The following is a 56,664-nucleotide window of genomic DNA, read 5'->3' as shown; positions in this document are numbered from 1 at the left end:
GGAACCTGCTGGGGTGCCGGCCACCTGGCTCGCCCAGGTCGCCCGCCGGGGCGCGGAGGTGCCGGGCGGCCAACTGAGTTGGCCTGGTGGCTGGTTCGGGACGGTGACGGCCGCGCTGGCGGTCCTGGCCACCTGCTGGGCGGCGCCGCTGCTGCTACCCCGTCGCCGGTTGGTACGGGGCGTGGTGACCGTCGTTCTGCTGGTAGTTCTCCTCTGCGTCCTCCTCCGCCCGCCGCAGCTCACCCGGATCGCCACTGGCTGGCCGCCGCCGGGGTGGCGGCTGGTGATGTGCGACGTCGGGCAGGGGGACATGGTGGTCCTCGCCACGGACACCCCTGACCGCGCGATCGTCATCGACACAGGGCCGGAGCCGGGCGCAGCCGACCGATGCCTGCGCGACCTCGGAGTGACGGAGGTGCCGTTGTTGGTCCTGACCCACTTCTTCTCCTGATGGTTCAGGGCACTCTCACGTGACGATGGCGAGCGGGAGGTACCGCGCCACGCTCTGCCCCTGAGGTCGTTACCTCTGTCGGTTGTGAGTTCTCTCAACCGGGAGGGGTACGTGGATCTCTTCTTCGTCTGCAGGGATCGGGTGGTTGACCGTCCGGCCCTCTTTGGTGACGTCGGGACGGTGGCGGTGGCCAGGCTCGACCACCGCGCGTTGCCGGATGGGTTGCCCGTGATCGTGGACGACACCATGCGGCCGGTGGAGCCGGCATGTGGCTGGTTTCGGCACTTGGCGTACATGGGCCGGGATCCGCAGGACACGCTGCGGCACTACGGCTACATCGTGCTGCGGCTGATCGAGTTCCTGGGCGAGCGCGGCCGGGAGCTGGTAACAGCCACCGAGTCGGACTTGGTCGCCTACCGCCGGTCGCGTACCGAGCTGCAGGACGACCCGGTGGGCGGGGCGGCGTGGGACCGTGAGGCGTCGGTGCTCAACACGTTGTTCGCCTGGCTGGTCGACCGCGGGTTCCGCCGGGCGTCCCCGTTGCGGATGGGCAAGCGCAATCCGTTGTCCAGCGGGATGAGCCGGGACATGGACATCCGGCATCTGACGCTCGACCAGTACCGATTCTTCCGGGACGTCGGGCTGGCGGGGCAGGGGCTGGACGGCACGGTGGATCGCTCGTTCCGCGGCTGGGTTCCGCACCGCGAGCGGGCGGCGGCCGATCTGGCGCTGATGACGGGCATGCGGCTGCAGGAGTGGTCGACGGTGCTGCTGCCCGAGCTCGGGGTGGGGCTCCGGCGCCCCGGCGAGCCGGTGGAGTTCACGCTGCAGGCCTGCGCGAAGTACAAGAAGCTCCGTCAGGTCTACGTTCCGCCCGACGCGCTGTCCGCGGTGGACACCTTCCTGCTGCTGGAACGGCCGGAGATCGTGGAACGGTCGGTCAGGTCGCTGGAGCGGCGCCACCGCGAGCTGCTGGTCGTCACCGACATCGACCACGACCGGGGCCGGCTTAAGGGGCAGTGGAAAGGGCGCCTGCGCTCGTTCACCTGGTCCGCAATGCCGCCTTCGCTGCGGCGGCTGACGGTCCATGAAGGCCCGAGCGGGCTGGAGCCGCTGGCGGTGTTCTGCGGGCACGGCAGCACGATGCTCGCCCCGGCATCGTGGGACCGCATCCGCCGCCGGGCCTGGGAGCGGATGACGGCCCTACGGGATGCCCCGCGGGCGCCGATGCTGCCGGTGAAGAGGTGGCGCTTCCATGACCTGAGGCACACGTTCGCCCTCAGGCTCCTGGACTACCTGATGCGGAGGGCGGCGGCCCGGGAGGCTGTTACCCGCGTCGCGCTGGCTCGGCTGGCGGATCACCTCGCGTTCAACCCGCTGCTGATCGTCAGCCGAAGACTCGGACACTCCAGCCCCGCCACCACCTACCAATACCTGCGCTACCTGGAAGATCCGATGAACTACGTGGACGCGGCGTTCGCCGAGTGGGCCGCCGGCGACGGCGACACCTACGCCGACATCGCCCTGCGCGCGCTCGGTCACCCGATGGAGGTGGCCCATGGCCAGGCGCGGTGACCGGCGCCGGGACTTCCGGCACGAGCGGCCGGAGGTTCCGCCGGCCCGGATCGGGGTCCGGCAGTCGGTGGGGACGGACACGGCCGGGATCACGCGGGTGACCGTCTTCGACCCCGGCCGGTTCCGCTGCCGCCTGCTGGCGGCGGAACTGGCGGACGAGTGGGTCGAGTACGGCGAGGCGACCAGGACCAAGCCGGCCACGATGAGGACCTATCGGCAGGCGATGACCTCGTTCTGCCGCTTCGTGGACTCGCGCCTGTTTCTGGGGGCGGCGGAGGCCTCGATGGCGTCGTCAGAGCCGGACCTGGCGCCACTGCTGCTGGCCTGGGAGGGGCAGTTGCCGAGGCACTGGCAGGAGGGGTCCACCAGGCCCGCGGTGTTCGCCACCTGCCTGCGCACGCTGGTCAACCGGCGCGGTCAGCATCCCGACAGGGAGATGGCGTCGGGGCTCAGGGGGGTGGCGGCCGGGCAGCACACCCTGCACTGGGGCAGCAAGCGGGAACTGGACGAGTACTCCCGCAAGGACAGGGCGGCGCTGGTTCAGGCCGCCTGGCGGGCCATCGGAGAGCTCGACAAGCGGCTCGCCACGGGGCGGGCTCTGGCAGCCTCCGGCGCCCACCCGGCCGAGCACGGCTGGCTGAGCCTTCCCAATCTGCTCTGGGGCCTGGCGAACCAGGCCGTCACCCCGCGCGAGATCCGGCAGAACCTGCCGGCGCCCTGGCCGACGGAGCTTGACGACCTGGTCGTCCAGGAGACCGAGGCCCGGGCGAACGGCATGCGCCGCTACCTCCTGATCCTCGCCCTGCTGCGGCTGATCTATCCCAACCAGCAGGACCTCCACGCCTACCGGGTGCTGCTGGTCGCCGCGACCGGCCATGCCCCGGAGGAGCTGACCGGGCTGGACGAGGACGACGTGGAGTTCACGCCCGCGGGGGTGCGGCTGACGCTGACCAAGAACCGGGCCAAGCGGATCCGCCGCCGGGCGTTCAGCCGGATCGCACCGGCCGGCAGTGAGGAGAACAGCGAGGTGTTCGGCGACCGTCCCCGCCTGGAGGTCTCGGTGATCATGCGCCGCCTGATGGAGGTCACCCGGCCGCTTCGCGAGCGATTCCCCGACCAGCCGGCCCCGGTGTTCCTCCAGGCGTCCATGTCGATGAAGGACTGGGAGGTGAGCGTGCGCCGCTTCAACAGCAGCAGCGGCCCGAACCTGTCGTTCCAGAGCTGGCTGGACCGCATGGGCCTGCAGCTGGAGGGCCGGACCGACATCCGGCGGCTGCGGAAGTCAACAAAGGTGGAGAAGGCGATCGCGTTCGGCGGCCGCATCACCGACATCGCCGACGACCACCACGAGGACACCTTCCGCGGCCACTACGCGCAGGGCACCACGCTGAGGGTCGTGTCCGGCCGGGTCATCACCGAGGCCCAGCGAACCTGGTTCGAGAAGGCGACCTCCGGCCCTGTCGTCCTGGACACGGCTGCGAGCGAGGGCCTGGCCGAGGTGCCGGCCGGCTCCGCCCTGGCAGACCTCGGGCTCACCCCCGAGCAGGTCGACGACCTGCGCTCGGGAGCCCTGGACATGGGGGTGACCAGCTGCCGCGACCCGTTCGACTCGCCGTTCTCCCGACCGGGTGAACTCTGCTCGGTCGCCCCGTTGCGCTGCCTGGAGTGCCGCAACGCCTGGATCCTTCCCTCCCATCTGCCTCAACTCCTGTTGTTCTCGGACCACTTGGAATCCCTGCGCAACCGGCTGAACCCGGTGCACTTCCACACCCTCTGGGGGCAGAGCGCCGCCAACCTGGCGGCCGTCCTCGCCGAGAGATCCGAGCAGGAGATCGCCGCGGCCCGCCGGCACATCGCCGACGGCACCGCGACGCTGCAGCTTCCCCTGGCCGCACGAGCGGAGTTCGACGCATGAACCTTCCTGCCCAGCCCGTCCGGTCCGTCTCGGCGTTCGACCCCGACGAACCGGTGCTGTCCGACCACGCCCTGCTGCCGTTCGCCCGCAGCCCGCAGTTCGGCGAGCTGGACGAGTGGTCGTTCAACGACGTGCTGCGGCGCCCGGCCAACCTGTCGCCCGGTGGCTGGAAGCTGAACTTCACGTCCCTGGAAGGCAAGTGGGCCCTGCGCGGCCGGGAACTGGCGATGATCACCCTCAACCCGCGCCACCCGCGCGTGGTCGCGGCCGGCATCCCTTCCCCGCGCAGGCCTGTCAGCCCCCGCACGGTCGTGATCCTCCTCGGCAGCATGAGGCTGCTGGCCACGTGGGCCAGGGAACACCACGTGCCCGATGACCTCGGCGCCTGGAGGGACCACCACCTGCACGCGTTCATCGCCGACCAGCGCCAGCGCCTGACGGCGGACACCACACTGACCCACGTCAGGCTCGTCCAGGAACTGCACCGCTGCGGGCCGCTGCTGACCGGCGGCGGGCTGGCCACCAATCCCTGGCCGGGCATGTCCGCCCGCGCGGTCGCCGGGGTGACCTGGACCAAGGAGAACCGGGCGATCTCGACGCCGGCGATCCCACCCGCAACGTGGTTTCCGCTGATCAATGCGGCCTGGACCTACATCGACCGCTTCGCGCCCGACATCCTGCGCGCCGACGCGCTCTACGAGCGACTGCGGGAAAACACCCGCTCCCGCGTGGACTTCCTCGCGGCTTCGGTCCGCCGCTGGCTGCAGGACCCCCGGAACATGGTTCCGCTGCACCACGCGCGGGAGCCCGCCGTCCGCGACGTCGGCGGCGTTCACTGGAGCCTGTTGGCCTTGAAAATCGGCTATGCGCGGGAGACTTCCGCCTTCAAGGGCGGGCACAGGGCGGCGAGGGCTGCGGTCATGGCTGCGGTCGAGCGGGGCCAGTGCCGCCCGGCCGGCCTGTTGGACGAGTACGCGCAGGTCGTCCGGGTGGACGGCACCACCGGTCCCTGGCATCCGGGGCTGGATCCTCGGTGTCTCTACTCCGAGATCCGCGTTCTGCGGACTGCCTGCTACGTGTTCGTCGCCGCGCTGTCGATGATGCGCGACGGCGAGATTCAGGAGATCACCAAGGGATCGGTAGTCCAGTACTTCGGGGCGCCCGCGATCGCCTCCGCGAAGCACAAGGGCGAGGAGGACTTCCCGATCAAGCACTGGTGGATCATCGAGCCCGTCGCGCGGGCGATCGCCGTTGCCGAGGAGCTGTCGCCGGACGACGAGCGGGTGTTCACCGGTGTCCGCAGCCGCACCGACGGCTCCGAGACGTTCAACGCCGCCGAGCGCATCATGACGTTCATCGAGCACGTCAACGCGACCACGCAGTGGACGGGGCTGTCGCAGATCGGCGCCGGCAGGGTCTCCCCGCACATGTTCCGCCGCACGATGTCGATGCTCACCGACCAGTTCCCCGGATCGGAGATCGCGCTCGGCATCCAGCTCAAGCACGCGGCCTCCCGCGCGCTGGCCAACCGCGTCACCCAGGGATACGCCGCACCTGCGGCGGACTGGACGCGGTTCCTGGACCAGGCGGTGGAGGCCGCCCGCTTCCGGGGCCTGCGCGAGCTGTTCGCCCTGCACCGCGACGGGCAGCCGATCGGCTTCGGCCCCGGCGCCGAACAGCTCAAGGGCACTTTCGACACCATCGCGGCGACGGCGGCCGCCCAGGGCGGGGACGCGCTGGTGGAGGAGGGGATGCTGCGGCGGGCTCGGATCTCCATCAGGTTCGGCACCCTGAACAACTGCCTGTTCGACGAGGGCAGCCCGGCCGGGGCCGTCTGCCTGGAGAAGGCAGTGGTCCCGCCCGGCCACACGGGCCCGTTGGTGGACCGCTGTCGCCCGGATCGGTGCGGCAACAGCATGATCGGCCACCAGCACGTTCCGATCTGGGAGAGCGAGGAGCGGGGCCTGGCGGTCCTGTTGGAGGCTCCGGGCCTTCCGCCGGCGCGGCGGGCGGCCTTGGAGCGGCAGCGCGCTGAGGCTCAGGCGGTCCTGCGGAAGGCCGGCCGGTGACGGCCGGGGCGGGGGTCTCCGCCCGCGTCGAGCAGGCCTTGCGGGAGGCCATGGCACGGTTGGTCACGGGCCAGCCGCGATGCACGGACGGCAGGCTGACCAAGAACAACCTCTGCCGGGAGGCCGGTGTCAGCCCCGCCACCATGTTCCGGGCCAAGGAGGTGCTGGCCGAGTGGGACGCCCACCTCGCCGAGCACGGCGCCGTCACCCCGGGGGAGGCCCGCAGGGACGCCGAGCTGCAGGAGCTCCGCCGCAAGCTCGCCGACGCCAAGCGGGAGATCACCGAGCTGAATCATCGGCTCACGGCGGCCGCCACGGTGATCGCGGGCCTGCACCACGACAACCAGCTCCTACGGGCCGAGCACCATCACGCCGGAACCGTCACCGAGTTGCTGCCGAGACCGCGGGACTGATCCACACTGGTGACAGCGACCGAAGCGACCGGGACGGTGACAGGTGACGGAGTATCTGGCGGAGCCGCTGCCGCTGGGCGGAGTTGTGGCACTGTCCGCTCCGGGCCTGGACCGGGGCGAACAGCTCGCTCTTCTGGGACCGCCGCAGGTCGTCCGGATCCCGGCCGATCTCTGGCGGTCGTGGCTGGCCGACCCGGCGGTGGTCGACCGGTTCGAGGCCAAGCGCTACCGGCGGGCCGGCGTCTCGTGCTGGCCATGGCTGGGAGCGGTGAGTTCCACGGGGCATGGCTCGTTCCGGGCGGCGAGCCTGCCGGGCCGCTCTCGTCGCGGAACGGTCCCCGCTCATCTGTTCGCGTTCCAGCTGGCCAACGGGGTGATCCCACGGCTCGGCTGGTCGGGCGCCGAGGACCCCGTGGTCTGCCACACCTGTGATTCCCATGGATGTTCCAATCCCGTCCATCTGCGGCTCGGGACCGCGCTGGAGAACCGGGCGGAGTGGGCCCTGCGTCACCGCGACCCCGCAGGTCCCCTGGCTGACTTGCGGGGGCCGGCGGGGCGGACCCGGGCGATCGCGGGCGCGGTCCGCCGGGGGCTCGCCCACGGCGAGGCCCCGGAGCGGATCGAGGAGCACATCCGGGCGGCCGAACGGGACGGGCTGCCGCTCACGTTGTGGTGAAGGACGGCCCGCTGGCCGGCGGGGGCGGCTCCTCAGGCTGCGACGCCGAGTTCGCTGCGGGTCCGGTGGAGGAAGTCGCGGACGGCGCTCTCGCGCCGCCACGGGGTCAGGGCGGCGTTGAACTCGCGGACGTAGTCCAGGGCCCGGGTCGACTGGACGCGGGCGAGGATGTCGACGGCCTGGTTGCCGAGCGCGAGGCCCTGGTCGAGGTCGCGGCCCTGGAGGTGAGCGGTCCCGACGATCGCCAGGCGCATGCCGACGGAGCGGGTGAACACGCCGGTCGGCATGGCGGCGGCTTGCGCGTTCCAGGCCAGCGCGGCCTTGGGGTTCTTGAGGTCGCGGAAGACCTCGGCGGCGTCGGCGGAGAGCCGGGCGTGGTGATAGAAGTCGATCCAGGCGGGTTCTCCGGCGCCGTCGCGGGCCTGGTCGAGAAGGCTTTCGGAGGAGGCCAGTGCGGCGGAGGCGGCCTTGGCGTTGTCGTCGCGGGCGTGGGCCCGGGCCTCGATGAGCTTGGTGAAGGCCAGCACCCTGGGGGCGGCATGGCCTTTGGCCCGTTCGAAGGCGCCTTGGGTCATGTCGATGGCCTCGCTGGCGAAGCCCCGCAGCAGGGTCTGCATCGCCATGGTGGTCAGCACATAGCAGCCGAGTTCGACGTCGCCGCCGGCCCGGGCGAGGCGGAGGGCCTGGACGAAGTGCCGCTGGGCGGCGTCGTGCTGGCCGACGTCGAAGGCGGTCCAGCCGGCCAGACGGGACAGTTCGGCTGTTACCGAGAACAGCTGGCGGCCGACGTCGTCGCTGAACGAGCCGTTCAGCAGCGGCACCGCCCGCTCCTGCAGGCACGCGGTGACGGAGTTGGCCTTCCAGTTCCCGCCGCCATACTTCGAGTCCCAGCGCCGGGCGTCGTCGGCGGCTTCCCGCAGCTCGGCGAGGTCGGCCGAGCCGACCCGTCCTCGGCCACGGTGGGCAGAGGTGTCGTCGGCGGGGGTGACCAGCCAGCGGGTGACCGGGGTGGTGAACGCGGAGACGGCGAAGCCCGTTCCGGTGAGGAAGTCGCGGCGGTTCACGGAGCTCCAGAACGAAGTGGCGACGCGCACGGCGTCGGCGGGGTCTCGCGGGAAATCCAACCCCACCTCGGCGTCCGGCGTCTCGGCATCCGCCATACCGATCTCCGCCAACTGCACCGGTCGGCCGAGCCGTTCGCCGATCGCCCGGGCCAGCAGCCTGGGCACCGGCCAGTCGGGCACCATGCCCCGGCGGCACCAGTTCGCGACCGAGGTATGCGTATATGTCGTGGTCAGCCCGGCCTCGTGGGCCAGCTGGTTCACACGCAGGGCCAGCGATTTGTGGCTGGCACCCTCACACTTTTCGATCATCCGGGCCAGCGCGTCGTTCGGCGGCTTGGCCCGGCGGGTGGTCGACGCCACAGCGTCCCCCTCAATCGGTCCCGCGCGGCTCTGCGCGGAAGTCGTACGCGACTGGGCACGAGAAGTCGTACACCCGGCATCTGACGCCGGATCACCGAGGGTATTGCCTTCGCCGCTCGCGGTGAACCGCTTTCGCGAGTTGTGAGCCCCCTTGCGAGCCCTGCCCGGGCCCGGCCGGACGCGGTTGTCTGATGCCCCGGGCCTCCGCCGGACCGGACCACAGACCTTCCGGCGGAGGCCTTCACCGATTCACGCTCGGGGGTGACAACCAGATGTGCGGAATCGCAGGACTGGCCGGCGCGGACGCTGCCCGGCACGAGACCACCGTCGCGGCGATGGGGCTCGCTCAGCACCACCGCGGCCCGGACGGCACCCGGCACCTCACCTCGGCCGACAGCCGGGCGGTGCTGTCCATGAACACCCTTCTGATCGTCGACACCGCCGCCCAGCCCGGCCCCTACCTGGACCCGGCCAGCGGCGTCGTCCTCACCTTCAACGGCGAGATCTACAACTACCGACAGGTCGCGGCGGCTTGGGGCATCGTCCTGGAGCCGGGCGAGACGGACGCCCACCTGGTGCTGCGGGCCTGGGCCAAGCTCGGTCCCGGCTGCCTGGTCGGCCTGGACGGCATGTTCTCGCTGGCCGCCTACGACCCGCGCGAGGGCCGGCTGTTCCTGGCCCGGGACCGGCTCGGGGAAAAGCCGCTCTATTGGCGCCTGGACGGCGGCCGGCTCGCGTTCGCCTCCGAGGTCACGACCCTGACCGGCTACGGCACCGCGCCGCTGGTCGTCCGCCCCGAGATGCTGTCCATCGAGACGCCGACCGGCGCCGACACCCCGTTCCAGGGCATCCAACTGCTGCCGCCGGCCGGGCTGCTGGCCTTCGACGTCGCCACCGGCTCGCTGGTCCAGCGGACCTGGTGGTCCCTGGAGGGCTTGGAGCCCTGGCAGGGCGACTACAAGACCGCGCTGGCCCGGTTCTCGACCCTGCTGGCCGACCGGATCCCGATGCGGGTGCCGGTCTCGGACTTCGCGCTGCTGTTGTCGGGCGGGCTGGATTCCTCGGTGCTGGCCTACTTGATGCGGCCGCAGGTCTGCGTCACGGTCCGCTACCCGGGCCAGGACCGGCTGGACGAGTCCGCGACGGCGGCCGTCGTCGCCCGGGACATCGGCGCCGAGCTGGTGGTGATCGAGCCGACTGCCGCCGACTTCGCCGGCGCGCTGCCGGAGATCATGCACGCGCTGGACTATCCGATGGGCAACGCGTCGACGTTCTCCGAGCACATGGCCTACCGGGCGATTGCCGAGCGCGGCATCCGGGTCGTGGTCGGCGGGCTGGGGCCGGACGAGTTCCTGATGGGCTACGTCCGCCACGCGCTCGTCCTCTTCGGCCCGGAGGCGGTGCTGGGCGCCGGGCTGGACGCCTACCGGCCACTGGCCTCCAAGCTCCTGACCGGAGGTTGCGAGCCGCTGGAGCCGGCCGAGGCGATCGTCCGGCTGATCCTGCGCGGATCGGACCCCGACGGCCGGGTTCGGGAAGTCGTCGCTGACGCCCTCCGCCGGGCGGACGGGGACCTGGCCCGCGGACTGACGCTGGCGGACCTGGCCACGGCCTGGCGTCCGCTGGTGATGACCTCGGACAAGCTGGCCTCCGCCTTCGGGCTGGAACGGCGCTCACCGTTCCTGGCGCGGGACCTGGTCGAGTTCTCCTACCGGCTGCCGGTCGAGCACAAGATCGGCGAGCCCACAGCCGGCAAGCGGATCCTGCGGGACGCCGCGAAGGCACTCGGACTGCCGCCCGAGGTCTGGGGCAGCCGGGACAAGCTCGGGTTCGCCTCCCCGGTCCCGAGCTGGCTGTCCGGCCCGCTGGAGCCCTGGGCGACCGCCCAGATCAGCTCGGCGCTGGACCAGGCGCCCGTCTCGCTGCGGCCGCTGCTGGCCGACGGCCTCAAGCCCGGCGGGCGGTTCGACCGCACCCGCATGCAGGCCCTGATGGCCGCCGCCTGGTTCTCCGACCACGCACTGACGGCTGCGGCATGACGGGTCGCCGGCTCACTACGGTGAGCGCATGGACTCCCAGACTCTCCCCACCGAGCCGTCCGCCGCCGAGCCACGCGGAGCGGTCGCGATCATCACCAACCGGCGCGGCGAACTCCTCCTGCACCTGCGCGACGACCTCGACGGCGTGACCTGGCCGGGCCACTGGAGTCTGCTCGGCGGAGGCTGCGACGCCGGCGAGGACCCGGCCGCCGCGATCGTCCGCGAACTCGATGAAGAGGCTGGCCTGGCCGTCGAGGACCTGGTCGAGCTCTTCGAGACGAAGGACACCGCCGGCTCCGGCCAGATCATCACCTTCTTCGCCGCCAACTGGGACGGCGACGAACAGGCCCTGCCGCTCACGGAGGGCGTCAAGCTCCAGTTCTTCGCCCCCGAGCACCTGTCCATCCTGACCGTCCCGCCGTTCATCCGCCACGGCATCCGCCGTCACCTCGCCGCCGGGTCCGGCGCCTGACGGCCTCCGTTCTCAAGGGGGCCGGGCGCCGGGCGGGCGGCCCCACCCCCTTGGAAGGACACGTTCGTGAAGCTCACCGTCATCGGCTGCGGCTACCTCGGCGCAACCCACGCCGCCGCGATGGCCGAACTCGGCCACCAGGTCCTCGGCATGGACATCGACCCCGACAAGGTCGCCTCCCTCAACGCCGGCCGGGCCCCGTTCTTCGAGCGCGACCTGGACGACCTGCTCGCCAAGCACACCGCCACCGGCCAGCTGAGGTTCACCACCTCCTACGCGGAGGCCGCCGCCTTCGCCGACCTCCACTTCATCGGCGTCGGCACCCCGCAGAAGCCCGGTGAGATGGCCTACGACCTCACCCACCTGTTCACCGCCGTCCGCCAGCTCGCCCCCCGACTGACCGGCCCGGCCGTGATCGTCGGCAAGTCCACCGTCCCGGTCGGCACCGCCCCCAAGGTCATCGACATCCTGCGCGAGTTCGCCCCGGTCGGCGACCAGGTCGAGGTCTGCTGGAACCCCGAGTTCCTGCGAGAGTCCTACGCCGTCGAGGACACCCTCCACCCCGACCGGATCGTCCTCGGCTTCACAGGCCAGGGCACCCGGGCAGAGGCCGTGATCCGACAGGCCTACGGCCAGATCATCGAGTCCGGGACGCCGGTGATCGTCACCGATCTGGCCACCTCTGAAATGGTGAAGTCCGCCGCGAACGCGTTCCTCGCCACGAAAATCTCCTTCATCAACGCGATGGCCGAGGTCTGCGAGGCCTCCGGCGCCGACGTCCACTTGCTGGCCGAAGCCCTCGGACACGATGCCCGAATCGGCCGCCGGGGCCTGCGACCCGGGCTCGGGTTCGGCGGCGGCTGCCTGCCCAAGGACATCCGCGGCTTCATGGCCCGCGCCGGCGAGCTCGGCGCCGACCAGGCCCTGACCTTCCTGCGGGAGGTCGACGCGATCAACAACCGTCGCCGCGAGCGGATGGTCGACCTCGCCCGCGAACAGTGCGACGGCGTCATCAGCGGCAAGCGGATCACCGTCTGGGGCGCCGCGTTCAAGCCCGACACCGACGACATCCGGGACTCGCCGGCCCTCGCCGTCGCCCAAGCGCTCCACCAGCTCGGCGCGACCGTCACCGTCTTCGACCCCAAGGCCCTCGACAACGCCCGCAAGGCCCACCCGCAGCTCGACTACGTCGACCACCCGCTCGGCGCCGTCCGGGACGCCGACCTGCTGCTGCACCTGACCGAGTGGCCCGAGTTCACGCGCCTTGACCCCAAGGCCGTCGCAGCCCGCGTCGCAAACCCCCGTGTCATCGACGGCCGCGGCACCCTCGACCCTGTTCGTTGGCGGGCGGCCGGCTGGACCTACCGAGCACTCGGACGCCCCTGACCCCGAATCTCCTCACTGCCCCCGGCGGACCCGATGCCCGCCGGGGGCAGTGGACTGTCACCGCACACCGACCCCGGGCATCCTTCTCGCGAGTGAATTCCTCGCCGGGCATCCGCACTCTCAACCACCTGAACCGCCACCGATGCAAGCTCGGTAACAGTGACCTGACGCCCCTTGGACTCGCCATCTCATGAGAGTTGCGAACGATGGAGAATGCGACCACGCCGACCACGTCGAAGGCGTACCAGGGGTGTTGCACGATCGCCGGGTCGGCGCCGTCGAGGGCACGACCCTGGACGACCCACCGGGCGAGGCCGCCCGAGTGGCGGCCTGGGCAGCGGGAGCTGGCGTCCCGCTGCTGCGAGCGGGCCGGGGCGAACGCCGCTCGGCGGGCGCGGCCCTGTCCTGGGACGTCCTATGGCCGGACCCGGGAAGTCTTCTCGAAGCGCCAGGTGCCAACAACGCGAGCATCGCCCTGGCAGTCACCCTCGCGGGCGGCCTGCGGATCGCCCTGCTCGGCGACCTCGAACCCGACGCCCAGTCGGCCCTGATCGGCCGTGTGGGCCGGGTGGACGTCCTCAAGGTCGCCCACCACGGCTCGGCCCACCAGGACTGGGACCTGACCCGAACCCTCCATCCCCGCCTCGCCCTGATCTCCTGCGGCGAGGACAACACCTACGGCCACCCCTCCACCCGCACGCTCGACCACCTGCACACCCTTGGAGCCACCGTCCTCCGCACCGACCGCGCCGGCGACATCGCCCTCACCGGCGACTCCCCACCAACACTCGCCGCATCCACCCACCCCCACACCCCCACCCACAAACCCCGCCCCCACACCACCCCAACGCGAGCCCACCAGGCCGCACCCATCACCCTCGCGGCGCTGGAAAATCCGCTCACACCCACCACCCTGACCACCTGGGCGATCCCGACCACGCCTGCTTCCTTGACCACCCTGGCCTCCCCGACCACGTCGGGGACCCTGGGCACCCTCGCCGTATCCGGAACCCCGGGCACCCTGCCTGCACCCGGCACGCGGATGGCTCCGGCCACCGGCACCACCCCGCCCCAGGGCCCGCACCTCGCCCGGGCCCCGCCGAGCTGACCCCCGCTCCACTCCTCCCGACCAAGAGGTGGGGAAGGGCAGTGGGTGGGGGTGGGGAGGAGGGAGGGCGGGGGGCGGGGGCCCGGGGAAGTGAACTGTTGCGGCGCGCTCCGGGTCTGCCCGGAGCGCGCCGCTGGAAGGCCGATTGAGTCCCCCGTGGATCGGGTGGACCGTGGAACTGGTTGCGGCGGGCTCTGGCAAGGCCAGAGCCCGCCGCTGAGAGGCAGGGTGGGGCTGTGACCCTCGAGAACAGGGTCATCGCGGGACGAGCAGGCGATCACCATCCCACCTTCAGATGGGTGGTCGGCGACCGCTAATCGCCTCGGAGGAGCGACAGGTGTTCAGCGGCAGACTTGGCCAGGCTGTCCAAGAGAGCCTGCCCCTTCTCCGCTGTCCCGAGCGAGGGGCGGCCGATGATGCCGTTCTGGGTGTAGCCGCCCATGCCGAGGGTGAGGAGGTGGGGGCGCTCCGGGGCAGCGTGGTCGTCGTCCTCGACGCCTTCACGGACCAGGTATGGCGCCCCGTGGAGGAGGAGCGATACCTCCAGCTCACCCCCGTGCATGTCCTCGGCGCCGGTGCTTTCCAGGGCGGCGGCCTCGCGGGCGCGATGCCAGTCCTCGCGGACAGGGAACAGGGCGACGTGCGGGCCGCCGGTGTTGGCCTCCTGGACGACGTTCGAGAGGACGTAGTTACCGCCGTGGCCGTTCACGATCAGCAGGCCGTGGACGCCGGACGCTTGGAGGGACTTCCAGATGTCGTTGATCACGGCGTAGAGCGTCGCGGCGCTGATGCTGACGGTGCCTGACAGGTGGGCGTGTTCGTGGGAGCAGGACATCGTGATCGGCGGCAGCAGGAACAGGTCGTGGTCGGCGGCGATCCGCTGGGCGATCAGGCTGGCGACGACGGTGTCGGTGGTCAGGGGCAGATGGTCGCCGTGCTGTTCGAAGCTGCCGACGGGCAGTACGGCGATCCTGGCGCCGCGTCGGCGCTCGTCTGCGGAGGTGGCGGCCGTGATCAGTGGATCCATGGGCCCAGCCTCTCTCATCGAGGCGCTGGCGGTCGAGGTGGTCCGCTGCTGCTCATCAGGCTCAAACGGCCGGTGAACATGGCTACTTCGGGAACGGCCTTCCATCGTTGAAGGGCCTGGCCCGCTGCGGACAGTTCGGACATGGCTCGTGCGGACTCGGTGTCGACGGCGATTGCCAGTGCTCGGCCGGCTGCGGCGGTGGCCTGCTCCGGTTCGCCGGAGATCGCGTAGGCGCGTGCCAGACGGGAGAGGTACACGCCCTGGTCGTTGCGGTAGATCGGCGGCTTCGGAGCTCCGCCTCGAACATGTTGACAGCTGTGCGCGGGTCGCCGAGCTCGATCAGGCAGTTGGCACGCTGCATCTCGACGTAGGTCGGTGTGCAGTACGCCAGATCAAGCGCGTCATCCGCATCTGAGCCGTCGGGCGCGGCCGCCAGTTCATGGGCCTCGTCGAACTTGGCCTGAGCGAAGCGCGGATTGCCCATGAGGGCGTGCCCCTGGGCCTCCTGCTGAGCGGCCAGCGCGCGGACGCGCAGCGTGGCGGCGGTGGACCGCTGGGCGGCGCGGGCGAGGCTCACAGCCTTCTGAGCGTTGCGCTGGGCGGTGGCCTGGTTGCTCTTCCGGAAGAGCACGTACGCGGCCATCACCTCGTCGCCGGCTTCCTGTGCCCACTCCATGGCACGGTCGGACCAGTAGAGGGCTTGGCCGAAGTCGCCGAGATCCTGGTTCAACCACCCCAGGAACTCCGCCGTTCGGGCACCGATGAGAAGCAACTCGTCGCGGGCGTCGCAGCCGACGTTCTGCTGGAGGCGGTCGAGCAACTGGACGTGGCGCGTTACCGCGTCGAGTGCGTGCCGGGAGCCGAGCAGGTTGGCGGCCTTGTAATGGCCGGGCATGACGCTGCGCAGGTGGTTGACGAAGAACTCTGGATCGATCGGCGAGCCGAGGGCCTGCCCGCAATCAGGTGTCGGTCGGTGCTGCCGAAGTGCGGGCGATTTTTGCTCCCAATCCCGAGGGAGCAACCCGAGCATGTGACCTGGGATGTGAAGCCCGTCCGCAATTCGTTCGATGAGATCGATTTTCTCGATCTTGCGCTTCCCAGAGGCGACTTCGCCGACTCTGCTCGGCGTCAGATCGCAGGCCCGGGCGATGAGCGACGGATAGATCCCAGCCAGCTTGAGCAGCCGGAAGACGCCGGCGAAGTCCCGTTTTCGGCAGGCGGCGATCATCTCCGGATGGGAGAGCAGACCTGGTGGGAGCCTGTCCGGTACGCGCGCATCGGTCACCGTCGCTCCCGGTGTCGATCATTGCTCGCCGCAAGGAAGTTGATTACCTGTGAGTTTATCCACATTGGGTAATCGCCGTGGGTACGAACTCCTCCTTTGCTCTCGGCAACCTGGTGGCAAGGGCCGGAACGTCCAGATTCCGGCCGCCTCTTGGGCATCGGAGGGCGGTGCGCGTGATCAGTTCGGGAGAACCCCCAGACAGCTCCGGACCCTGTGGGCCGGATGCAGGGATACCCGCGTTCGAGGCGATGCTCGCGCGGCACCGGCGGTCCGCCGGACTGGCCAGGAGCCACCTGCGTATGTTCCTCGGACGGGTGCCGAAGGGCGCTGCCCTGGCCGGAGACGGCGAGTTGGTGCTCACCGAACTGGTGGCCAACGCGGTGGTGCACGCCCGAGTGTCGAAGGGGCGGGAGATCGCTGTGCGGTTCGAAATGGTCGGCGGCCACCTCCGCATCGAGGTGCACGACGCCAGCAACGAGAAGCCGGCGATCCGCCGATCCTCGGGCGCGGACGACTCCTCGGGGCGCGGGTTGTGCCTGGTGGAGGCCCTGTCCCTGGGGTGGGGCTGCGAGCCCCGGCCCGAAGGCATCGGAAAGATCGTTTGGGCCTTGGTGGGCCCGGAAGGCGGTGCGCCGTGAACCGTAGGGAACTCGGGAGGTTCGGTGCCTCCGCGAGGCGCTGCTACTACTGCGGCGCGGGCCTCGGGAAGGGAAGCAGTCGACCCATCGCGGTGAACGGCCAGATGGTTGAGGTCCACAAGTGGCACCCGCGTCGCGCGGGGGAGGCGCCAGGCAAATGGTGACCCTCCGAAACTCCGATTCACCCGGGGACGTGACCACCTACCAATTCCCGGTGGTGGCCGAAGTGCGAGGAGTGACGGCACCAGCGCGGTTCAGCAGGCTGACGGACGCCCTGGCCGCGCTGCTGAAGACGCTGAACGCGCTGCCGCTCGGGCCGGACCAACAGGCGTACTTCGCCGAACCCGGGTACGCGGACGAGGTTCGATTGCGGCTGCTGTACCGAATCCGGCGGGACCGGCGGGGAGTTGAGGACCCGCTGGCCGAACTGTGTGAGGAGGTGCTGTTCCAGCGGATCTTCGGACTGGACGAGGAAGAGATCGCGCGGGACCGCCGCATCTGACCTGAGCAGGGACATTTGAAGACGTGCCGGTCCACCCCGCAACCCTGGCGGGAACAGGGGTGGTCCGGTGGGCCGGAGCCCGGTGCCGACGCGCCTGGCCCCTCGGTTTGGGGACAGCAGTTGCGGCGCGCTCCGGGTAGGCCCGGAGCGCGCCGCTGAAAACCCGATCGAGTCCCTTGGGAATCCGAATGGGCCGTGGAGCTGGTTGCGGCGGGCTCTGGCAGGGCCGGAGCCCGCCGCTGGTTTCGCTGGTGGGAGCAGTATGCCCGGTTTCTTCAGCGGTGAGTTCTGGACCCGTCCAGAGCTCACCGCACCACGCATGTCTACGGCGTATTCCGATGCGAGGTGAATCACCCTCGCCGGGGGCATGGCGGTCAGGCGGTTTCGCGCCAGCCTTCGTGGGTGGTGGCGAGGGTGTCGAGGGCGTGGAGGAGGGCGGGGGTCCAGCCGTCGGCGGGTGGGTCGAGGACGAGGAGCCATTGGGCGTCCTCGGCGTCGTCCTCGCCGGCGAGGGCGTCGCGGACGATCTCGGGTTCGTCGAGGTCGGGGAGTTCGGTGGCCAGGGTCTCGGCGGCTTCCTCGGCGGCGTCGCGGTCGGGGAGGACGAGGAGCTGGCGGGCGTGGGGGTCTTCGGCGGGGTCGTTCTCGGTCACCTGGACATTCTCGGGCACTGTCGGCTGGCCGTGGGATGCTGGTAGGCGATGGCCAGGAAGAGTGCACCCGATGACCTGCTCGCCCCGCTGACCCTCGCGGTCGGCCAGGAGGAGCTGCTGCTGGACCGCGCGGTCGCCCAGGTGGTGGCGGCGGCGAAGGCGGCGGACCCGGACACGGACGTGCGGGACCTGCCGCCCGGCGCTCTGCAGCCGGGCAGCCTGGCCGAGTTGACCACGCCCTCGCTGTTCGCCGAGCGCAAGGTGATCGTGGTCCGCGCCGCGCAGGACCTCTCCGCCGACTCCGTGAAGGAGGTCAAGGCGTACATCGAGGCCCCGGCCGACGAGGTGATCATGGTGCTGGTCCACGCGGGCGGCGCCAAGGGCAAGGGTCTGCTGGACGCCGGCCGCAAGGCGGGCGGGCGCGAGGTGGCCTGCGCGAAGCTGGCCAAGGCGAGCGAGCGGCTGGCCTTCGTGAAGGGCGAGTTCCGGGCGCTGGGCCGCTCGGCGACGCCGGAGGCGTGCCAGGCGCTGCTGGACTCCCTGGGCAGCGATCTTCGTGAACTGGCCGCCGCGTGCAGCCAGTTGACCTCGGACGTCGAGGGCACGATCGACGAGACGGTGGTGGCGCGCTACTACAGCGGCCGCGCCGAGGCGACGGGCTTCGAGGTGGCGGATCTGGCGGTCACCGGCCGCGCGGCGGAGGCGCTGGAGCGGCTGCGCTGGGCGCTGGCGGTCGGCCAGCCGCCGACCGGCATCACCTACGCGCTGGCCTCCGGCGTGCGCAGCATCGGCCGGCTGGCGACGACGGGCCGGAACATGCGCCCGGCCGACCTGGCCCGGGAGCTGGGCATGCCGCCGTGGAAGGTGGACCGGGTGCGCCAGCAGATGCGCGGCTGGACGGGCGACGGCGTGGCTGCCGCGCTGACGGCGATCGCCAAGGCGGACGCGGAGGTCAAGGGCGGCTCGGACGATCCGGCCTTCGCCCTGGAGCGTGCGGTGGTCGCGGTCGCCCGCGCCGCCCGGGCCGGCTCCCGCCCGGCGTACTGACGGACGAGAGTCCGGGACGGGGATCCAGCGCGTCATGGGCAGGACTCCCCGAACTTCACGGCCTTGATCGTCACTGGCTGGCCGGTCAGGGCCGTGCCGGGCGCGGGGTCCTGGGTGCAGACCTGCCAGTTCGACTGCACGAGCACCATGCGGTTCTGCGGGGAGGCGTCCTTCACGCTGATCGAGGTCGAGCCGGGCAGTGAGTCCCGCGCGACGCTCACGGCCCTGCCCTTGAAGTCCGGCATGGTGCCGCCGGCCTTCGTGGGACCGCCGGCGCCCTGATCCTGTGCGGGGCAGGTCTCGTCCAGTTTCACGGCGCCGAGGTCGACCTTCGCGGTGGCGGCCTGCGCCCCGGGGGCGGGTGTCTGGGTGCAGACCTTCCAGTTGCGGTCGTCGATCTGGAGGCGGTCGCGGCCGAGCGCGTCGTGTGAGGTGAGGTTGTAGAAGCCGGCGGCCTGGGCGGTGTCCTGGGCGGTCTGCAGGCCCTTGCCGACGAGGTTGGGGAGCGTGCCGGTCTTCGCCGCCGGTGCGGCGGGCGGTGCCGCGGCGGTGGCCGGCGCTGTGGTGGCGCTTCCCGCGCTTCCCGCGCCGCTGGAGGTGGTGGCCGTCGGCTCGCAGGCGGCGAGGCTGACGACGGTGATCGCGGCGAGAAGCGCGAGAGCGGCGCGGTGCATGGAGGTCCCCTGAGGAGGCGGTGCTGGCTCTGGTGAAGGGACCGTATCGACGGATGCCGTAGTCGTGTGGCTGTTGTGGCCGTTCCGTGACGGAGGCGGAACGCGCACTGCCCGCCCGGTGTGTACCGGGCGGGCAGTGGGTGAAGCTGGTGCACCGCACCCGCGTGGCGAACGCAGGCCGCGTGCGGTGCGAGGTCTTGCGCGCCTCGGGGTTCGGGTAGAGGGCCGGAACCTCCCGGGGCGGGGTGGGGGCGGGGCCCCCGGGGGCGTCAGGCCGAGACGGCGGTGTTGACGCGCTTGGTGATGGCCGACTTCTTGTTGGCGGCCTGGTTGGCGTGGATGACGCCCTTGCTCACGGCCTTGTCGAGGGCCTTGGAGGCGGCGCGGGCCAGCACGGTGGCCTTCTCGGTCTCACCGGCGGCAGCGGCCTCGCGGGCCTTGCGCAGGGCGGTCTTCAGCGAGGACTTGACGGCCTTGTTGCGCAGGCGCGCCTTCTCGTTGGTCTTGTTGCGCTTGATCTGGGACTTGATGTTCGCCACGAAGGAGCCTCAGTCTGTGTAAAGGGTGCTGGGGGTCCCCCCGGCCGAAGGCTGGGGGAGGGTTCGCACCGTGCGGCCGCCGGTCGTGCTGAGAGGGCATGCCGGGGCCAGGTGCAGCTGACCACGCTACCAGGGGGCCGCCGCCCGCCCCAAACCGGCCGCGGGGGAGCTCCCGGACGGCCCCCCGGCCCGCAGTCGTGGGAGGATGGGAGGAACTCTTTCGATCGGACGAGACCGTCCGGTCCCCGGGTGAGCCGGTCAGCGATGATCCGGCCCCCGGCCCCGGACGGACCAACGGAGAATCGGACCAAGGTGCCCGCGACCCCCAGCAATGTGCCAGAGCCCAGCCGTACCGACCCGGCGCTGATCCGCAACTTCTGCATCATCGCCCACATCGACCACGGCAAGTCGACGCTCGCAGACCGGATGCTGCAGATCACCGGCGTCGTCGACCCCCGGCAGATGCGCGCCCAGTACCTCGACCGCATGGACATCGAGCGCGAGCGCGGCATCACCATCAAGTCGCAGGCGGTCCGCCTCCCGTGGGCCCCGAAGACGGGGCCGGGCGCCGGTACGACGCACATCCTCAACATGATCGACACCCCGGGTCACGTGGACTTCACGTACGAGGTGTCCCGTTCCCTGGCGGCCTGCGAGGGCACCATCCTGGTGGTCGACGCGGCCCAGGGCATCGAGGCGCAGACCCTCGCCAACCTGTACCTGGCGCTGGAGAACGACCTCACGATCGTCCCGGTGCTCAACAAGATCGACCTCCCGGCCGCCCAGCCGGAGAAGTACGCCGCGGAGATCGCCCACATCATCGGCTGCGACCCCTCGGACGTGCTCCAGGTCAGCGCCAAGACGGGCCTGGGCGTCGAGGACCTGCTCGACCACATCGTCAACACCGTCCCGGCCCCGGTCGGCGTCAAGGACGCCCCGGCCCGCGCGATGATCTTCGACTCGGTGTACGACTCCTACCGCGGCGTGGTCACCTACGTCCGTGTCGTGGACGGCCAGCTGACCAAGCGCGAGCGCATCGCGATGATGTCCACCGGCGCCACCCACGAGTTGCTGGAGATCGGCGTCATCTCGCCCGAGCCGAAGGTCGCGGACGGCCTGGGCGTCGGCGAGGTGGGCTACATCATCACCGGTGTGAAGGACGTCCGGCAGTCCAAGGTCGGTGACACGATCACCTCGATGCACAAGGGCGCCACCGAGGCGCTGGGCGGCTACAAGGACCCGCGTCCGATGGTGTTCTCCGGCCTGTACCCGCTGGACGGCTCGGACTACCCGCTGCTGCGCGACGCCCTGGACAAGCTGCGCCTGAACGACGCCGCCCTGGTGTACGAGCCGGAGACCTCGGTCGCCCTCGGCTTCGGCTACCGCGTCGGCTTCCTCGGCCTGCTGCACCTGGAGATCATCCGGGAGCGCCTGGAGCGCGAGTTCAACCTCGACCTGATCTCCACCGCCCCGAACGTGGTCTACCGGGTGGTCATGGAGGACGGCACCGAGCACACCGTCACCAACCCGAGCGAGTTCCCCACCGGCAAGATCGCCGAGGTGTACGAGCCGATCGTGCGCGGCACCATCCTGGCGCCCAACGAGTTCGTCGGCGCGATCATGGAGCTGTGCCAGTCCCGCCGCGGCAACCTCCAGGGCATGGACTACCTGTCCGAGGACCGCGTCGAGCTGCGCTACACCCTGCCGCTCGCCGAGATCGTCTTCGACTTCTTCGACCAGCTGAAGTCCAAGACCCGCGGCTACGCCTCGCTCGACTACGAGCCCATCGGCGAGCAGACCGCCGCCCTGGTCAAGGTCGACATCCTGCTGCACGGCGACCCGGTGGACGCCTTCTCCGCGATCGTGCACAAGGACAAGGCGTACGGCTACGGCGTGATGATGGCCGGCAAGCTGCAGAAGCTCATCCCGCGCCAGCAGTTCGAGGTGCCGATCCAGGCCGCGATCGGCTCCCGGGTGATCGCCCGCGAGACCGTCCGCGCGATCCGCAAGGACGTCCTCGCCAAGTGCTACGGCGGTGACATCTCGCGTAAGCGCAAGCTGCTGGAGAAGCAGAAGGAAGGCAAGAAGCGGATGAAGATGGTCGGCAGCGTGGAGGTTCCGCAGGAAGCCTTCATCGCCGCGCTGTCCACGGACGCCGAGTCGCCGAAGGACAAGAAGTAGAGAAGGACCCGCGAAGGGCCCTGGGAGGACACAATCCTCCCAGGGCCCTTTCGGCTACGTGAGCGTGCTTACTTGAGCGCGCTTACCTGAGCGCGCTGAGGACGCCGCCGACGATCCCGGCCTTGACCAGCCGCCCCGCGGTGCCGGTGAGGACGGTGGGCTTCATCGAGTCGTCCGCGTGGACGAGCTGGAGCAGCCCGTCCCGCCGGCCGAGGCTCAGGCACTGCGCGGTGTACCTGAACGAGAACGGCTTCGAGGTGCGCCCGGCGAGCAGCCTGCCGACGTACCGGCCCTGCGGCAGGGCGGTGGCGCAGCCCATCCGCAGGGTGCCGACGCCGGGGACGGTGACGGCGGCGGCGTCGCCGATCACGTGGACGTCGGGGTGCGAGAGCGAGCGCAGGTGGTCGTCGACCAGGGCGCGGCCGCGCTCGTCCACGGCGAGTCCGGCTTCGGCGGCCAGCGGGTGCGGCTCCATCGAGGCGGCCCACACGGTGAGGTCGGCCTCGACCGGCCCGGCGGTGGTGCGCAGCCCGCCCGGGGCGACCTCGGTGACGGTGGCGTTCTCGTGGACGGCGACGCCGAGGCGGTCGAGGACGCGACGGATGTGGGCGCGGCCCTTGGGCGAGTAGATCCCGCCGACCTGCCCGGCGGCGACGATCCGCACCGTCCAGCCGGGGTGGGCCTCGGCGAGTTCGGTGGCGAGCTCGATGCCGGTGGCGCCGCCGCCGACGACGGCCAGGGTGCCGGGGCGGTCGGCCTCGCGGATGAGGCGCCGCACCTCGGCGGCGCGCTCCACGGGGTGGGCGTGCTCGACGGCGCCGGGGACGCCGTGCCAGGCGGTGCGGCTGCCGAGGGCGTGGACGAGGGTGTCGTAGCCGAGGGTGGTGCCGTCGTCCAGGCGGACCTTGTGCCCGTCCGGGTCGATCTCGACGGCCCGGGCGCGGCGGTGCTCGATCCGGCGGCCGCGGGCGAGGTCGCCGAGGGCGGGCCAGTCGCGGCCGCGGCCGGCGGCGGTCTCGTGCTGGCGGATGCGGTGCAGGAGCCGCTCCTCGGGGGCGACCAGGGTGACGGTGCGGTGCCGTCCGGCGCCCTTGGCCGCGCTGAGTCCGGCGTACCCGGCGCCCAGTACGACGATCCGCTTGCCGGTGGTGGTGCTGCTGCTCATCTCGTCCGCCTCCTCGCGAGGTCGCTCCGGTGGAGCGCTGTTCGGGAGGGGGACGACGCGGCCGCCGGGGATGTGACGGTGACCCGCGTCACACACCCGGGACGGGGTCGATCCGGGTGAGCTTCTCGGGGTTGGCCACGACGTAGGCCGCGGCGATCCGCCCGTCGGCCAGGGCGAAGGCCACCACGCCGACGACGGTGCCGGTGGCCTTCTCGTACCAGACCATGCCCGGTTCGCCGTTGACGGTCGCGAAGCGGATCCCGTACTCGGGGGTGAACCACTTGCCCACCGAGCCGGCCACCAGGCGGGCCACCTTCTCGGCGCCGTGGACGGGACGGGCGGCGGCGCGGACGATGCCGCCGCCGTCGGCGTGCCAGACCACGTCCGGGTCGAGGATCTCCATCAGGCCCAGGATGTCGCCCCGGGTGCTGGCGGCGACGAAGGCTTCCACGGCCCGGCGGTGCTCGGCCGGGTCGGTGCCGGGGTGCCGGGCACCGTCCCTGACCCGGCGGCGGGCGCGGGAGGCGAGCTGGCGGGTGGCGTCGGGGGTGCGGTCCAGGGAGGTGGCGATGTCCTCGAAGCCGACGGCGAAGACGTCGTGCAGGACGAAGGCGGCCCGTTCGGCCGGGGTGAGCTGTTCGAGGACGGCGAGCAGGGCGAGGGAGACGGACTCGCCGCGTTCGGCCAGCTCGTCGGGGGCGGCGGGGGCGCTCGCGTAGGAGACGGACGGCTCGGGCAGCCACTCGCCGTAGTACGCCTCGCGGCGGGCCCGGGCGGAGCCGAGCTGGTCGTAGCAGAGCCGGGTGACCACGGTGGCGAGGTAGGCGCGCGGGTCGTCGACGGCGGTGCGGTCGGCGGCCTGCCAGCGCAGCCAGGCGTCCTGGAGGACGTCCTCGGCGTCGGCGAAGGAGCCGAGCAGCCGGTAGGCGATGGAGCCCAGGTAGCGGCGGTTGCTCTCGAACGCGTCGGAGCCGGAGGAGCCGGAGCCGGAGGAGCCGGAGCCGGAGGAGCCGGAGCCGGAGGGGCCGGGGGCGCTGGGCTGGGCGGTCACGGGGCCACGGTAGCGAAGGGGGCCGTCCGCTGAGAAGCACCGCCGGGAACCGCGAAGGGCCGGGCGGGGACTCCTGGAATCCAAGGAGTCCCCGCCCGGCCCTTCGATCGAGGGGGCGTCAGTCGACCTCGGCCACGGCCTCCGCGAACTGCGCCTGGTAGAGCCGCGCGTAGGCCCCGTCGGCGGCGATCAGCTCGTCGTGGGTGCCCTGCTCGACGATCGAGCCGTTCTCCATCACCAGGATCACGTCCGCGTCCCGGATGGTGGAGAGGCGGTGCGCGATCACGAAGCTGGTCCGCCCGGTGCGCAGCCGGGCCATGGCCCGCTGGATCAGCACCTCGGTCCGGGTGTCGACGGAGCTGGTCGCCTCGTCCAGCACCAGGATGGACGGCTGGGCGAGGAACGCCCGGGCGATGGTGATCAGCTGCTTCTCGCCGGCGCTGACGCCGGTGCCCTCGTCGTCGATGACGGTGTCGTAGCCGTCGGGCAGGGTCCGGACGAACCGGTCGACGTGGGCGGCCTTGGCGGCCTCGACGACCTGCTCGCGGGTGGCGCCCGAGGCCCCGTACGCGATGTTGTCGGCGATGCTGCCGCCGAACAGCCAGGTGTCCTGGAGGACCATGCCGATGCCCGAGCGCAGCTCCTCGCGGGACATCGCGGCGATGTCGACCCCGTCGAGGGTGATCCGCCCGTCGCTGACCTCGTAGAAGCGCATCAGCAGGTTGACCAGGGTGGTCTTGCCGGCGCCGGTGGGGCCGACGATGGCGACGGTCTGGCCGGGCTCGACCTTGAGGGAGAGGTCCTCGATGAGGGGCTTGTTCGCCTCGTAGCGGAACGAGACGTCCTGGAAGGCGACCCGCCCGCGCACCGTGTCGGGCCGCTCGGGCATGGCCGGTTCGGGGGTCTGCTCGGGGGCGTCGAGCAGTTCGAAGACCCGCTCGGCGGAGGCGACGCCGGACTGCACCAGGTTGGCCATGCTGGCGACCTGGGTCAGCGGCTGGCTGAACTGCCGCGAGTACTGGATGAACGCCTGCACGTCGCCGATGGACAGCGCGCCGCTCGCCACCCGCAGGCCGCCGACCACCGCGACCAGCACGTACTGCAGGTTGCCGATCAGCATCATCGCGGGCTGGATGATCCCGGAGATGAACTGGGCCCGGAAGCTGGACTGGAACAGGGCCTCGTTGTGCTCGGCGAAGGTCTGGGCGGCCTCCTTCTGCCGTCCGAAGACCTTGACCAGGGTGTGCCCGGTGTACATCTCCTCGATGTGCGCGTTGAGCTTGCCGGTGGACGACCACTGCCGGACGAACTGCGGCTGCGCCCGCTTGCCGACCTTGGCGGCCACGACCACCGACACCGGCACGGTGACCAGGGCGATGACGGCCAGCAGCGGGGAGATCCAGAACATCATCGCGAGCACGCCGACGACGGTCAGCAGCGAGTTGACGACCTGTCCCATGGTCTGCTGCATGGACTGGCCGATGTTGTCGATGTCGTTGGTGACCCGGCTCAGCACCTCGCCGCGCGGCTGCTGGTCGAAGTAACTCAGCGGCAGCCGGGCGAGTTTGGCCTCGACGTCCTGGCGCAGCCGGAAGGCCGCGCGCTGGATGGCGGTGGTGGCCAGACGCCCCTGGACGATGCCGAACACGGCGGAGGCGACGTAGATCGCCAGCACCCACAGCAGCACGCCGCCGATGGCGCCGAAGTCCATGCCGTGGCCGGGGGTGAAGTCGACGGCGGAGAGCAGGTCGGCGACACCGCCGTCGCCGTGGGCGCGCAGCCCGGCGACGGCCTGCTCCTTGGTGATGCCCGGGTCGAAGCGTTCGCCGACGACGCCGGCGAAGATCAGGTCGGTGGCGTCGCCGAGGACCTTGGGGCCGGTGACGGCGCAGCCGATGCTGAGCACGCCCAGGCCCAGCACGCCGGAGAGCAGGGCGCGTTCGGGGCGCAGCAGGCCGAGGACGCGCTTGCCGGAGCCCTTGAAGTCCATGGACTTCTCGGTGCCCTGGCCGCCCATGAACCGGCCGGGCCCGGCGGGGCCTCTGCGGGCGGCGGCGGCCTGCGAGTCGCTGGGAACGTCGGCGCCGTCCTTGCCGGGGGCGCCGTCCTCGGGGAGGCCGCCGCCCTTGCCGGGGCCGCCGTTCCTGTCGGGGCCGCTCTTCTTCGGGGTGGTCACGCCGCCTCCTGCTCGGTGAGCTGGGAGAGCACGATCTCCCGGTACGTCGGGTTGTCGGCCATGAGTTCGCGGTGGGTGCCGGTGCCGACGACGGCGCCCTCGTCGAGGACGATGATCCGGTCGGCGTCGCGGATGGTGGAGACGCGCTGGGCGACGATCAGGACGGCCGCCTCGGAGGTCTCCCGGGCGAGGGCCTTGCGGAGCCTGGCGTCGGTGGCGTAGTCGAGGGCGGAGAAGGAGTCGTCGAAGAGGTAGACGTCGGGCTTGCGCACCAGGGCGCGGGCGATGGCCAGGCGCTGGCGCTGGCCGCCGGAGACGTTGCTGCCGCCCTGGGCGATGGGGGCGTCCAGGCCCTCGGGGAGCTTCTCGACGAAGTCCTTGGCCTGGGCGACCTCCAGCGCGTGCCAGAGCTCCTCGTCGGTGGCGTCGGGCTTGCCGTAGCGCAGGTTCCCGGCGATGGTCCCGGTGAACAGGTACGGCTTCTGCGGGACGAGGCCGACGGTCTCGGCGATGGCCTCGGGGGAGAGCTCGCGCACGTCCACCCCGCCGAGCAGGACCTGCCCGGAGGTGGCGTCGAAGAGCCGGGGTACGAGGCCGAGCAGGGTGGACTTGCCGCTGCCGGTGGAGCCGATGACGGCGGTGGTCTCGCCCGGGCGGGCGGTGAGCTCGATGCCGCGCAGGACGGGCGCCTCGGCGCCGGGGTAGCGGAAGTCGACGTCGCGCAGCTGCAGGCTGCCGTGGGTCAGCACCTCGGTGATCGGCGCGCTGGGCGGCACCACGCTGGAGGAGGTGGACAGGACCTCCTCGATGCGCTCGGCGCAGACCTCGGCGCGCGGCACCATCATGAACATGAAGGTGGCCATCATGACGCTCATCAGGATCTGCATCAGGTAGGAGAGGAAGGCGGTCAGCGCGCCGATCTCCATGTCGTGGCTGTCGATGCGCATCGCGCCGAACCAGAGCACGGCGACGCTGGAGACGTTCACGACCAGCATCACGGCCGGGAACATGATGGACATCAGCCGCCCGACCTGGAGGGCGGTGTCGGTGAAGTCCTTGTTGGAGCGGGCGAAGCGGTCCTGCTCGTGGCCGTCCTTGACGAAGGCGCGGATGACGCGGATGCCGGTGATCTGCTCGCGCAGCACCCGGTTGATGGTGTCGATCTTCTCCTGCATGCTGCGGAACTTGGGGCGCAGAGAGCGCACCAGCAGCAGGACGACGGTGCCCAGCACCGGGATGACGGCCAGCAGCAGGCCGGACAGCGGGACGTCCTGGTTGAGGGCCATGATGATGCCGCCGACGCACATGATCGGCGCGGCCACCATGAGCGTGAAGCTCATCAGGGCCAGCATCTGGACCTGCTGGACGTCGTTGGTGGTGCGGGTGATCAGCGAGGGCGCGCCGAACTGGCCGGTCTCGCGGGAGGAGAAGCTCTGCACCCGGTCGAAGACGGCGGCGCGCAGGTCGCGGCCGAAGGCCATGGCGGTGTGGGCGCCGTAGTAGACGGCGCCGATGGAGCAGAGCGCCTGGATGACGGTCACGCCGATCATCACGGCGCCGACGCGCACGATGTAGCCGGTGTCGCCCTTGACCACGCCGCTGTCGATGATGTCGGCGTTGAGCGTCGGCAGGTACAGCGCCGCGAGGGTCGAGATCAGCTGGAGCAGCACCAGCAGGGTGATCGGTCGGGAATAGGGGCGCAGGTACGCCCTGAGCAGTCTGATCAGCACTGGCACACTCTTGTCGTCGGCGGGTGGGGTTCGCATCCCAATTCTCGTGCCTCGATGGGCTCGTACGGGTGATTCGCAGGATCAGCCCGTGAGTTTGCCAGGGCTTTGCCGTACTCTCCCTCCCTTCTCGCCCTCGCGGCGCCCTCACGGTGTCCTCGCAGCGTCCTCCCGGGGCCTTCCCGGGGCCGTCGCGGCCCCGGGGCACCGAGGTCACGGTGCGGTGCCGCCTGGGGCCGCCCCCTTACGGAATGACCGGTTTCCCCCTAGGCTGCTGGTTGCCCCCTTGTTACCGGCCGGTACCGCGCCGGTGTCACGCCGGTTTCGGGCGGGGCCGGCGACCGCCCCCACGGCGCCAACCCTCCATTCCCTCGAACGGCCACCCGCCCCCGGAGGTCCTCGTTGAGTTCCGCGCAGTCCCTGATCGGCTCCGGCAACACCGACATCGTCGCCCAGCGCCCCGCCTCCGTCGCCCACCTGTTCCTGGACCGCGTCGCGGCCACCCCGAACGGTGAGGCATACCGCTACCCCGCGCCGGTCGACGAGCAGGCCGCGGACGGCGCCCCCGGGGCGGAGCAGTGGCGCTCGGTGACCTGGGCGCAGACCGCCGAACAGGTCTACGCGGTGGCCGCCGGCCTGCTGTCCCTGGGCATCGCCCCGGAGGACCGGGTCGCCCTGACCTCCTCCACCCGGCTGGAGTGGATCGTCGCGGACCTGGGCAACATGTGCGCCGGAGCGGCCACCACCGCCATCTACCCGAGCACCAACGCCGACGAGTCGGCCTACATCCTCTCCGACTCCGGCTCCCGGGCCCTGTTCGTCGAGAACCCCGCCCAGCTCGCCAAGGTCGTCGGCGAACTCGCCCAGCTGCCCGAGCTGCGCACCGCCGTCCTCTTCGACGGCGAGGTGCCCGAGGAGACCGGCACCCTGCGGGTGCTCACCTTCGCCGAGCTGAAGCGCCTCGGCGCCGAGTACCTGAGCGAGCACCCCGACGCCATCGAGAAGGCCGTCGCGGCCCTCGACAAGGAGCAGCTCGCCACCCTCATCTACACCTCCGGCACCACCGGCCGCCCCAAGGGCGTGCGCCTGGTCCACGACTGCTGGGCCTACCAGGGCCGCGCCCAGGAGCAGAGCGGGCTGCTGCGCGACGACGACGTGCAGTTCATGTGGCTGCCGCTCTCCCACGTCTTCGGCAAGAGCCTCATCTGCGGCCAGATCGCCACCGGCCACGTCATGGCCGTGGACGGCCGGGTCGACCGGATCATCCACAACCTGCCCGTCGTGCGGCCCACCATGATGGCCTCCGCCCCGCGCATCTTCGAGAAGGTCTACAACGGCATCGCCGGCAAGGCCCGGGCCGAGGGCGGCGCCAAGTACAAGATCTTCATGTGGGCGGCCCGCGTCGCCCGCGAGTACGCCAAGGCCACCCAGGCCAGCCGGGTCGCCACCGGCCACGACGCCGCGCCGCTGGGCCTGCGGGTGCAGCACGCCGTCGCCGACAAGCTCGTCTACGGCAAGATCCGCGCCGCGTTCGGCGGCCGGATGCGCGGCTCCGTCTCCGGCAGCGCCGCCCTCGCCCCCGAGATCGGCTACTTCTTCGCCGGCGTCGGCGCGCCCGTCCTGGAGGGCTACGGCCTGACCGAGAGCTCGGCGGGCATCTGCGTCAACCACGCCGACGACGTGCGCATCGGCAGCGTCGGCACCGTCCTGCCCGGCAGCGAGGTCCGCATCGCCGAGGACGGCGAGATCCTGCTGCGCGGCCCCGGCGTGATGCGCGGCTACCACAACCTGCCCGAGAAGACCGCCGAGGTGCTGGAGGCCGACGGCTGGTTCCACACCGAGGACATCGGCGAGCTCACGGCCGACGGCTTCCTGCGGATCACCGACCGCAAGAAGGACCTGTTCAAGACCTCCGGCGGCAAGTACGTCGCGCCCAGCGAGGTCGAGGGCAAGTTCAAGGCGATCTGCCCGTTCGTCAGCAACATCCTGGTGATCGGCAACGGCCGCAACTACGTCACCGCGCTGATCGGCCTCGACGAGTCCGTGATCATGCCCTGGGCCGCCGAGCACGGCCTCGCCGGCAAGTCCTACGCCGAGGTCACCGCCGACCCGTCCGTCCAGAAGCTGATCGACGGCTTCGTGCGCACCCTCAACGGCGACCTCCAGCGCTGGCAGACGATCAAGAGGTTCCACCTGCTGCCGCGCGACCTCGACATCGAGCACGGCGAGCTCACCCCCAGCCTGAAGATCAAGCGGCCGGTGGTCGAGAAGGTCTACGCGGACGCCGTCACCGCGATGTACGCGGGCGCCAACGAAGCCTGAGCCCAGGCTCCCCGTACGGCCCGGCCGGGATCGGTCGGGCCGTACGGGACAATGGGGTCATGCCCTCCGCACTCCCCGACGGCGACCCGGTGCCGTCCGACGGTTCCCTGCCCGCGCACGCCCTCACCGGGCTGGGCTCGCGGCCGTTCGGCTTCTACCTGCACGTGCCCTACTGCGCCAGCCGCTGCGGCTACTGCGACTTCAACACCTACACCGCCACCGAGCTGCGCTCCTCCGGCGCCGTCGCCTCCCAGGAGACGTACGCGGACAACGTCGTCGCGGAGATCCGCCTCGCCCGGCGCGTGCTGGGGGAGACCGACCTGCCCGTCGAGACGGTCTTCCTCGGCGGCGGCACCCCCACCCTGCTGCCCGCCCGGGACCTGGTGAAGATGCTCGCCGCCATCCGCGACGAGTTCGGGCTCGCGGAGGGCGCCGAGGTCACCACCGAGGCCAACCCGGAATCCGTCGACCCCGCCTACCTCGCCGAACTGCGCGAGGGCGGCTACACCCGGATCTCCTTCGGCATGCAGAGCGCCCGCCCCCACGTGCTCCAGCTGCTCGACCGCCACCACACCCCCGGCCGCCCCGAAGCCTGCGTCGCCGAGGCCCGCGCGGCCGGCTTCGACCACGTCAACCTCGACCTCATCTACGGCACCCCCGGCGAGAGCGACGACGACTGGCGCGCCTCCCTCGACGCCGCGATCGGCGCCGGACCCGACCACGTCTCCGCGTACTCCCTCATCGTCGAGGACGGCACCCGCCTCGCCGCCCGCGTCAAGCGCGGCGAACTGCCGATGATCGACGACGACGTCCACGCCGACCGCTACCTCATCGCCGAAGAGGCCCTCACCGCTGCCGGCTACTCCTGGTACGAGGTCTCCAACTGGGCCACCACCCCCGAGGGCCGCTGCCGCCACAACGAGCTCTACTGGACCGGCGCCGACTGGTGGGGCGCCGGCCCCGGCGCCCACAGCCACATCGGCGGCGTCCGCTGGTGGAACGCCAAACACCCCGCCGCCTACGCCCAGTCCCTGGGCGACGGCCGCACCCCCGCCCAGGCCCGCGAGGTCCTCACGGACGAGGACCGCCGCGTGGAGCGCATCCTCCTCGAACTCCGCCTCGAACAGGGCATCCCCCTGGCCCTGCTCACCCCCACCGGCCTCAAAGCCGCCGCCCGCCACCGGGCCGACGGCCTCCTGGCACCGGACTCCTACGAGCGCGGCCACGCCACCCTCACCCTCCAGGGGCGGCTGTTGGCAGACGCAGTAGTGCGGGATCTGGTGGACTAGCAGATCCGGCGGACCGGTTGGCCGGTGAGCCCGGCGATGGTTTCGAAATCGGCGTCCTGGTGCAGCACGGTCAGCTTGTGCTGTGCGGCAGTGACCGCCACGAGGAGGTCGACCGGGCTGGCGCACTGGTGCCGACTCGACTGTGCCAGCCGGTCCTGGAGCTCGGCGGCCTCCTGCCAGGCGCTGTCCCTCAGGTGTTGGTAGGGGAACAGCTCCCGCAGCAGGCCGACCGCCTCGAAGTAGGCGGTCCGGCCGCCGACCGCCCGCAGGTACTCCTGCCGGACCGGCTCGCACAGCAGGACCAGTCCAGCGGTTACCGCTTCGTCCCAGGCCGATCCGGTCTGGCCGCGCATCAGCCGCACCAGCGCACTGGTGTCGATCAGGAACTCCTCGCTCACGCGGCCGGCCTCGCGGCCTTGCCGGGCTCATCCGGGTAGCCGATGACGGAGAAGTCGATCGCGCCTTCGGCCACCATCTCGCGCATTCGGGCGAGCGCGGCCGCGCGGCGTCTGCGGTCCGCTATCTCCCGGAGCGCGGCGTTGACGGTGTCCTTCTTGGTGGTGGTGCCGAGATAGCGGGCTGCATCGGCGAGCGCTTCGTCGTCGAGATCGATCACAGTGCGGGACATCGGACCTCCCAGGGTGGCGTATATCTGTTTCCAGAATAGGATATACGCGCCGTGGAGTCAGTCCGGGAGGGCCGTGAAGTCGATCAATTCCTCTACTCTCCCCAGGAGTTCGGGCTCCAGGTCCTTGTAGGAGTTCACCTTCGACAGGATGTGCTTCCACGCCGCCGGGGTGTCCACGGGCCAGCCGAGGCGGCGGCAGGTGCCTTCCTTCCAGTCCTCTCCTCGCGGCACCGCCGGCCAGGCGGGGATTCCCACGCTCGACGGCTTCACGGCCTGCCAGATGTCGATGTAGGGGTGGCCGACGACCAGCACCGAGTCGCCGGTGACCTGGTTGGCGATGCGGTGCTCCTTCGTGCCAGGGAGCAGGTGGTCGACGAGGACGCCGAGGCGGCGTTCCGGGCCGGGGGAGAACTCGGCGACGATGGCGGGCAGGTCGTCGATGCCCTGGAGGTATTCGACGACGACGCCCTCGATGCGGAGGTCGTCGCCCCAGACGCGTTCGACGAGTTCCGCGTCGTGCCGGCCCTCCACGTAGATGCGGGACTCGCGGGCGACGCGGGCGCGGGCGCCGGGGACGGCGAGGGAGCCGGAGGCCGTACGGGCGGGGGCCGAAGGGGCGGCGGCTACCGGGCGCACCAGGGTGACGACGCGGCCCTCCAGGAGGAAGCCGCGCGCCACCATCGGGAACACCCGGTGCTTGCCGAAGCGGTCCTCCAGAGTGACGGTGAACCCCTCCGCCGTCTTCTCGCAGCGCACCACCGCCCCGCAGAAGCCGGTGGCCGCCTCCTCCACCACCAGGTCCCGCTCGGCGGGCACCTCAGGGGCGGGGGCCTGGTTCTTCCACGGCGGGGTGAGGTCTGGTCCGTACTGGCGGCTGCGCATGGGCGCGAGTCTACGGACGGTCAGCCGTGTGGGAGAGTACGGGCGATCATGAGTCCTGGGGGTGGGGGATCGGTGCGCGGACGTCACGGCGCGGTGGTGGGGATCGTTCTGGCGGTGCTCGGAGCGTCGGCCTGTACGGCCGAGAAGGCCGAGAGGCCGAAGGAGGCATCTCGGGCGCCTGCGCCGAAGAGCCTGCGCGAGGGTTTGCTGACCCAGGACGGGCTGCCCGAGGGGTTCAAGCTGGGCCGGGTGCTGGTCGACCCGACGTCGACCGCCGCCGCGGGCACGCCCACCGCCATCGCCGACCTGCGGTGCGACGAGCTCGAGGTCGACGAGTTCGTGACTACGCACGCCCCGCCTGTGGAGTACGTGGCGGCGGACCTGGAACGGACATCTGCCGACGCCGAGGACATGGGCTGGTTCGGCCGGGAGTCGCTCGACCGTTACGCGCCCGGCCGGGCGGCCGAGGTGATGGATGCCATCCGCGCAACCGCGCAGCGCTGCGGCTCCTACCTGACCACGTTCACGGACGGCACGAAGGTCCAGGAGACCGCCTCCGTCGCACCGGCCGGGGTGCCGGCCGACGACAGCTTCCTGATCCACTTCACGTCGACCTTCCCCGGCGACTCGAAGCCGTTCGAGGAGGTCAGCGGCTTCGCCCGCCTGGGCGATGTGGTCCTCGTGGTGAAGCAGGCGCCCGACCAGAAGCCGCCCACGGACTCGCAGAAGGTCCTCGCCGCCGCCGTCAAGGCGTACGTCACAGCCCCGGCGCGCCCCACAGCGGGAACCACCGGCTGAGGTCCTTCTCCAGCCGCAGGTCGTTGCCGAGCATCGCGTTGATCTGGAGCTCCAGCGGGCTGTTGCGCCGTTCCCCGCCGCCGGGCATCGGCGCGAACGGGTAGAAGGTGCCGCGCTTGTAGAGGTAGACCAGGGCCAGCGACTGCCCCTCGGCGTTGCGGAAGCCCACGAGGGAGCAGAGCAGCTGCGGGCCGAAACCGTTGGCCTCCAGCTCGCTGTTGACGGCGTGCAGGTCGTTGACCAGCTCGGGGAGTTCCTCGGGCTTGTGGCTCGCCAGCAGCCAGGAGTAGCCGTAGCCGTCCTTGGACGCCTCCACGGGAACCCCACCCCGCTCGGTGTCGGCGTCGAGCAGCGCCCGGACCTGTTGTTCGACCTGGACGAAGGCCGCGCCCTCGACGGCGGCGAAGCAGACGGAGCCGAGCCCCGTGGGCAGGAACCCGGCGCCGGCCTCCAGGGTGAGGGCGGCGGAGGGGACGCCGAAGAGCTGGTCGAGGTCGGGTTTGACGGGCTTGGTGCGGCCGAACAGGGTGTCCAGGAATCCCACGACGGTCCTTTCCGGGTCGAGAAAGAGGGCTCAGCGCCCGAGCTGCTCGGAGATCTTCGCCAGCTGTTCCAGCCGCTTCTCCAGCGACGGGTGGGTGGAGAGCAGCTGCGAGGCGGTCTCCTTGGCGCTGAGCGCGGGGGCGAAGTAGAAGGCGTTGTAGGGCTGCGCCTGGCGCAGGTCCTTGGTGGGGATGGCCGCGATCTGCCCGGTGACCTTGGTGAGGGCGGAGGCGAGGGCGCTGGGCCGGCCGGTGAGCTGGGCGGCGGCGCGGTCGGCGGCGAGTTCGCGGTAGCGGGAGAGGAGCCGGGTGAGCAGGAAGCTGATGGCGTAGACGACCATCGACACCAGGGGGATGACCAGGGCCGCGATGGCCGCGTTCTGGTCGTTGTTGTTGCGCCCGCCGCCCATGAAGCCGCCGTACATGGCGATCCTGGTCATGGCTCCGGCGAGCACGCCGAGGAATCCGGCGACGGTCATGACCGCGACGTCGCGGTGGGCGACGTGGGAGAGCTCGTGGGCGAGGACGCCCTCGAGTTCCTCGGGTTCGAGCCGGCGCAGCAGCCCGGTGGTGACGCAGACCACCGCCTTCTGCGGGTTGCGTCCGGTGGCGAAGGCGTTGGGCATGTCGTTGTCGGCGACCGCCACGCGGGGTTTGGGCATGTCGGCCAGCGCGCAGAGCCGGTCGATCGTGCCGTGCAGTTGGGGGTACTGTTCGGGGCTCACCGGGTGGGCGCCCATGGCCCGTTCGGTGATCTTGTCGCTGAACCAGAACTGGGCCACGAACAGCCCGCCGGAGATCAGGACGATCAGCGGCCAGGCCCCGCGCAGCAGCACGATCAGCAGGCCTGTGAAACCGACGTACAGCAGCCCGATCACGAACATCGTCGCCACCATGCGGCCGGTCAGGCCGCGGTCCGGCGCGAAACGGGTGTGCTGGCCCGAGCTCGACATCGCTTGCTCCTCCATTCGCCGTCGCTTTCGATGCTGCCACCCGGACGGCCCCGGGGCACCACCCCCGCGCCGGGAGTTCCGGGACGGAGGGTGCGGGCCCGGAACTGCGGGCAGGATCACCCCGGGTGGGCCGTTCCTGGGGGAAGGCCCGGGCCTTACACTGGCAGGTACGGTTCTGGCACTCGTGTGCGCAGAGTGCCAGGGTCGGGGCTCTCCGAGAGCGGCCTCGAGGATCGCGACAGGCATCGAAACAGGGACACGGACGGACAACGTGCGAAGAGGGAGGTGCGTGCCCCATGGCCGGTGAGGTCCGCCAGCTGGACGAACGCAAGCTGGCCGTGCTGCGCGCCATCGTCCAGGACTACGTGGGTACCGAGGAGCCGGTCGGCTCCAAGGCCCTGGTGGAACGGCACAACCTCGGCGTGTCCCCGGCGACGGTGCGCAACGACATGGCGGCGCTGGAGGAGGAGGGGTACATCCACCAGCCGCACACCAGCGCGGGGCGCATCCCCACCGACAAGGGCTACCGCCTGTTCGTGGACCGCCTCGCCGAGGTGAAGCCGATGAGCGCCCCCGAGCGCCGGGCGATCCGGCACTTCCTGGACGGCGCCGTCGACCTGGACGACGTGGTCGCCCGTACGGTGCGCCTGCTCGCCCAGCTCACCCGGCAGGTCGCCGTGGTGCAGTACCCCTCGCTGACCCGCTCCACCGTGCGGCACATCGAGCTGGTGGCCCTGGCCCCGGCGAAGGTGATGCTCGTGCTGATCACCAACACCGGCCGGGTCGAGCAGCGGATGGTCGACTGCCCGGGCACGGTCGGCGAGACGGTTCTCGCGGACCTGCGGGCCCGGATCAACGCGCGGGCCGCCGGCCAGCGGCTGCCGGACGTGCCGGGGCTCCTGGAGGAGCTGCCGGCGGGGTTCGAGCAGCCGGACCGGCCGACGGTCACCACCGTCCTGGCGACGCTGTTCGAGGCGCTCGCCGAGCAGAACGAGGAGCGGATCATGCTGGCCGGCACGGCCAACCTGACCCGCTTCGGGCACGACTTCCCGCTGACCATCCAGCCGGTGCTGGAAGCCCTGGAGGAGCAGGTGATCCTGCTCCGCCTCCTGGGTGAGACCGCGGACGCGGGGATGACGGTCCGGATCGGCCGCGAGATCGCGTACGAGGGGCTGAATTCCACCTCGGTCGTGTCGGTCGGTTACGGTTCGGGCGACGAGAGCGTGGCCAAACTGGGGGTGATCGGTCCGACCCGGATGGACTACCCGGGCACAATGGGGGCGGTGCGAGCGGTGGCACGGTACGTGGGTCAGATCCTGGCCGAGTCGTAGCAAACCCCCGTCAGACGGCTGACGGGTCCGATCGCAGCACTACTACAGGCGGAACAAGCGGAGCATTTGGTGGCCACGGACTACTACGCGGTACTCGGCGTCCGACGGGATGCGGGGCAGGACGAGATCAAGAAGGCGTTCCGGCGCCTGGCACGCGAACTGCACCCGGACGTCAACCCGGACCCGAAGACGCAGGAGCGGTTCAAGGAGATCAACGCCGCCTACGAGGTGCTCTCCGATCCGCAGAAGCGCCAGGTCTACGACCTCGGCGGGGACCCGTTGTCCCCGGGCGGCGGTGGAGCGGGCTTCGGCGCGGGCGCGGCGGGCTTCGGCTTCTCCGACATCATGGACGCCTTCTTCGGCGCCGCGGCGGGCCAGCGCGGCCCGCGTTCGCGCACCCGCCGGGGCCAGGACGCCATGATCCGGCTGGAGATCACCCTGGAGGAGGCCGCGTTCGGCACCACCAAGGAGCTCCAGGTCGACACGGCCGTCACCTGCACCACGTGCAGCGGCGAGGGCGCGGCCCCCGGCACCTCGGCGCAGACCTGTGACATGTGTCGCGGCAAGGGCGAGGTCTCGCAGGTCACCCGGTCCTTCCTGGGCCAGGTCATGACCTCCCGCCCCTGCCCGCAGTGCCAGGGCTTCGGCACGGTCGTGCCGACCCCGTGCCCGGAGTGTGCCGGCGACGGCCGCGTGCGCGCCCGGCGCACCCTGACCGTCAAGATCCCGGCCGGTGTCGACAACGGCACCCGCATCCAGCTGGCCGGCGAGGGCGAGGTCGGCCCCGGCGGCGGCCCGGCCGGCGACCTGTACGTGGAGATCGCCGAGACCACCCACACGGTGTTCCAGCGGCGCGGCGACGACCTGCACTGCACCGTCACCATCCCGATGACGGCCGCCTCGCTCGGCACCCAGGTGCCGCTGCAGACCCTGGACGGCCTGGAGGAGGTCGACATCCGGCCCGGCACCCAGTCCGGCCAGTCGATCCCGCTGCACGGGCGGGGCATCACCCACCTGCGCGGCGGCGGCCGGGGCGACCTGATAGTGCACGTCGAGGTGCAGACGCCCACCAAGCTCGACCCCGAGCAGGAGGATCTGCTGCGCCGCCTCGCGGTGCTGCGCGGCGAGGAGCGGCCCTCCGGGCAGTTCGCGCCGGGCCAGCAGGGGCTGTTCTCGCGCCTCAAGGACGCCTTCAACGGCCGTTAGTCCAGCTGCGTGAGGGGTGCCGGGGAGGGATTCCCCGGCACCCCTTCCGTGTCCCCACCCATCCGGAGGTACCCCCGCCATGACCGCCCCCGTCTTCGTCGTCGAGACCGAGCGGATCGCCGCCGCCGCGCCCGGCGCGCTGGTACGCCTGGACGGGCCCGAGGGGCGGCACGCGGCGGCGGTGAAGCGGCTGACGGCCGGTGAGGCCGTCACCCTGGCGGACGGGCTGGGCCTGGGCGTGGACGGCACCGTCGCCGAGGTGCACGGCAAGGACGCGATCGACGTGGCCGTGGCCGCCGTGCGCCGCGAGGAGCGGCCGGCGCCGCGCATCGTCGTCGTCCAGGCGCTGCCCAAGGGGGACCGGGGCGAGCTGGCGGTGGAGACCATGACCGAGGTCGGCGTGGACGCGGTGATCCCCTGGGCGGCCTCGCGCTGCATCACCCAGTGGAAGGGCGAGCGCGGCGCCAAGGCGCTCGCCAAGTGGCGGGCCACCGCCCGGGAGGCGGGCAAGCAGTCCCGCCGGCTGCGCTTCCCCGAGGTGGGGGACCTGATGACCACCCGGCAGCTGCTGCCCGTCCTGCGGGAGGCCGCGTTCGCCGCGGTGCTGCACGAGGAGGGCGCCGAGCCGCTGGCGTCGGCCGCCCTGCCCGAGGGCGGGGACGTGGTGCTGGTGGTCGGGCCGGAGGGCGGGGTCTCCCCGGAGGAGCTGGCGGCCTTCGCCGAGGCGGGCGCGAAGCCGTACCGGCTGGGGTCCTCCGTGCTGCGCACCTCCACCGCCGGGGTGGCGGCGGGCGCGCTGCTGCTGGGGCGTACCGGCCGCTGGTCGTGAGCTCCATCTGATTTTTTGGCGGCAAACCGAGCTCCTCGGCCCGGGCGGCTGCCTAGGCTGGCCGGGTGACGGACTCCCTGAGCACCCCCGCGGGCGCCTATCCGCGCCACCCCCACCTGCACGGTGACCTGGTCGCCTTCGTCGCCGAGGACGACCTCTGGCTCGCCCCGCTCGACGGCGGCCGGGCCTGGCGGCTGACGGCCGACCACCTGCCGGTCCACCACCCCCGCTTCTCCCCGGACGGGAGCCGGCTGGCCTTCTCCTCCACCCGGGACGGCGCCCCCGAGGTGCACGTGCTGCCGGTGGAGGGCGGGCCCTCGCGGCGGCTCACCCACTGGGGCAGCGACCAGACCCGGGTGCAGGGCTGGACGGCGGACGGCCGCCCGATCGCCTCCACCTCCGCCGGTGAGGCCAGCCTGCGCCGCACCTGGGCGTACGCGGTGCCCCTGGACGGCGGCGAGCCGCAGCGGCTGCCGTACGGGCCGGTCGGCGCCCTGGCCTTCGAGCAGCGGAGCGCGGCCTCCGACGACCAGCGCGCCCGCGTGCTGCTGGCCTCCAACAACCGCGAGCCCGCCCACTGGAAGCGCTACCGCGGCGGCCGGGCGGGCAAGCTGTGGCTCGGCGAGGAGGGCGGCGAGTTCGCCCGCGTCCACGAGGGCCTCGACGGGCAGCTCGACTCCCCGATGTGGGTGGGCGGCCGGATCGCGTTCCTCTCCGACCACGAGGGCGTCTCCGAGCTCTGGTCCAGCCTGCCGGACGGCTCCGACCTGCGCCGCCACACCGCCGACCCGGACGGCTTCTACGCCCGCAACGCCACCACCGACGGCACCCGGGTCGTCTTCCACCGAGCGGGCGAACTCTGGCTGCTGGACGACCTGGACGGCGCCGCCCCGCGCCGCCTGGACCTGCGCCTGGCCGGCCCCCGTACGGGCCGCCGCCGGCGCCCGGTGCCCGCCGCGCACTGGCTGGAGACCGTCGCGCCCGACCGCACCGGCCGCGCCAGCGCCGTCGTGGTGCGCGGCGGCGTCCACTGGCTGACCCACCGCGAGGGCCCGGCCCGGGTGCTGGACGAGACCCCCGGCGTGCGCGGGCGCCTGGCCCGGGTGGTGCCCGGCGAGGACGGCGCCCAGGGCGTGCTGTGGGTCTCCGACGCCGAGGGCGAGGACGCCCTGGAGTTCGCCCCCGCCGTGCAGGGCGCCGAGCGCCGCCGCCTGGCCTCGGGGCAGCTGGGCCGGGTCAACGCGCTGGCCGTCTCCCCGGACGGCAAGCAGGCCGCGATCGGCGTGCACGACGGCCGGGTGTTGCTCGTCGCCCTCGCCGACGGCGCCGTGCACGAGCTGGACCGCAGCCTCGACGGCGAGGTCGACGGTCTGGCGTTCAGCCCGGACTCCGCCTGGCTGGCCTGGTCCCGCCCGGTGCACGGCCTCGGCCCGTACTCGCTGCGCCAGATCGTGCTGGCCAACCTCGCCACCCGAACGGTGAGCGAGGCCACCCAGCAGCGCTTCCACGACTCCTCGCCGGCCTTCACCGCCGACGGCCGCTACCTGGCCTTCCTCTCGGTGCGCAACTTCGACCCGGTGTACGACTCCCACGGCTTCGACCTGGCCTTCCCCGGCGGCTGCCGCCCGTACCTGATCACCCTGGCCGCCGACACCCCCTCCCCGTTCGGGCCGCAGCGCTCCGGGCGCCCGCTGGGCGGCGAGGAGGACGAGCCGCGCGCCAAGAAGGCCGACGCCGAGGAGGGTTCGGCCGACAGCCCGCCGGTCACCCGGGTCGACCTGGACGGCATCGTCGACCGGATCGTGCCCTTCCCCGTCGAGGGCGGCCGCTTCGGCCGGCTGCGCGCCGCCAAGGACGGCGTGCTGTGGACCAGGGCCCCGCTGCTCGGCGAACTGGGCGACGACGCGGCCTCGTTGGACGCCGATCGGCCCCGGCCGGTGCTGGAGCGCTTCGACCTCAGGAAGCGCCGCGTCGAGCAACTCGTCCACGGCCTCGACGACTTCGCGGTCAGCGGGGACGGCGGCAGGGTCGCCGTGGTGGACGAGGGCGAGCTGCGGATCGTCCCCGCCGACCACAAGGCCGGCGGCGAGGACGACGAGACCACCGTCGACCTCGCCCGGCTGCGGGTGAGCGTCGACCCGGGCGCCGAGTGGCGCCAGATGTACGACGAGAACGGCCGCCTGATGCGCGACAACTTCTGGCGCCCCGACCTCGGCGGCGTCGACTGGGCCGGCGTGCTGGAACGCTACCGGCCGCTGGTCGAGCGGGTCGGCTCCCACGACGAGCTCGTCGACCTGCTCTGGGAGGTGCACGGCGAACTCGGCACCTCCCACGCCTATGTGCTCCCGTACGGCCGCTACACCGAACCCGCCCGCCGCCAGGGCCTGCTGGGCGCCGACCTGGTCAAGGACGGCGACCGCTGGCGGATCGCCCGCATCCTGCCCGGCGAGTCCTCCGACCCCAGGGCCCGCTCGCCGCTGGCCGCGCCCGGCGCCGCGATCCGCCCCGGCGACGCCGTCCTCGCCGTCAACGGCCGCCCGGTGGACCCGGTCACCGGCCCGGCGCCGCTGCTGGCCGGCACCGCCGGGCAGCCCGTCGAGCTGACCGTCGCGGGCAAGGACGGCACCGACCGGCGCCACCCCGTCGTCGTCCCGCTCGCCGACGAGGAGCCGCTGCGCTACCACGACTGGGTGGCCGGGCGCCGCGCCGCCGTGCGCGAGCTGTCCGGCGGGCGGCTCGGCTACCTGCACATCCCCGACATGCAGTCGGCCGGCTGGGCGCAGCTGCACCGCGACCTGACCACCGAGATGGCCCGGGAGGGCCTGATCGTCGACATCCGGGAGAACCGCGGCGGCCACACCTCCCAGCTGGTGATCGAGAAGCTCGCCCGCCGCATCGTCGGCTGGAACGTCGCCCGGGACACCGACCACCCCGTGCCGTACCCGATGGACGCCCCGCGCGGGCCGGTGGTCGCCCTCGCCAACGAGTTCTCGGGTTCGGACGGCGACGTCGTCAACGGCGCGATCCAGGCGCTGGGCATCGGACCGGTGGTCGGCACCCGCACCTGGGGCGGGGTGATCGGCATCGACAGCCGCTACCGGCTCGTCGACGGCACGCTCGTCACCCAGCCCAAGTACGCGTTCTGGCTGGAGAACTACGGCTGGGGCCTGGAGAACCACGGCGCCGACCCGGACGTCGAGGTGCCCTTCGCCCCGCACCACTGGGCGCAGGGCTCGGACCCGCAGCTCGCCGAGGGCGTGCGCATCGCCCTCGCCGCCCTGGCCGAGAACCCGGCGCGCAGGGGGCCGGCGCGGCCGGGGGAGTAGGGGAGCAGCGGTGTGAAGGTTCGGAGCGGGAAGCCGGGGACGGCTTCCCGCTCCGAACCGCCGTGCGGGCCGTGGGTAGGATGCGGGGCTGTTCTCGATCTTGACCGACCGCTCACGGGGGAGCACATGGCACAGGGCTATCCGCCACCGCAGCAGCAGTACTACGGCCAGCAGCCGCAGCCGTATCCGCAGCACCCGCAGCAGCCGCAACAGCCGTACGGCTACGGGCCGAACCCGTACGCCCCGCAGCCCCAGCAGCCGCAGCCGTACCCCCAGCAGCCGCAGCAGCCGTACGGTCAGAACCCGTACCCGCCGCAGCAGTACGCGCAGCCGCAGCAGCCCTACCCGCCGCAGCAGTACGCGGGGCCCGAACGCCCGAAGTGCCCCGAGGAGGCGTACGCCGGGCGGCGCTTCCTGGCGATCGTGCTCGACTTCGCCCTCGCCCTCACCCTCGGGTTCTCCGCCGCCATGGCCACGGAGAAGGCGCGCGAGGCCCACCCGGTCGCGCACGCGGTCGGCCACGCCGCCACCCACCACAGTGGTCTCGGGGTCGTGCCCTTCTGGGCGGCGTTCGTCGGCGTCGGCCTGCTCGCCTCCTTCGTCAACCAGGTGCTGCTGGCCCGCCTCACCGGCTTCAGCCTCGGCAAGGGCGTCCTGGCCATGCGGGTGGTCCGCAGCGAGGACGTCTCGCGGCCCCGCACCTGGCGGCTGTCCCTGCGGTGGCTGGTCGGCTTCGTCCTCCTGGCACTCTCCTTCCTGTCCGAGGAGTTCGACCTCTGGGAGGGCGACGTCGTCGGTATGCGCGCGGTGCGCTGGAAGCACCTCCGGGAGTACGAGCAGGCGGTCGCGCGGCTCGGCTAGGCTGCGCCCGTACGGACCACAGGACCCGCTCAACCGAGGAGAGACCGATGGCCGGCGAGCCGCAGCCCGACTGCCTGTTCTGCAAGATCGTGGCGGGCGAGATCCCGGCGACGGTGGTGCGCAAGACCGAACGCGTCCTGGCCTTCCGCGACATCGCCCCCAAGGCCCCCGTGCACGTCCTGGTCATCCCGCACGTCCACTACCCGAACGCCGCCGCGCTGGCCGCCGCCGAGCCGGAGATCGCCGGTGAACTCCTCGCCGAGGCGGGCCGGGTGGCCGAGGACGAGGGCGTCGCCGACTACCGGCTGATCTTCAACACCGGTGCGGGCGCCGGGCAGACGGTCTTCCACGCCCACGTGCACGTGCTCGGCGGCAAGTCGATGACCGAGCGCATGGTCTGACGTGTCCCAGCGCGAACTCGTCGTCCTCGGCACCGCCAGCCAGGTGCCCACCCGGCACCGCAACCACAACGGCTACCTCCTGCGCTGGGACGGCGAGGGCCTGCTGTTCGACCCCGGCGAGGGCACCCAGCGCCAGATGCTCCACGCCGGGGTCACCGCCACCCAGATCACCCGGATCGCCGTGACCCACTTCCACGGCGACCACTGCCTGGGCCTCGCGGGGGTGATCCAGCGGATCAACCTGGACCGCGTCCCCCACCCGGTGGACGTCTACTTCCCGGCCTCCGGCGAGGTCTACTTCGAGCGGCTGCGCCACGCCACCGCCTACCACGAGACCGCCGTGCTGCGCCCCCGCCCGATCGACGAGCCCGGCCCGCTGCCCGCCCCCGGCGCCCGCTTCGCCCTGGACGCGATCCGGCTCGACCACCCCGTGGAGTCCTTCGGCTACCGCCTCACCGAGCCCGACGGGCGCCGGCTGGTGCCCGAGCGGCTGGCCGCGCACGGCGTGCGCGGGCCGGCCGTGGGGCGCCTGCAGCACGAGGGATCCGTCGAGGTGGACGGCCGCACCGTCACCCTCGCCGAGGTCAGCGAGCCGCGGCCCGGCCAGAAGTTCGCCTTCGTGATGGACACCCGGCTCTGCGAGGGCGTCCACGAGCTGGCGCAGGACGCCGACCTGCTGGTCGTCGAGGCGACCTTCACCGACGCCGACGCCCACCTCGCCGAGGACCACGGCCACCTCACCGCCGGGCAGGCCGCCAAGGTCGCCGCCGAGGCCGGGGCCCGCACCCTGGTGCTGACCCACTTCTCCCAGCGCTACCCCGACCTCGGCCAGCACCTGGCCGACGCCCGCAAGCACTTCGACGGGGAGCTGGTCCTCGCCGAGGACCTCGCCCGGGTGCCCGTCCCGGCCCGCCGGCACGCATGAACGGCCCCTCGGGACGCGTGGACGGCCCCTCGGCACGCGTGAAGAGCCCGTCGGCACCCGTGAACGCCCCGGAAAAGCACTCGCGTCGCTCCGCGATCTACCGGAGCATCGTCGCGTGCGGCCCCGCCGCCCGCCGCGGCGAGATCGTCCGCGGCGTACCCTGGTGCCCCGGAGAGACCGAGCGGCACACGAGACCACGGATTGGGATGAGGCAGGCCCCAGGGCCGACCCATGAGTGACACATCGCAGACCCGTACCAACGGACGGTCGCGTCCCGAGCCGGCCGACGACGGCCGCGTCAGCGCCCGGTTCGTCATCCCCGAGAAGCACCCGATGGTCACCCTGCTCGGCACCGCGGACTCGCTGCTGCGCGTGATCGAACGGGGCTTCCCCACCGCCGACATCCACGTCCGCGGCAACGAGGTGACCGCCACCGGGGAGGGCGCCGAGGTCGCGCTCGTCCAGAAGCTCTTCAACGAGATGATGCTGGTGCTGCGCACCGGCCAGCCCCTGACGGAGGACTCCGTGGAGCGCTCCATCGCCATGCTCCGCAGCCAGGAGCAGGACCCGGACAGCCCGGCGCCGTCCGAGGTGTTCACCGCGAACATCCTCTCCAACCGCGGCCGCACGATCCGCCCCAAGACGCTCAACCAGCAGCGCTACGTCGACGCGATCGACAAGCACACGATCACCTTCGGGCTCGGCCCGGCGGGCACCGGCAAGACCTACCTCGCGATGGCCAAGGCCGTCCAGGCCCTCCAGGCCAAGGAGGTCAACCGGATCATCCTGACCCGCCCCGCGGTCGAGGCCGGCGAGCGGCTGGGCTTCCTGCCCGGCACCCTCTTCGAGAAGATCGACCCGTACCTGCGCCCGCTCTACGACGCGCTGCACGACATGATGGACCCCGACTCCATCCCGCGCCTGATGGCGGCCGGCACCATCGAGGTCGCTCCGCTCGCCTACATGCGCGGCCGCACCCTCAACGACGCCTTCATCATCCTCGACGAGGCCCAGAACACCTCGCCCGAGCAGATGAAGATGTTCCTGACCCGCCTCGGGTTCAACTCCCGGGTGGTCGTCACCGGCGACACCAGCCAGATCGACCTCCCGGGCGGCACCCGCAGCGGACTCAAGGTCGTCCAGGAGATCCTGGCCGACGTGCCCGACATCCACTTCTCCGTCCTCACCAGCACCGACGTGGTCCGCCACAAGCTGGTCGGCCGGATCGTGGACGCGTACGAGCGCTGGGACGCGCGGCAGGAGGCCGAGCCGAGCGCTCCGGCCGACCGCAAGCCGGCCCAGCGCCGCCCCGGCAAGACCGCCGCGGCGCGCGCACCCCGACAGTCCCATCGCACCGAAAGCTGAGTAACCAGCCCGTCATGTCGATCGACATCGCCAACGAGTCCGGCTGGGAGGCCGACGAGGAATCCATCCTCGACGTCGCCCGCTTCGCCCTCGACAGGATGCGGATCCACCCGCAGTCCGAGCTGTCCGTGATCCTGCTGGACGCCGCGGCGATGGAGGAGCTGCACATCCAGTGGATGGACCTGCCCGGGCCCACCGACGTGATGTCCTTCCCGATGGACGAGCTGCGCCCCGGCAAGGAGGACGAGGAGCTGCCCCAGGGCCTGCTCGGCGACATCGTCCTGTGCCCCGAGGTCGCCCAGCAGCAGGGCAAGGCGGCCCCCTCCCAGCACTCCATGGACGAGGAGCTCCAGCTGCTCACCGTCCACGGCGTGCTGCACGTCCTCGGTTACGACCACGAGGAGCCGGAGGAAGAGGAGGAGATGTTCGCCCTCCAGAAGCGCATCCTCGACGACTGGCGGGCCGGGCGCGGCCTCGGGGGCATCTCGCCCGCCCCCACCACCCACTGAGCGCGGGGCCCGAACCCCTGTGAGCGGTGAGAGTACGAGCTACGTCCTCGGTGCCGTGGCCCTCGTCGTGCTCGGCTGGCTGGCCGCGTGCGCCGAGGCGGGCATCTCCCGGGTCTCCCGGTTCCGGGCGGAGGAGGCGGTGCGCAGCGGCCGGCGGGGTTCCGACCGGTTGCTGGCCGTCGCCTCCGACCCGTTCCGCTACCTCAACCTGGCCACCCTGATCCGGGTGGCCAGCGAGATGGCGGCGGCCGTGCTGGTCACGGCCGTGTGCGTGCGCAACCTGCACCCGACCTGGCAGGCCGTGCTGCTGGCCTTCGTGGTGATGGTGCTGGTGTCCTTCGTGGCGGTGGGCGTCTCGCCCCGCACGATCGGCCGCCAGCACCCGCTGTCGACGGCGACGGCGGCCTCCTTCGTGCTGCTGCCGCTGGCGGCGGTGCTGGGGCCCATCCCGCGGCTGCTGATCCTGCTCGGCAACGCCCTGACCCCCGGCAAGGGGTACCGGGAGGGGCCGTTCGCCTCGGAGGCGGAGCTGCGGGCGCTGGTGGACCTCGCCGAGAAGGACGACCTGATCGAGGACGAGGAGCGCCGGATGGTGCACTCCGTCTTCGAGCTGGGCGACACCATCGTGCGCGAGGTGATGGTGCCGCGCACCGACCTGGTGATGATCGAGCGGCACAAGACCGTGCGCCAGGCGCTGACCCTGGCGCTGCGCTCGGGCTTCTCGCGCATCCCGGTGGTCGGGGACAGCGAGGACGACGTGGTCGGCATCGTCTACCTCAAGGACCTGGTGCGGCGCACCCACATCAACCGGGACGCCGAGTCGGAGGAGGTGGGCGCGGTGATGCGCCCGGCCGTCTTCGTCCCGGACTCCAAGGCCGCGGGGGACCTGCTGCGCGAGATGCAGCAGCGCCGCTCGCACGTGGCGATCGTGATCGACGAGTACGGCGGCACGGCCGGTCTGGTGACGATCGAGGACGTCCTGGAGGAGATCGTCGGCGAGATCACCGACGAGTACGACCGGGAGATCGCCCCCGTCGAGGACCTCGGCGACGGCTCGTACCGGATCACCGCCCGCCTCCTGGTGGAGGACCTGGGCGATCTGTTCGGCATCGAGCTGGAGGACGAGGACGTGGAGACGGTGGGCGGCCTGCTGGCCAAGCACCTGGGCCGCGTGCCGATCCCCGGCTCCGCCTGCGAGATCCCCCTGCCCGAGCCCGTCGAGGGCGGCCTGACCGGCATCCTGCTGACCGCCGAGTCCTCGGCCGGGCGCCGCAACCGCATCGGTTCCATGGTCGCCACCCCCGTCCGCGCGGGCGACCGCGCGGCCTCCGACCCGGCCGAGTAGCGGGGCGAGTAGCGGGGCGGTCGCGGGCGAGCGACCATGGAGGGCATGACGCACAAACTTCGCGCGGAGTACGGCCCGCAGGGGGCGGCCGGCGGAGCCGTGTCCTGGCACGTGGTGCGGGACGAGGACCCGTCGACGGCGCTCTGCGGCCGGACGATGCCCGCCGAGGCCGAGACCCGGCCCGAGGAGGAGTGGGGGACCGGGCTGCGCTGCTGCCAGCAGTGCGGTTCGCTCTACATGCACGAGACGCCGCACATGCAGAAGGCCCACCCCTACAGCTAGGGATCGCGGGCCTCTGGAGGTCGCCATGAAGCTGCAAGACGAACTGCCCACGGTCGACCGCCGACTCGCCCTGGTGTGGCGGGTCGGGGCGGCGCTCGGGGGGATCTTCCTGATCGTGTTCGGGATCCTGGGGCTGGTCGACCACCCCGGCTTCCTGGCCACCCACGGCGACCGGATCGCCGGACTGTCGACCAACGGGGCGCTGAGCGTCCTGTCCATCGTGGCGGGCGCGGTCCTGCTGCTGGGAGCGGTGATCGGCGGGAACTTCGCGTCCAACCTGAACCTGGTGGTCGGGGTGCTGTTCGTCCTGTCCGGCTTCTACGGACTGACGGTGCTGGGGCGCCCGGACGCCAACATCCTCAACTTCCGGATGTCGAACGTGCTGTTCGCGTTCGTCTTCGGGATCGTCGTGACCACCTTCGGGATGTACGGCAGGGTGAGCAGCCACCTGCCGCACGACAACCCGTTCTGGCGGAAGCGGATCGGGAGCGAGGAGCCGCTGCCCTCCGGCTCGGCGAAGACCTTCGTCAAGGTCCTGAACCCGAATCCCGGCCGGACCCACCCCGTGGGTCACTGAGAAGCGGGCCGCCTATGCTCGGCGGCATGAGTGACATCGTCGAGCTGGACCCCGAGGACAAGAAGATCATCACCCTGGCCCGCTCGGCCCGCGCCCGCAACGGCGTGGCCGAGGGGGCCGCGGTGCGTGACGAGACGGGCCGCACCTACGTGGCCGGGACGGTCGCGCTGGAGTCGCTGAAGCTGAGCGCGCTGCAGACGGCGGTGGCGATGGCGGTGGCCAGCGGCGCGAAGTCGCTGGAGGCGGCGGCCGTGGTGAGCGAGGCGCGGGAGCCGGCCGAGGCGGACCTCGCGGCCGTACGGGACCTGGGCGGGGCGGGGACGCCGGTGCTGCTGGCGGGCCCGGACGGGGCGCTGCGGGTGGCGGCCGAGGCGCGCTGATTCGAGCGCCGCTTCAAGCGCCGCTTCGAGCGCCGACTCAGGAGCCGGGCCTTGCCCTCATGGGCTCAGCCGATAATCTCACCGGGGGAGCGGGATCGGTGAAGGGGCTGGGGACATGGGGGCGTTGGCGTTCTTCGCCGGGCTGGTGCTGTGGGTCATGGGCCTGGGCAAGTGGCAGGAGACCGGCTCGCCGCTCTGGCTCTGGGGCTCCTTCGCCTTCCTGGTGCTGCTGATCATCTTCTCCTTCGTCCGCACCGACCGGGGCAAGGGCTGAGAGACCCCGGCGGGCCCCTGGACGGCGCGGCTCCCGTGATCAGGGAGAATGGAGCCCATGAATGCCCCTTCCTCCTTCCGCTCCGGCTTCGCGTGCTTCGTCGGCCGGCCCAACGCGGGCAAGTCGACCCTGACCAACGCCCTGGTGGGGACGAAGGTCGCGATCACCTCCGACCGGCCGCAGACCACCCGGCACACCGTGCGCGGCATCGTGCACCGCCCCGACGCCCAGCTCGTGCTGGTCGACACCCCCGGCCTGCACAAGCCCCGCACCCTCCTCGGCGAGCGCCTCAACGACCTGGTCCGCAGCACCTGGGCGGAGGTCGACGTGATCGGCTTCTGCCTGCCCGCCGACCAGAAGCTCGGCCCCGGCGACAAGTTCATCGCCAAGGAGATCGCCGGGATCAAGAAGACCCCCAAGGTCGCCATCGTCACCAAGACCGACCTGGTCGACTCCAAGCGCCTGGCCGAGCAGCTGATCGCGATCCACCAGCTCGGTCTGGAACTCGGCTTCGAGTGGGCCGAGATCATCCCGGTCTCCGCCGTCGGCGACAAGCAGGTCGACCTGGTGGCGGACCTGCTCACCAAGCTGCTGCCCGAGGGCGACCAGCTCTACCCCGACGGCGACCTCACCGACGAGCCCGAGCAGATCATGGTCGCCGAGCTCATCCGCGAGGCCGCCCTGGAGGGCGTGCGCGACGAACTGCCGCACTCCCTGGCCGTGGTGGTCGAGGAGATGCTCCCGCGCGAGGGCCGTCCGGCGGACCGCCCGCTGCTGGACATCCACGCCAACGTCTACATCGAGCGGCAGAGCCAGAAGGCGATCGTCATCGGCGCCAAGGGCTCGCGGCTCAAGCACGTCGGCACCACCGCCCGCAAGCACATCGAGGCGCTGCTGGGCACCCCGGTCTACCTGGACCTGCACGTCAAGGTGGCCAAGGACTGGCAGCGGGACCCGAAGCAGCTGCGCAAGCTGGGCTTCTGAGGCTTCCGAGCTCAACCCCCTGGTGCGGCGCGGGTGTCAGGCACCCTCGCGCAGCACCAGGGAGACCAGCTCGCGCTGGGAGTCGCTGAGCTTCGGGTCGGCGCAGTGCACCGTCCGGCCGTCGACGGTGATCTCGTAGTGGAACCCGTCCGGCACGCCGTACGAGGGCGCGCGCAGCCCGCCGGCGACGGCCTCGCGGGCGAGGGCGTGGACGTGCGGGGCGTCCGTGCGGTCGGCGGTGTCGAGCTCCGCGTGTCGGACGATGCCGGCGAGGCCGCCGGTCCGGGTCACCTGGATACGCATGGTGTCCATGGTGCTACGCAGGGGATGGGTTCGCCGGACCTTTCCCGGACCGTGACCTTAAGCGACGATCAAGGCGGCCTCAGGCGGAGCTCACCCCCACCTGGGCCCAGGCGGCCGTCACCGTGTCGGCCACCGAGGGCTCGGTGGCGTAGCGGGCCCTCGCGGCGGCCACGGTGGCCCGGGCGAAGGCGGTGAAGTCGGCGTCGGCGGGCAGCCGGCGGCCGGTGAGGGCGTCGTACCAGATCCGCCCGGCGCGCTCCCAGGCCGGGCCGCCGAGGGCGGTGGCCAGCAGGTAGAACGCGTGGTTGGGGATGCCGGAGTTGATGTGCACCCCGCCCTGGTCCTCGGCGGTGTGGACGTAGTCGCGCAGGTGCGCGGGCTGCGGGTCCTTGCCGAGCCGGGGGTCGTCGTAGGCGGTGCCGGGGGCCTTCATCGAGCGCAGCGCGACGCCCTGGACGCCGGGGGCGAGCAGGCCGGCGCCGATCAGCCAGTCGGCGGCGTCGGCGTCCTGGTGCAGCGCGTACTGCTTGACGAGGGAGCCGAAGACGTCGGAGAGGGACTCGTTGAGCGCCCCGGGCTGGTCGTGGTACTCCAGGCCGGCGGTGAACTGGGTGACGCCGTGGGTGAGTTCGTGGCCGATGACGTCCACGCAGGCGGTGAAGTCGCCGAAGATCTCGCCGTCCCCGTCGCCGAAGACCATCTGGTGGCCGTTCCAGAAGGCGTTGTCGTAGTCGCGGCCGTAGTGGACGCTGGCGTCCAGCCGCAGGCCCTGGTCGTCGATCGAGCGGCGCCCGTACGCCTCGGAGAAGAGGGCGAAGGTGGCGCCGAGGCCGTCGTAGGCGTGGTTGACCGACGCGTCGGAGACCGGCGGGCGGCCCTCGGTGCGCACGGTGCGCCCGGGCAGGTGCTGGAGGTGGCCGGAGTCGCAGATGACCCGGTTGAGGTCCGGGCTGGCGGCGGCGGCCGGGGGAGGGGCGAGCCGGGCGGCGCGGTGCGCGGCGTCGAGGGCGAGGGAGTGGACGGCGGGCTCGTGACCGGCCTCGGCGAGGCGGTCCAGGACGTACGGCGGGACGATCGCGCAGAGCGGCACTCCTGCAGTCATGTGGCCCAGGGTGAGGCTTGGATGACCGGTTGTCACCACCTTTGACATGACCGGAGGGCGTCTCAAGGGATGGAACGGTAGCCCGGATCACTTCGGGGGCGCGCGGGCCTGGGTTACGCTGGGCTCCATCATGCGCAACGGGCTGCTTCTTCTTAGCTGCCGCGTCGAGGGCCTGTAGTCCCACAGGGGCCGGCTCCCTCGCCGCGGGGTACGAGCTGTGCGCGCACATCGGCGATCCGACGGCGGATCGCGAGCGGCACCGCTGAGGCCGGCCAATCGGTGTAGACCACCCCGACCGCCCGCACCACGCATCCACAGGAAGCCGAGAGTCACCTCCATGACCGAGCAGACCTCCGCCGCGTCCGTCCCCGCCGCCCGGGCCTTCGTCGACCGGCCCACCCCGATCACCGTCGCCACCGCGCGGCAGCGGCCCTCCGGCATGCGGCACGGACGCTACCTGCCCTTCGGCACCGTCGACCTGCCGGACCGCACCTGGCCGGGCAAGGTCATCACCAAGGCGCCGCGCTGGCTCTCCACCGACCTGCGGGACGGCAACCAGGCGCTGATCGACCCGATGTCCCCGGCCCGCAAGCGCAAGATGTTCGACCTGCTGGTGGCCATGGGCTACAAGGAGATCGAGGTCGGCTTCCCCTCCTCGGGTGCCACCGACCACGCCTTCGTCCGCTCCCTGATCGAGGAGGGGGCGATCCCGGAGGACGTCACCATCTCGGTGCTGACCCAGGCCCGCGAGGAGCTGATCGAGAAGACGGTGGAGTCCCTGGTCGGCGCCCCGCGCGCGACCGTCCACCTGTACAACGCGACGGCGCCGCTGTTCCGCCGGGTGGTGTTCCGCAACGACAAGGACGCCACCAAGGCGATCGCCGTGGACGGCACCCGCCTGGTGATGGAGTACGCGGAGAAGCTGCTGGGCGAGGACACCGTCTTCGGCTACCAGTACTCGCCGGAGATCTTCGTCGACACCGAGCTGGACTTCGCCCTGGAGGTCTGCGAGGCGGTCATGGACGTCTGGCAGCCGGGCGAGGGCCGCGAGATCATCCTGAACCTGCCCGCCACCATCGAGCGGGCCACCCCCAACGTCCAGGCCGACCAGTTCGAGTGGATGTCGCGCAACCTGTCGCGCCGCGAGTTCGTCTGCCTGTCCGTGCACCCGCACAACGACCGGGGCACGGCCGTCGCCTCCGCCGAGCTGGCCTACATGGCGGGCGCGGACCGCATCGAGGGCTGTCTGTTCGGGCAGGGCGAGCGCACCGGCAACGTCGACCTGGTGACCCTGGGGATGAACCTGTTCTCCCAGGGCGTCGACCCGCAGATCGACTTCTCCGACATCGACGAGGTGCGCCGCACCGCCGAGTACTGCAACCAGATGGAGGTCCACCCGCGCCACCCGTACGCGGGCGACCTGGTCTACACCTCCTTCTCCGGCTCGCACCAGGACGCGATCAAGAAGGGCTTCGACGCCCTGGAGGCCGACGCGAAGGCCGCCGGAGTGCCGGTGGAGGAGCACACCTGGGGCGTGCCGTACCTGCCGATCGACCCCAAGGACGTCGGCCGCACCTACGAGGCCGTCATCCGCGTCAACAGCCAGTCCGGCAAGGGCGGCGTGGCGTACGTCCTCAAGAACGACCACAAGCTGGACCTGCCGCGCCGGATGCAGATCGAGTTCTCCCGCATCATCCAGGCCAAGACCGACGCCGAGGGCGGCGAGGTCACCCCGGCCGAGATCTGGCGGGTCTTCGAGGACGAGTACCTGCCCACCACGAACAACCCCTGGGGCCGCATCTCGCTGGCCGGTTCGCGCACCCTGACCACCGAGGACGGCCGGGACGCGCTGGCCGCCGAGGCCGTGGTGGACGGCGTGCCGGTGCGCCTGAGCGGTACGGGCAACGGCCCGGTCTCCGCCTTCGCCGACGCGCTGTCCCGCATCGGCGTGGACGTACGCGTCCTGGACTACGCCGAGCACGCGCTGAGCGAGGGCGGCGACGCCCAGGCGGCCGCCTACGTGGAGTGCGCGGTGGACGGCAAGGTGCTGTGGGGCGTGGGCATCGACGGCAACACCGTGCTGGCCTCGCTGAAGGCGATGATCAGCGCCGTCAACAGGGCGCAGCGCGCCTGACACGTACGGGTGGTGGACGAAGGGCCGTCCCGCGGGACGGCCCTTCGGCGCGTGTACGGCGCTCTGTGGCCTGCGCCACATTTTTTCGAATCGGAGGACGTTCCAGGTACTGACACGTGCCGGTAACCGTGGCAACATCGATCCACCGGAAAGCCGGGTCGGTGGGACGGCCTCGGTGTCCGGTCGCGCGACCTGCCCGTCGTCGAGCAGGAGCGCCTGCCATGTCTGGGGAGTGGCGCCGTGACCAGGTTGTGGGGTGTTCGCCCGAAGTGGCGGACGGACGTTCTCGGTGACTTCTTCTGCCCGGGCTGCGGCGGGGACCGCAACTACCGCCGGCAGTCCGGCCGGCGGTGGCTGCGGTTGTTCGGCGCCCCGGTGGTCCCGCTCGGCCCGGTGATCGCCGGCGTGCAGTGCACCGGCTGCCTCGGCCGCTACGGGACCGAGAGCCTGGAGCTGCCCACCAGCGTGCGCCTCGGCGCGATGCTGCGGGACGCCCAGTACACCGTCGCGCTGGCGATGCTCGCCGCCGGCGGCACCGCCAGCCGTGCGGCCCGCGAGGCGGCCTGCACGGCGGTGCGCGAGGCCGGCTTCGACGACTGCGGCGAGGCCCAGGTGCTGGCGGCGCTCGCCGCCCTCTCGGGCCTCGGCGGCGAACTGCACGACGCGCACGGCATGTCCGGCGGTCTGGCCGTCGAGCTGCACGCCGTCCTCCAGCCGATCGCCCCGCACCTGGCGCAGCAGGGCCGGGAGCGGCTCGTCCTCCAGGGCGCGGCGATCGCGCTCTCCGACGGGCGCTACCTGCCGCAGGAGCGCGACGCGCTGGACGCGGTCGGGCGCTGTCTGGACGTGCCGCAGGAGCGGGTCGCGGTGCTGCTGGAGGCGGCCACGCGGGCGCTGAACTAGCGGGCGCCGAACCAGCCGCACCTGCTCTTCCGGCCGGTCCGTCCGGTCCGTCCGGTCCCCTCGAACCTTCCGAATCCCCCACAAACGGGCCCGGCCACCCCCCTCCCGGGCCCGCCGTGACCCGCACCGCAGTGGTCCTCCCCCACGGCCCCGGTGCGGGCAACACGGCTGTCCGTGCCCCGGCGTCCTCCCGCCGTCCGGGTGTCCTCCCTCTGGGGGACAATGGCTGGCATGAGTCTTTTCCGGGACGACGGCGTCGTGTTGCGGGCGCAGAAGCTCGGCGAGGCCGATCGGATCATCACCCTGCTGACCCGCCACCACGGCAAGGTCCGGGCGGTGGCGCGCGGGGTGCGCAAGACCAAGTCCAAGTTCGGCGCCCGCCTGGAGCCGTTCTCCCACGTGGACGTGCAGTTCTTCAGCCGGGGCAGCGAACTCGTCGGCCGGGGCCTGCCGCTGTGCACCCAGGTGGAGACCATCGCCCCGTACGGCGGTTCGATCGTCACCGACTACGGCCGCTACACCGCCGGCACCGCGATGCTGGAGACGGCCGAGCGCTTCGCCGAGAACGAGGGCGAGCCGGCCTTGCAGCAGTACCTGCTGCTGGTGGGCGGGCTGCGCACGCTGGCTGCCGGGCTGCACGAGTCGCACCTGGTGATGGACGCCTTCCTGCTGCGCTCGCTCGCGGTCAACGGGTACGGCGCGAGCTTCACCGACTGCGCCAAGTGCGGCCTGGACGGGCCGAACCGTTTCTTCTCCCTCCCCGCAGGCGGGGTGCTCTGCGCGGACTGCCGCGTGCCGGGATGTGCCGTACCCTCCCCTGAGACACTGGTACTGCTCGGGGCGCTGTTGTCAGGGGACTGGCGGACGGCCGATTCCTGCGAGCCCCGGTACTGGAGGGAGGGCAGCGGCCTGGTCGCTGCCTATCTCCAGTGGCACCTGGAGCGGGGCATCCGCTCGATGAGATACGTGGAGAAGTGAGCACATGGCAGCGCGACGGCTCTTCGGTGGCGGCAAGCAGCGGAACTACGACCTTCCGGCCCCGCACCCCAGTGGCGCACAGCCCCCGAAGATCCCCGGCGAGCTGGTCCCCCAGCACGTCGCGATCGTGATGGACGGCAACGGCCGCTGGGCCAAGGAGCGCGGGCTGCCGCGCACCGAGGGCCACAAGGTCGGCGAGTCCGTCGTGCTCGACGTCCTCGCGGGTGCCATCGAGCTCGGCGTGAAGAACATCTCGCTGTACGCCTTCTCCACCGAGAACTGGAAGCGTTCGCCCGACGAGGTGAAGTTCCTGATGAACTTCAACCGGGACGTCATCGCCCGCCGCCGCGACGAGATGGACGCGATGGGCGTGCGCATCCGCTGGGCCGGCCGGATGCCCAAGCTGTGGAAGAGCGTCGTCCAGGAGCTCCAGGTCGCCGAGGAGCAGACCAAGGGCAACGACGCCGTCACCCTCTACATGTGCGTCAACTACGGCGGCCGGGCCGAACTCACCGACGCCGCCCAGGCGATCGCGCGGGAGGTCGCGGCCGGCCGGCTCGACCCGAAGAAGGTCAACGAGAAGACCATCGCCAAGTACATGTACCACCCGGACATGCCGGACGTGGACCTGTTCCTGCGCCCCAGCGGCGAGCAGCGCACCTCCAACTTCCTTCTCTGGCAGTCCGCTTACGCCGAGTTCGTGTTCCAGGACGTGCTCTGGCCGGACTTCGACCGCCGTGACCTGTGGCGCGCCTGCGAGCAGTACGCGCGGCGCGACCGGCGCTTCGGCGGGGCGATCCCCAACGACGTGGCGGCGGAGGTTCCGGCCCAGCGCTGACGCGCCCCGGCCATGCCGAAGGGCCCGCAGGAGCGCCTGGGTTCTAGGAGTCGTTGCAACACCCCAGCTCAAGGGGTGGGATGGACTTCGAGATCCGCAAGGACCGGACGGCTCAGGGGCGCAGGAAGCTGTCCCGGGAGCGGGAGGCATACTCCCGGCTCGTGCAGCAGGGTTACAGCAACGCCGAGGCGTGCCGGATTGTCG

At 71.7% G+C, this 56,664-nt stretch carries 53 protein-coding genes (1 of these 53 only partly in view); 36 read left to right on the top strand and 17 right to left on the bottom strand.

Annotated features, from left to right (window positions below; all coding sequences use genetic code 11):
- The 6 genes from ACIBCA_RS32035 to ACIBCA_RS32010 form a co-directional block, all read left to right on the top strand.
- Window positions 1–451 carry the 3' portion of a ComEC/Rec2 family competence protein gene (locus ACIBCA_RS32035; RefSeq protein WP_396286572.1) on the top strand. It extends 1,403 nt beyond the left edge of the window, so 451 of the gene's 1,854 nt are visible here — the last part of the coding sequence; its start codon lies beyond the left edge, outside the window; the stop codon is at window positions 449–451.
- Window positions 452–562: 111 nt separating this feature from the next.
- A complete protein-coding gene (locus ACIBCA_RS32030; RefSeq protein ID WP_396286571.1) occupies window positions 563–2,026 on the top strand; it encodes a site-specific integrase in 1,464 nt (487 codons plus the stop codon).
- Window positions 2,010–3,941, top strand: a complete 1,932-nt coding sequence (locus ACIBCA_RS32025; RefSeq protein WP_396286570.1) for a hypothetical protein — start codon at window positions 2,010–2,012, stop codon at window positions 3,939–3,941. The genes ACIBCA_RS32030 and ACIBCA_RS32025 overlap by 17 nt, the downstream gene beginning before the upstream one ends.
- The gene (locus ACIBCA_RS32020; protein ID WP_396286569.1) at window positions 3,938–6,010 is read left to right on the top strand and encodes an integrase; all 2,073 of its coding nucleotides are present in this window, start codon (window positions 3,938–3,940) and stop codon (window positions 6,008–6,010) included. Before ACIBCA_RS32025 ends, ACIBCA_RS32020 begins: the two co-directional genes overlap by 4 nt.
- Before the next feature lie 50 nt (window positions 6,011–6,060).
- A complete protein-coding gene (locus tag ACIBCA_RS32015; protein ID WP_396286568.1) occupies window positions 6,061–6,423 on the top strand; it encodes a hypothetical protein in 363 nt (120 codons plus the stop codon).
- Between the two features lie 43 nt (window positions 6,424–6,466).
- Window positions 6,467–7,099, top strand: a complete 633-nt coding sequence (locus ACIBCA_RS32010; protein WP_396286567.1) for a hypothetical protein — start codon at window positions 6,467–6,469, stop codon at window positions 7,097–7,099.
- A gap of 32 nt (window positions 7,100–7,131) precedes the next feature.
- Here ACIBCA_RS32010 and ACIBCA_RS32005 read toward each other — a convergent pair whose 3' ends face one another.
- Window positions 7,132–8,523 carry a sporulation protein gene (locus tag ACIBCA_RS32005; RefSeq protein WP_396286566.1) on the bottom strand — a complete coding sequence of 464 codons (1,392 nt, stop codon included), beginning with the start codon at window positions 8,521–8,523 and terminating at the stop codon, window positions 7,132–7,134.
- 272 nt (window positions 8,524–8,795) lie between these two features.
- Between ACIBCA_RS32005 and ACIBCA_RS32000 the strand changes: the two genes are divergently transcribed.
- From ACIBCA_RS32000 to ACIBCA_RS31985, 4 genes are all read left to right on the top strand, one after another.
- Window positions 8,796–10,562: an asparagine synthetase B family protein gene (locus ACIBCA_RS32000; RefSeq protein ID WP_396286564.1), complete on the top strand. Its 1,767-nt coding sequence runs from the start codon at window positions 8,796–8,798 to the stop codon at window positions 10,560–10,562.
- A gap of 28 nt (window positions 10,563–10,590) precedes the next feature.
- Window positions 10,591–11,034, top strand: a complete 444-nt coding sequence (locus tag ACIBCA_RS31995) for an NUDIX domain-containing protein (protein ID WP_396286563.1) — start codon at window positions 10,591–10,593, stop codon at window positions 11,032–11,034.
- Window positions 11,035–11,100: 66 nt separating this feature from the next.
- Window positions 11,101–12,420 carry a UDP-glucose dehydrogenase family protein gene (locus tag ACIBCA_RS31990; RefSeq protein WP_396286562.1) on the top strand — a complete coding sequence of 440 codons (1,320 nt, stop codon included), beginning with the start codon at window positions 11,101–11,103 and terminating at the stop codon, window positions 12,418–12,420.
- A 250-nt stretch (window positions 12,421–12,670) separates the two neighbouring features.
- The gene (locus ACIBCA_RS31985) at window positions 12,671–13,528 is read left to right on the top strand and encodes a ComEC/Rec2 family competence protein (protein WP_396286561.1); all 858 of its coding nucleotides are present in this window, start codon (window positions 12,671–12,673) and stop codon (window positions 13,526–13,528) included.
- Between the two features lie 313 nt (window positions 13,529–13,841).
- Here ACIBCA_RS31985 and ACIBCA_RS31980 read toward each other — a convergent pair whose 3' ends face one another.
- Together ACIBCA_RS31980 and ACIBCA_RS31975 are read right to left on the bottom strand one after the other, a co-directional pair.
- Window positions 13,842–14,555: a creatininase family protein gene (locus tag ACIBCA_RS31980; RefSeq protein ID WP_396286560.1), complete on the bottom strand. Its 714-nt coding sequence runs from the start codon at window positions 14,553–14,555 to the stop codon at window positions 13,842–13,844.
- 82 nt (window positions 14,556–14,637) lie between these two features.
- Window positions 14,638–15,840, bottom strand: coding sequence for a hypothetical protein (locus ACIBCA_RS31975; protein ID WP_396286559.1), 1,203 nt, complete (start codon window positions 15,838–15,840; stop codon window positions 14,638–14,640).
- Between the two features lie 248 nt (window positions 15,841–16,088).
- Between ACIBCA_RS31975 and ACIBCA_RS31970 the strand changes: the two genes are divergently transcribed.
- Both ACIBCA_RS31970 and ACIBCA_RS31965 read left to right on the top strand, forming a co-directional pair.
- Entirely contained in the window at window positions 16,089–16,478 is a 390-nt protein-coding gene (locus ACIBCA_RS31970) for an ATP-binding protein (protein WP_396286558.1), read from the top strand.
- A gap of 193 nt (window positions 16,479–16,671) precedes the next feature.
- Window positions 16,672–16,980, top strand: a complete 309-nt coding sequence (locus ACIBCA_RS31965) for a hypothetical protein (RefSeq protein WP_396286557.1) — start codon at window positions 16,672–16,674, stop codon at window positions 16,978–16,980.
- 374 nt (window positions 16,981–17,354) lie between these two features.
- Here ACIBCA_RS31965 and ACIBCA_RS31960 read toward each other — a convergent pair whose 3' ends face one another.
- Window positions 17,355–17,633 (bottom strand): hypothetical protein, encoded by a 279-nt coding sequence (locus ACIBCA_RS31960; protein WP_396286556.1) that lies wholly within the window; start codon window positions 17,631–17,633, stop codon window positions 17,355–17,357.
- 48 nt (window positions 17,634–17,681) lie between these two features.
- On the opposite strand from ACIBCA_RS31960, the gene holA reads away from it, so the two are divergent.
- A complete protein-coding gene (holA, locus tag ACIBCA_RS31955; protein WP_396286555.1) occupies window positions 17,682–18,680 on the top strand; it encodes a DNA polymerase III subunit delta in 999 nt (332 codons plus the stop codon).
- A gap of 32 nt (window positions 18,681–18,712) precedes the next feature.
- Here holA and ACIBCA_RS31950 read toward each other — a convergent pair whose 3' ends face one another.
- Together ACIBCA_RS31950 and rpsT are read right to left on the bottom strand one after the other, a co-directional pair.
- Window positions 18,713–19,354 (bottom strand): hypothetical protein, encoded by a 642-nt coding sequence (locus ACIBCA_RS31950; protein ID WP_396286554.1) that lies wholly within the window; start codon window positions 19,352–19,354, stop codon window positions 18,713–18,715.
- 269 nt (window positions 19,355–19,623) lie between these two features.
- Window positions 19,624–19,893 (bottom strand): 30S ribosomal protein S20, encoded by a 270-nt coding sequence (rpsT, locus tag ACIBCA_RS31945; protein WP_396286553.1) that lies wholly within the window; start codon window positions 19,891–19,893, stop codon window positions 19,624–19,626.
- Window positions 19,894–20,205: 312 nt separating this feature from the next.
- Here rpsT and lepA point away from each other — a divergent pair, with 312 nt between their 5' ends.
- A complete protein-coding gene (gene lepA, locus ACIBCA_RS31940) occupies window positions 20,206–22,074 on the top strand; it encodes a translation elongation factor 4 (RefSeq protein ID WP_396286552.1) in 1,869 nt (622 codons plus the stop codon).
- An 82-nt stretch (window positions 22,075–22,156) separates the two neighbouring features.
- Here the strand turns inward: lepA and ACIBCA_RS31935 are convergent, their stop codons facing one another.
- From ACIBCA_RS31935 to ACIBCA_RS31920, 4 genes are all read right to left on the bottom strand, one after another.
- Entirely contained in the window at window positions 22,157–23,239 is a 1,083-nt protein-coding gene (locus ACIBCA_RS31935) for an NAD(P)/FAD-dependent oxidoreductase (protein WP_396286551.1), read from the bottom strand.
- Window positions 23,240–23,327: 88 nt separating this feature from the next.
- The gene (sigJ, locus tag ACIBCA_RS31930) at window positions 23,328–24,290 is read right to left on the bottom strand and encodes an RNA polymerase sigma factor SigJ (protein ID WP_396286550.1); all 963 of its coding nucleotides are present in this window, start codon (window positions 24,288–24,290) and stop codon (window positions 23,328–23,330) included.
- A gap of 118 nt (window positions 24,291–24,408) precedes the next feature.
- On the bottom strand, window positions 24,409–26,307 hold the full coding sequence (locus ACIBCA_RS31925) for an ABC transporter ATP-binding protein (protein ID WP_396286649.1): 1,899 nt from the start codon (window positions 26,305–26,307) through the stop codon (window positions 24,409–24,411).
- Window positions 26,308–26,462: 155 nt separating this feature from the next.
- A complete protein-coding gene (locus ACIBCA_RS31920; protein WP_396286549.1) occupies window positions 26,463–28,196 on the bottom strand; it encodes an ABC transporter ATP-binding protein in 1,734 nt (577 codons plus the stop codon).
- A 399-nt stretch (window positions 28,197–28,595) separates the two neighbouring features.
- Between ACIBCA_RS31920 and ACIBCA_RS31915 the strand changes: the two genes are divergently transcribed.
- Together ACIBCA_RS31915 and hemW are read left to right on the top strand one after the other, a co-directional pair.
- Window positions 28,596–30,515 (top strand): AMP-dependent synthetase/ligase, encoded by a 1,920-nt coding sequence (locus tag ACIBCA_RS31915; RefSeq protein WP_396286548.1) that lies wholly within the window; start codon window positions 28,596–28,598, stop codon window positions 30,513–30,515.
- A 59-nt stretch (window positions 30,516–30,574) separates the two neighbouring features.
- On the top strand, window positions 30,575–31,804 hold the full coding sequence (hemW, locus tag ACIBCA_RS31910; protein ID WP_396286547.1) for a radical SAM family heme chaperone HemW: 1,230 nt from the start codon (window positions 30,575–30,577) through the stop codon (window positions 31,802–31,804).
- On the opposite strand, the gene ACIBCA_RS31905 is transcribed toward hemW, so the two are convergent.
- From ACIBCA_RS31905 to ACIBCA_RS31895, 3 genes are read right to left on the bottom strand one after another with little or no spacing between them, the layout of a single operon-like run.
- Window positions 31,801–32,202 carry a PIN domain nuclease gene (locus tag ACIBCA_RS31905; RefSeq protein WP_396286546.1) on the bottom strand — a complete coding sequence of 134 codons (402 nt, stop codon included), beginning with the start codon at window positions 32,200–32,202 and terminating at the stop codon, window positions 31,801–31,803. The two genes, hemW and ACIBCA_RS31905, sit on opposite strands and share 4 nt — an antisense overlap.
- Window positions 32,199–32,432, bottom strand: a complete 234-nt coding sequence (locus tag ACIBCA_RS31900; protein WP_396286545.1) for a type II toxin-antitoxin system VapB family antitoxin — start codon at window positions 32,430–32,432, stop codon at window positions 32,199–32,201. The genes ACIBCA_RS31905 and ACIBCA_RS31900 overlap by 4 nt, the downstream gene beginning before the upstream one ends.
- Before the next feature lie 57 nt (window positions 32,433–32,489).
- Window positions 32,490–33,314 carry a DUF3097 domain-containing protein gene (locus ACIBCA_RS31895; RefSeq protein ID WP_396286544.1) on the bottom strand — a complete coding sequence of 275 codons (825 nt, stop codon included), beginning with the start codon at window positions 33,312–33,314 and terminating at the stop codon, window positions 32,490–32,492.
- Between the two features lie 72 nt (window positions 33,315–33,386).
- On the opposite strand from ACIBCA_RS31895, the gene ACIBCA_RS31890 reads away from it, so the two are divergent.
- Complete coding sequence (locus ACIBCA_RS31890) at window positions 33,387–34,112, top strand: hypothetical protein (protein WP_396286543.1); 726 nt, start codon at window positions 33,387–33,389, stop codon at window positions 34,110–34,112.
- Here ACIBCA_RS31890 and ACIBCA_RS31885 read toward each other — a convergent pair.
- The gene (locus tag ACIBCA_RS31885) at window positions 34,072–34,656 is read right to left on the bottom strand and encodes a hypothetical protein (protein WP_396286542.1); all 585 of its coding nucleotides are present in this window, start codon (window positions 34,654–34,656) and stop codon (window positions 34,072–34,074) included. The two genes, ACIBCA_RS31890 and ACIBCA_RS31885, sit on opposite strands and share 41 nt — an antisense overlap.
- Window positions 34,657–34,686: 30 nt before the next feature.
- Window positions 34,687–35,607 carry a zinc metalloprotease HtpX gene (gene htpX, locus ACIBCA_RS31880; RefSeq protein ID WP_396286541.1) on the bottom strand — a complete coding sequence of 307 codons (921 nt, stop codon included), beginning with the start codon at window positions 35,605–35,607 and terminating at the stop codon, window positions 34,687–34,689.
- Between the two features lie 296 nt (window positions 35,608–35,903).
- Here htpX and hrcA point away from each other — a divergent pair, with 296 nt between their 5' ends.
- From hrcA to era, 15 genes are all read left to right on the top strand, one after another.
- The gene (hrcA, locus tag ACIBCA_RS31875) at window positions 35,904–36,938 is read left to right on the top strand and encodes a heat-inducible transcriptional repressor HrcA (RefSeq protein ID WP_396286540.1); all 1,035 of its coding nucleotides are present in this window, start codon (window positions 35,904–35,906) and stop codon (window positions 36,936–36,938) included.
- Between the two features lie 69 nt (window positions 36,939–37,007).
- Complete coding sequence (gene dnaJ / locus ACIBCA_RS31870; RefSeq protein ID WP_031067888.1) at window positions 37,008–38,144, top strand: molecular chaperone DnaJ; 1,137 nt, start codon at window positions 37,008–37,010, stop codon at window positions 38,142–38,144.
- Between the two features lie 79 nt (window positions 38,145–38,223).
- Window positions 38,224–38,973: a 16S rRNA (uracil(1498)-N(3))-methyltransferase gene (locus ACIBCA_RS31865; protein WP_396286539.1), complete on the top strand. Its 750-nt coding sequence runs from the start codon at window positions 38,224–38,226 to the stop codon at window positions 38,971–38,973.
- A 65-nt stretch (window positions 38,974–39,038) separates the two neighbouring features.
- Window positions 39,039–42,299 carry a PDZ domain-containing protein gene (locus ACIBCA_RS31860; RefSeq protein ID WP_396286538.1) on the top strand — a complete coding sequence of 1,087 codons (3,261 nt, stop codon included), beginning with the start codon at window positions 39,039–39,041 and terminating at the stop codon, window positions 42,297–42,299.
- Between the two features lie 126 nt (window positions 42,300–42,425).
- Window positions 42,426–43,160, top strand: a complete 735-nt coding sequence (locus ACIBCA_RS31855; RefSeq protein ID WP_396286537.1) for an RDD family protein — start codon at window positions 42,426–42,428, stop codon at window positions 43,158–43,160.
- Window positions 43,161–43,207: 47 nt separating this feature from the next.
- Complete coding sequence (locus ACIBCA_RS31850) at window positions 43,208–43,561, top strand: histidine triad nucleotide-binding protein (RefSeq protein ID WP_396286536.1); 354 nt, start codon at window positions 43,208–43,210, stop codon at window positions 43,559–43,561.
- A gap of 1 nt (window position 43,562) precedes the next feature.
- A complete protein-coding gene (locus ACIBCA_RS31845) occupies window positions 43,563–44,486 on the top strand; it encodes a ribonuclease Z (protein WP_396286535.1) in 924 nt (307 codons plus the stop codon).
- Between the two features lie 333 nt (window positions 44,487–44,819).
- Entirely contained in the window at window positions 44,820–45,851 is a 1,032-nt protein-coding gene (locus ACIBCA_RS31840) for a PhoH family protein (protein ID WP_396286648.1), read from the top strand.
- Window positions 45,852–45,865: 14 nt separating this feature from the next.
- Complete coding sequence (gene ybeY / locus ACIBCA_RS31835; RefSeq protein WP_031067899.1) at window positions 45,866–46,360, top strand: rRNA maturation RNase YbeY; 495 nt, start codon at window positions 45,866–45,868, stop codon at window positions 46,358–46,360.
- Between the two features lie 19 nt (window positions 46,361–46,379).
- Entirely contained in the window at window positions 46,380–47,705 is a 1,326-nt protein-coding gene (locus ACIBCA_RS31830; RefSeq protein ID WP_396286534.1) for a hemolysin family protein, read from the top strand.
- A 45-nt stretch (window positions 47,706–47,750) separates the two neighbouring features.
- Window positions 47,751–47,987 (top strand): hypothetical protein, encoded by a 237-nt coding sequence (locus ACIBCA_RS31825; protein WP_396286533.1) that lies wholly within the window; start codon window positions 47,751–47,753, stop codon window positions 47,985–47,987.
- A 25-nt stretch (window positions 47,988–48,012) separates the two neighbouring features.
- Window positions 48,013–48,564 carry a DUF4383 domain-containing protein gene (locus ACIBCA_RS31820; protein WP_396286532.1) on the top strand — a complete coding sequence of 184 codons (552 nt, stop codon included), beginning with the start codon at window positions 48,013–48,015 and terminating at the stop codon, window positions 48,562–48,564.
- 26 nt (window positions 48,565–48,590) lie between these two features.
- Window positions 48,591–48,944 (top strand): cytidine deaminase, encoded by a 354-nt coding sequence (locus tag ACIBCA_RS31815; protein WP_396286531.1) that lies wholly within the window; start codon window positions 48,591–48,593, stop codon window positions 48,942–48,944.
- A gap of 115 nt (window positions 48,945–49,059) precedes the next feature.
- Entirely contained in the window at window positions 49,060–49,218 is a 159-nt protein-coding gene (locus ACIBCA_RS31810; protein ID WP_396286530.1) for a hypothetical protein, read from the top strand.
- Window positions 49,219–49,275: 57 nt separating this feature from the next.
- Window positions 49,276–50,202 (top strand): GTPase Era, encoded by a 927-nt coding sequence (era, locus tag ACIBCA_RS31805; RefSeq protein ID WP_107057094.1) that lies wholly within the window; start codon window positions 49,276–49,278, stop codon window positions 50,200–50,202.
- Window positions 50,203–50,238: 36 nt separating this feature from the next.
- On the opposite strand, the gene ACIBCA_RS31800 is transcribed toward era, so the two are convergent.
- The gene (locus ACIBCA_RS31800) at window positions 50,239–50,505 is read right to left on the bottom strand and encodes a protealysin inhibitor emfourin (RefSeq protein ID WP_031067909.1); all 267 of its coding nucleotides are present in this window, start codon (window positions 50,503–50,505) and stop codon (window positions 50,239–50,241) included.
- 79 nt (window positions 50,506–50,584) lie between these two features.
- Complete coding sequence (locus ACIBCA_RS31795; protein WP_396286529.1) at window positions 50,585–51,607, bottom strand: M4 family metallopeptidase; 1,023 nt, start codon at window positions 51,605–51,607, stop codon at window positions 50,585–50,587.
- A gap of 337 nt (window positions 51,608–51,944) precedes the next feature.
- On the opposite strand from ACIBCA_RS31795, the gene leuA reads away from it, so the two are divergent.
- From leuA to ACIBCA_RS31775, 4 genes are all read left to right on the top strand, one after another.
- Window positions 51,945–53,741 (top strand): 2-isopropylmalate synthase, encoded by a 1,797-nt coding sequence (gene leuA / locus ACIBCA_RS31790; protein WP_396286528.1) that lies wholly within the window; start codon window positions 51,945–51,947, stop codon window positions 53,739–53,741.
- A 240-nt stretch (window positions 53,742–53,981) separates the two neighbouring features.
- Entirely contained in the window at window positions 53,982–54,644 is a 663-nt protein-coding gene (locus ACIBCA_RS31785; RefSeq protein WP_396286527.1) for a TerB family tellurite resistance protein, read from the top strand.
- A gap of 231 nt (window positions 54,645–54,875) precedes the next feature.
- A complete protein-coding gene (recO, locus tag ACIBCA_RS31780; protein WP_396286526.1) occupies window positions 54,876–55,622 on the top strand; it encodes a DNA repair protein RecO in 747 nt (248 codons plus the stop codon).
- Between the two features lie 4 nt (window positions 55,623–55,626).
- Complete coding sequence (locus ACIBCA_RS31775; RefSeq protein ID WP_396286525.1) at window positions 55,627–56,460, top strand: isoprenyl transferase; 834 nt, start codon at window positions 55,627–55,629, stop codon at window positions 56,458–56,460.
- The last annotated feature ends 204 nt before the right edge of the window (window positions 56,461–56,664 follow it).

The organism is Kitasatospora sp. NPDC051170 (assembly GCF_044455705.1).
GTDB lineage: Bacteria > Actinomycetota > Actinomycetes > Streptomycetales > Streptomycetaceae > Kitasatospora.
This window is presented reverse-complemented; position numbering and strand designations above follow the sequence as displayed.

What these genes read in the sequence shown, in the direction of transcription:
- ACIBCA_RS32000 (WP_396286564.1), top strand. Translation starts at nt 8,796, where the DNA reads ATGTGCGGAATCGCAGGACTGGCCGGCGCGGACGCTGCCCGGCACGAG.
- ACIBCA_RS31900 (WP_396286545.1), bottom strand. Translation starts at nt 32,432, where the DNA reads ATGTCCCGCACTGTGATCGATCTCGACGACGAAGCGCTCGCCGATGCA.
- ACIBCA_RS31895 (WP_396286544.1), bottom strand. Translation starts at nt 33,314, where the DNA reads ATGCGCAGCCGCCAGTACGGACCAGACCTCACCCCGCCGTGGAAGAAC.
- ACIBCA_RS31865 (WP_396286539.1), top strand. Translation starts at nt 38,224, where the DNA reads ATGACCGCCCCCGTCTTCGTCGTCGAGACCGAGCGGATCGCCGCCGCC.
- ybeY (WP_031067899.1), top strand. Translation starts at nt 45,866, where the DNA reads ATGTCGATCGACATCGCCAACGAGTCCGGCTGGGAGGCCGACGAGGAA.
- ACIBCA_RS31825 (WP_396286533.1), top strand. Translation starts at nt 47,751, where the DNA reads ATGACGCACAAACTTCGCGCGGAGTACGGCCCGCAGGGGGCGGCCGGC.
- era (WP_107057094.1), top strand. Translation starts at nt 49,276, where the DNA reads ATGAATGCCCCTTCCTCCTTCCGCTCCGGCTTCGCGTGCTTCGTCGGC.
- htpX (WP_396286541.1), bottom strand. Translation starts at nt 35,607, where the DNA reads ATGTCGAGCTCGGGCCAGCACACCCGTTTCGCGCCGGACCGCGGCCTG.
- ACIBCA_RS31815 (WP_396286531.1), top strand. Translation starts at nt 48,591, where the DNA reads ATGAGTGACATCGTCGAGCTGGACCCCGAGGACAAGAAGATCATCACC.
- ACIBCA_RS31995 (WP_396286563.1), top strand. Translation starts at nt 10,591, where the DNA reads ATGGACTCCCAGACTCTCCCCACCGAGCCGTCCGCCGCCGAGCCACGC.
- ACIBCA_RS31820 (WP_396286532.1), top strand. Translation starts at nt 48,013, where the DNA reads ATGAAGCTGCAAGACGAACTGCCCACGGTCGACCGCCGACTCGCCCTG.
- leuA (WP_396286528.1), top strand. Translation starts at nt 51,945, where the DNA reads ATGACCGAGCAGACCTCCGCCGCGTCCGTCCCCGCCGCCCGGGCCTTC.
- holA (WP_396286555.1), top strand. Translation starts at nt 17,682, where the DNA reads ATGGCCAGGAAGAGTGCACCCGATGACCTGCTCGCCCCGCTGACCCTC.
- ACIBCA_RS31775 (WP_396286525.1), top strand. Translation starts at nt 55,627, where the DNA reads ATGGCAGCGCGACGGCTCTTCGGTGGCGGCAAGCAGCGGAACTACGAC.
- ACIBCA_RS31925 (WP_396286649.1), bottom strand. Translation starts at nt 26,307, where the DNA reads ATGGGCGGCCAGGGCACCGAGAAGTCCATGGACTTCAAGGGCTCCGGC.
- recO (WP_396286526.1), top strand. Translation starts at nt 54,876, where the DNA reads ATGAGTCTTTTCCGGGACGACGGCGTCGTGTTGCGGGCGCAGAAGCTC.
- ACIBCA_RS31950 (WP_396286554.1), bottom strand. Translation starts at nt 19,354, where the DNA reads ATGCACCGCGCCGCTCTCGCGCTTCTCGCCGCGATCACCGTCGTCAGC.
- ACIBCA_RS31980 (WP_396286560.1), bottom strand. Translation starts at nt 14,555, where the DNA reads ATGGATCCACTGATCACGGCCGCCACCTCCGCAGACGAGCGCCGACGC.
- ACIBCA_RS32025 (WP_396286570.1), top strand. Translation starts at nt 2,010, where the DNA reads ATGGCCAGGCGCGGTGACCGGCGCCGGGACTTCCGGCACGAGCGGCCG.
- ACIBCA_RS32015 (WP_396286568.1), top strand. Translation starts at nt 6,061, where the DNA reads ATGGCACGGTTGGTCACGGGCCAGCCGCGATGCACGGACGGCAGGCTG.
- ACIBCA_RS31800 (WP_031067909.1), bottom strand. Translation starts at nt 50,505, where the DNA reads ATGCGTATCCAGGTGACCCGGACCGGCGGCCTCGCCGGCATCGTCCGA.
- ACIBCA_RS31970 (WP_396286558.1), top strand. Translation starts at nt 16,089, where the DNA reads ATGCTCGCGCGGCACCGGCGGTCCGCCGGACTGGCCAGGAGCCACCTG.
- ACIBCA_RS31855 (WP_396286537.1), top strand. Translation starts at nt 42,426, where the DNA reads ATGGCACAGGGCTATCCGCCACCGCAGCAGCAGTACTACGGCCAGCAG.
- ACIBCA_RS31810 (WP_396286530.1), top strand. Translation starts at nt 49,060, where the DNA reads ATGGGGGCGTTGGCGTTCTTCGCCGGGCTGGTGCTGTGGGTCATGGGC.
- ACIBCA_RS31840 (WP_396286648.1), top strand. Translation starts at nt 44,820, where the DNA reads ATGGTCACCCTGCTCGGCACCGCGGACTCGCTGCTGCGCGTGATCGAA.
- hemW (WP_396286547.1), top strand. Translation starts at nt 30,575, where the DNA reads ATGCCCTCCGCACTCCCCGACGGCGACCCGGTGCCGTCCGACGGTTCC.
- ACIBCA_RS31795 (WP_396286529.1), bottom strand. Translation starts at nt 51,607, where the DNA reads ATGACTGCAGGAGTGCCGCTCTGCGCGATCGTCCCGCCGTACGTCCTG.
- ACIBCA_RS31935 (WP_396286551.1), bottom strand. Translation starts at nt 23,239, where the DNA reads ATGAGCAGCAGCACCACCACCGGCAAGCGGATCGTCGTACTGGGCGCC.
- hrcA (WP_396286540.1), top strand. Translation starts at nt 35,904, where the DNA reads ATGGCCGGTGAGGTCCGCCAGCTGGACGAACGCAAGCTGGCCGTGCTG.
- ACIBCA_RS32020 (WP_396286569.1), top strand. Translation starts at nt 3,938, where the DNA reads ATGAACCTTCCTGCCCAGCCCGTCCGGTCCGTCTCGGCGTTCGACCCC.
- ACIBCA_RS31850 (WP_396286536.1), top strand. Translation starts at nt 43,208, where the DNA reads ATGGCCGGCGAGCCGCAGCCCGACTGCCTGTTCTGCAAGATCGTGGCG.